The sequence below is a fragment of the Desulfarculaceae bacterium genome (assembly GCA_020444545.1).
In the GTDB taxonomy this organism is placed as follows: domain Bacteria; phylum Desulfobacterota; class Desulfarculia; order Desulfarculales; family Desulfarculaceae; genus Desulfoferula.
Genome location: JAHLKT010000004.1, coordinates 223,528 through 281,198 on the forward strand (window position 1 = coordinate 223,528; position 57,671 = coordinate 281,198).

Annotated in this window: 51 protein-coding genes (2 of these 51 only partly in view); 26 read left to right on the forward strand and 25 right to left on the reverse strand. The window is 67.1% G+C overall.

Annotated elements, in window-relative coordinates; translation table 11 throughout:
* The 7 genes from KQH53_12925 to KQH53_12955 form a co-directional block, all read right to left on the reverse strand.
* Positions 1-96: the beginning of an acyl-CoA dehydrogenase gene (locus KQH53_12925; GenBank protein ID MCB2227573.1), read on the reverse strand. It extends 1,725 nt beyond the left edge of the window; only the first 96 of its 1,821 coding nucleotides appear in the window; the start codon lies at positions 94-96; the stop codon falls past the left edge of the window.
* 112 nt (positions 97-208) lie between these two features.
* Entirely contained in the window at positions 209-958 is a 750-nt protein-coding gene (locus tag KQH53_12930; protein MCB2227574.1) for an ABC transporter ATP-binding protein, read from the reverse strand.
* Positions 959-1,726, reverse strand: a complete 768-nt coding sequence (locus KQH53_12935) for an ABC transporter ATP-binding protein (protein MCB2227575.1) — start codon at positions 1,724-1,726, stop codon at positions 959-961.
* Positions 1,723-3,441 (reverse strand): AMP-binding protein, encoded by a 1,719-nt coding sequence (locus tag KQH53_12940; GenBank protein ID MCB2227576.1) that lies wholly within the window; start codon positions 3,439-3,441, stop codon positions 1,723-1,725. Before KQH53_12940 ends, KQH53_12935 begins: the two co-directional genes overlap by 4 nt.
* Before the next feature lie 46 nt (positions 3,442-3,487).
* Entirely contained in the window at positions 3,488-4,549 is a 1,062-nt protein-coding gene (locus KQH53_12945) for a hypothetical protein (GenBank protein ID MCB2227577.1), read from the reverse strand.
* A 1-nt stretch (position 4,550) separates the two neighbouring features.
* Positions 4,551-5,420, reverse strand: a complete 870-nt coding sequence (locus KQH53_12950) for a branched-chain amino acid ABC transporter permease (GenBank protein ID MCB2227578.1) — start codon at positions 5,418-5,420, stop codon at positions 4,551-4,553.
* A gap of 141 nt (positions 5,421-5,561) precedes the next feature.
* The gene (locus KQH53_12955; protein ID MCB2227579.1) at positions 5,562-6,845 is read right to left on the reverse strand and encodes an ABC transporter substrate-binding protein; all 1,284 of its coding nucleotides are present in this window, start codon (positions 6,843-6,845) and stop codon (positions 5,562-5,564) included.
* An 848-nt stretch (positions 6,846-7,693) separates the two neighbouring features.
* Between KQH53_12955 and KQH53_12960 the strand changes: the two genes are divergently transcribed.
* From KQH53_12960 to KQH53_12980, 5 genes are all read left to right on the forward strand, one after another.
* Positions 7,694-8,386: a MerR family transcriptional regulator gene (locus tag KQH53_12960; GenBank protein MCB2227580.1), complete on the forward strand. Its 693-nt coding sequence runs from the start codon at positions 7,694-7,696 to the stop codon at positions 8,384-8,386.
* 293 nt (positions 8,387-8,679) lie between these two features.
* Complete coding sequence (locus KQH53_12965) at positions 8,680-10,809, forward strand: enoyl-CoA hydratase/isomerase family protein (protein MCB2227581.1); 2,130 nt, start codon at positions 8,680-8,682, stop codon at positions 10,807-10,809.
* Between the two features lie 12 nt (positions 10,810-10,821).
* Positions 10,822-12,624, forward strand: a complete 1,803-nt coding sequence (locus KQH53_12970; protein ID MCB2227582.1) for an acyl-CoA dehydrogenase — start codon at positions 10,822-10,824, stop codon at positions 12,622-12,624.
* Between the two features lie 67 nt (positions 12,625-12,691).
* Positions 12,692-13,897, forward strand: coding sequence for an acetyl-CoA C-acetyltransferase (locus KQH53_12975; protein MCB2227583.1), 1,206 nt, complete (start codon positions 12,692-12,694; stop codon positions 13,895-13,897).
* Between the two features lie 69 nt (positions 13,898-13,966).
* Positions 13,967-14,710: an SDR family oxidoreductase gene (locus KQH53_12980; GenBank protein ID MCB2227584.1), complete on the forward strand. Its 744-nt coding sequence runs from the start codon at positions 13,967-13,969 to the stop codon at positions 14,708-14,710.
* A 7-nt stretch (positions 14,711-14,717) separates the two neighbouring features.
* Here the strand turns inward: KQH53_12980 and KQH53_12985 are convergent, their stop codons facing one another.
* Genes KQH53_12985 through KQH53_13010 form a run of 6 tightly spaced genes read right to left on the reverse strand, consistent with a single transcriptional unit; the run spans position 14,718 to position 20,683 of the window.
* Positions 14,718-15,599, reverse strand: a complete 882-nt coding sequence (locus KQH53_12985; protein ID MCB2227585.1) for a 3-hydroxyacyl-CoA dehydrogenase family protein — start codon at positions 15,597-15,599, stop codon at positions 14,718-14,720.
* Positions 15,600-15,624: 25 nt separating this feature from the next.
* Positions 15,625-16,947 (reverse strand): DUF362 domain-containing protein, encoded by a 1,323-nt coding sequence (locus KQH53_12990; protein ID MCB2227586.1) that lies wholly within the window; start codon positions 16,945-16,947, stop codon positions 15,625-15,627.
* A 31-nt stretch (positions 16,948-16,978) separates the two neighbouring features.
* A complete protein-coding gene (locus tag KQH53_12995; GenBank protein ID MCB2227587.1) occupies positions 16,979-18,046 on the reverse strand; it encodes a phosphotransferase family protein in 1,068 nt (355 codons plus the stop codon).
* Positions 18,043-18,750, reverse strand: a complete 708-nt coding sequence (locus KQH53_13000) for a TetR/AcrR family transcriptional regulator (GenBank protein ID MCB2227588.1) — start codon at positions 18,748-18,750, stop codon at positions 18,043-18,045. Before KQH53_13000 ends, KQH53_12995 begins: the two co-directional genes overlap by 4 nt.
* A complete protein-coding gene (locus KQH53_13005; protein MCB2227589.1) occupies positions 18,747-19,955 on the reverse strand; it encodes an acyl-CoA dehydrogenase family protein in 1,209 nt (402 codons plus the stop codon). Before KQH53_13005 ends, KQH53_13000 begins: the two co-directional genes overlap by 4 nt.
* 29 nt (positions 19,956-19,984) lie before the next feature.
* Positions 19,985-20,683 carry a histidine phosphatase family protein gene (locus tag KQH53_13010; GenBank protein ID MCB2227590.1) on the reverse strand — a complete coding sequence of 233 codons (699 nt, stop codon included), beginning with the start codon at positions 20,681-20,683 and terminating at the stop codon, positions 19,985-19,987.
* Between the two features lie 181 nt (positions 20,684-20,864).
* On the opposite strand from KQH53_13010, the gene KQH53_13015 reads away from it, so the two are divergent.
* The 21 genes from KQH53_13015 (at position 20,865) to KQH53_13115 (ending at position 45,983) form a co-directional block, all read left to right on the forward strand.
* On the forward strand, positions 20,865-21,629 hold the full coding sequence (locus KQH53_13015) for an electron transfer flavoprotein subunit beta/FixA family protein (protein ID MCB2227591.1): 765 nt from the start codon (positions 20,865-20,867) through the stop codon (positions 21,627-21,629).
* Complete coding sequence (locus KQH53_13020) at positions 21,626-22,624, forward strand: electron transfer flavoprotein subunit alpha/FixB family protein (GenBank protein ID MCB2227592.1); 999 nt, start codon at positions 21,626-21,628, stop codon at positions 22,622-22,624. The genes KQH53_13015 and KQH53_13020 overlap by 4 nt, the downstream gene beginning before the upstream one ends.
* A gap of 97 nt (positions 22,625-22,721) precedes the next feature.
* A complete protein-coding gene (locus tag KQH53_13025) occupies positions 22,722-23,492 on the forward strand; it encodes an enoyl-CoA hydratase/isomerase family protein (GenBank protein MCB2227593.1) in 771 nt (256 codons plus the stop codon).
* A gap of 43 nt (positions 23,493-23,535) precedes the next feature.
* Positions 23,536-25,593 (forward strand): acetate--CoA ligase family protein, encoded by a 2,058-nt coding sequence (locus KQH53_13030; GenBank protein MCB2227594.1) that lies wholly within the window; start codon positions 23,536-23,538, stop codon positions 25,591-25,593.
* Positions 25,594-25,595: 2 nt separating this feature from the next.
* On the forward strand, positions 25,596-26,714 hold the full coding sequence (locus tag KQH53_13035) for an NADH:flavin oxidoreductase (GenBank protein MCB2227595.1): 1,119 nt from the start codon (positions 25,596-25,598) through the stop codon (positions 26,712-26,714).
* 71 nt (positions 26,715-26,785) lie between these two features.
* On the forward strand, positions 26,786-28,171 hold the full coding sequence (locus KQH53_13040) for a sigma 54-interacting transcriptional regulator (protein MCB2227596.1): 1,386 nt from the start codon (positions 26,786-26,788) through the stop codon (positions 28,169-28,171).
* Positions 28,172-28,503: 332 nt separating this feature from the next.
* A complete protein-coding gene (locus KQH53_13045) occupies positions 28,504-29,667 on the forward strand; it encodes an acyl-CoA dehydrogenase family protein (GenBank protein MCB2227597.1) in 1,164 nt (387 codons plus the stop codon).
* Positions 29,668-29,669: 2 nt separating this feature from the next.
* On the forward strand, positions 29,670-30,551 hold the full coding sequence (locus tag KQH53_13050) for a 3-hydroxyacyl-CoA dehydrogenase family protein (protein MCB2227598.1): 882 nt from the start codon (positions 29,670-29,672) through the stop codon (positions 30,549-30,551).
* Positions 30,552-30,569: 18 nt separating this feature from the next.
* On the forward strand, positions 30,570-31,748 hold the full coding sequence (locus KQH53_13055; GenBank protein ID MCB2227599.1) for an acetyl-CoA C-acetyltransferase: 1,179 nt from the start codon (positions 30,570-30,572) through the stop codon (positions 31,746-31,748).
* A gap of 57 nt (positions 31,749-31,805) precedes the next feature.
* Complete coding sequence (locus tag KQH53_13060) at positions 31,806-33,302, forward strand: long-chain fatty acid--CoA ligase (protein ID MCB2227600.1); 1,497 nt, start codon at positions 31,806-31,808, stop codon at positions 33,300-33,302.
* Between the two features lie 114 nt (positions 33,303-33,416).
* Complete coding sequence (gene dctP, locus KQH53_13065) at positions 33,417-34,418, forward strand: TRAP transporter substrate-binding protein DctP (protein MCB2227601.1); 1,002 nt, start codon at positions 33,417-33,419, stop codon at positions 34,416-34,418.
* A 133-nt stretch (positions 34,419-34,551) separates the two neighbouring features.
* Entirely contained in the window at positions 34,552-35,067 is a 516-nt protein-coding gene (locus KQH53_13070) for a TRAP transporter small permease subunit (protein MCB2227602.1), read from the forward strand.
* Positions 35,068-35,071: 4 nt separating this feature from the next.
* A complete protein-coding gene (locus tag KQH53_13075; GenBank protein ID MCB2227603.1) occupies positions 35,072-36,382 on the forward strand; it encodes a TRAP transporter large permease subunit in 1,311 nt (436 codons plus the stop codon).
* Complete coding sequence (locus KQH53_13080; GenBank protein MCB2227604.1) at positions 36,372-37,778, forward strand: FAD-binding protein; 1,407 nt, start codon at positions 36,372-36,374, stop codon at positions 37,776-37,778. The genes KQH53_13075 and KQH53_13080 overlap by 11 nt, the downstream gene beginning before the upstream one ends.
* Positions 37,775-38,989 carry a (Fe-S)-binding protein gene (locus KQH53_13085; GenBank protein ID MCB2227605.1) on the forward strand — a complete coding sequence of 405 codons (1,215 nt, stop codon included), beginning with the start codon at positions 37,775-37,777 and terminating at the stop codon, positions 38,987-38,989. The genes KQH53_13080 and KQH53_13085 overlap by 4 nt, the downstream gene beginning before the upstream one ends.
* 14 nt (positions 38,990-39,003) lie before the next feature.
* A complete protein-coding gene (locus tag KQH53_13090) occupies positions 39,004-40,137 on the forward strand; it encodes a Coenzyme F420 hydrogenase/dehydrogenase, beta subunit C-terminal domain (protein MCB2227606.1) in 1,134 nt (377 codons plus the stop codon).
* Positions 40,134-42,068 (forward strand): 4Fe-4S binding protein, encoded by a 1,935-nt coding sequence (locus tag KQH53_13095; protein ID MCB2227607.1) that lies wholly within the window; start codon positions 40,134-40,136, stop codon positions 42,066-42,068. Before KQH53_13090 ends, KQH53_13095 begins: the two co-directional genes overlap by 4 nt.
* Before the next feature lie 4 nt (positions 42,069-42,072).
* Entirely contained in the window at positions 42,073-42,690 is a 618-nt protein-coding gene (locus KQH53_13100; GenBank protein ID MCB2227608.1) for an indolepyruvate oxidoreductase subunit beta, read from the forward strand.
* Positions 42,691-42,697: 7 nt separating this feature from the next.
* On the forward strand, positions 42,698-43,930 hold the full coding sequence (locus KQH53_13105) for a DUF2088 domain-containing protein (protein MCB2227609.1): 1,233 nt from the start codon (positions 42,698-42,700) through the stop codon (positions 43,928-43,930).
* An 8-nt stretch (positions 43,931-43,938) separates the two neighbouring features.
* Positions 43,939-44,718, forward strand: a complete 780-nt coding sequence (locus KQH53_13110) for an enoyl-CoA hydratase/isomerase family protein (protein ID MCB2227610.1) — start codon at positions 43,939-43,941, stop codon at positions 44,716-44,718.
* Between the two features lie 20 nt (positions 44,719-44,738).
* Positions 44,739-45,983 carry an MFS transporter gene (locus KQH53_13115; GenBank protein MCB2227611.1) on the forward strand — a complete coding sequence of 415 codons (1,245 nt, stop codon included), beginning with the start codon at positions 44,739-44,741 and terminating at the stop codon, positions 45,981-45,983.
* A gap of 3 nt (positions 45,984-45,986) precedes the next feature.
* On the opposite strand, the gene trpA is transcribed toward KQH53_13115, so the two are convergent.
* From trpA to KQH53_13175, 12 genes are all read right to left on the reverse strand, one after another.
* On the reverse strand, positions 45,987-46,787 hold the full coding sequence (gene trpA, locus KQH53_13120) for a tryptophan synthase subunit alpha (GenBank protein ID MCB2227612.1): 801 nt from the start codon (positions 46,785-46,787) through the stop codon (positions 45,987-45,989).
* Positions 46,784-47,998, reverse strand: a complete 1,215-nt coding sequence (trpB, locus tag KQH53_13125) for a tryptophan synthase subunit beta (GenBank protein ID MCB2227613.1) — start codon at positions 47,996-47,998, stop codon at positions 46,784-46,786. The genes trpA and trpB overlap by 4 nt, the downstream gene beginning before the upstream one ends.
* Positions 47,958-48,560 (reverse strand): phosphoribosylanthranilate isomerase, encoded by a 603-nt coding sequence (locus KQH53_13130; GenBank protein ID MCB2227614.1) that lies wholly within the window; start codon positions 48,558-48,560, stop codon positions 47,958-47,960. Before KQH53_13130 ends, trpB begins: the two co-directional genes overlap by 41 nt.
* A gap of 2 nt (positions 48,561-48,562) precedes the next feature.
* Positions 48,563-49,366 (reverse strand): indole-3-glycerol phosphate synthase TrpC, encoded by an 804-nt coding sequence (gene trpC / locus KQH53_13135; GenBank protein ID MCB2227615.1) that lies wholly within the window; start codon positions 49,364-49,366, stop codon positions 48,563-48,565.
* Positions 49,359-50,402, reverse strand: a complete 1,044-nt coding sequence (gene trpD, locus KQH53_13140) for an anthranilate phosphoribosyltransferase (protein MCB2227616.1) — start codon at positions 50,400-50,402, stop codon at positions 49,359-49,361. The genes trpC and trpD overlap by 8 nt, the downstream gene beginning before the upstream one ends.
* 221 nt (positions 50,403-50,623) lie before the next feature.
* A complete protein-coding gene (locus KQH53_13145) occupies positions 50,624-51,475 on the reverse strand; it encodes a prephenate dehydrogenase/arogenate dehydrogenase family protein (GenBank protein ID MCB2227617.1) in 852 nt (283 codons plus the stop codon).
* A complete protein-coding gene (gene pheA / locus KQH53_13150) occupies positions 51,472-52,593 on the reverse strand; it encodes a prephenate dehydratase (protein ID MCB2227618.1) in 1,122 nt (373 codons plus the stop codon). Before pheA ends, KQH53_13145 begins: the two co-directional genes overlap by 4 nt.
* 13 nt (positions 52,594-52,606) lie before the next feature.
* Entirely contained in the window at positions 52,607-53,491 is an 885-nt protein-coding gene (gene aroF / locus KQH53_13155; protein MCB2227619.1) for a 3-deoxy-7-phosphoheptulonate synthase, read from the reverse strand.
* A 367-nt stretch (positions 53,492-53,858) separates the two neighbouring features.
* Positions 53,859-54,293, reverse strand: coding sequence for a type II 3-dehydroquinate dehydratase (gene aroQ, locus KQH53_13160; GenBank protein MCB2227620.1), 435 nt, complete (start codon positions 54,291-54,293; stop codon positions 53,859-53,861).
* Positions 54,290-55,351: a chorismate synthase gene (gene aroC, locus KQH53_13165; protein MCB2227621.1), complete on the reverse strand. Its 1,062-nt coding sequence runs from the start codon at positions 55,349-55,351 to the stop codon at positions 54,290-54,292. The genes aroQ and aroC overlap by 4 nt, the downstream gene beginning before the upstream one ends.
* Position 55,352: 1 nt before the next feature.
* Entirely contained in the window at positions 55,353-56,909 is a 1,557-nt protein-coding gene (locus tag KQH53_13170; GenBank protein ID MCB2227622.1) for a bifunctional shikimate kinase/3-dehydroquinate synthase, read from the reverse strand.
* Positions 56,906-57,671 carry the 3' portion of a shikimate dehydrogenase gene (locus KQH53_13175; GenBank protein ID MCB2227623.1) on the reverse strand. The gene runs 53 nt beyond the window's last position, so 766 of the gene's 819 nt are visible here — the last part of the coding sequence; the start codon falls outside the window, past its right edge; it ends in the stop codon at positions 56,906-56,908. Before KQH53_13175 ends, KQH53_13170 begins: the two co-directional genes overlap by 4 nt.

Here is a 57,671-nt window from a genome sequence, read left to right on the forward strand (position 1 = left end):
ATAGGCCGGGTAGCTCAGCAGTTTGTTCAGGTCCAGGTGCTCGGTGAGCACGAATTTGCTGTCGCGGCTGTCGCGGTGGAAGTAATTGACGCCCATGTTTTTCTCCTAGGTGTGTGCGCCGGGCCCAAGCCCGGCTCGGTTGATGTGTGCTGTTGTCTGAAAGGGACCCGCGCCCGGGCCGGAGCTTCTCCCCGGCCGCCCCCCGCGCCTAGAGCCCCAGGTAGGTCTTGCGGATTACCTCGTCCTCCAAGAGCTCCTCGCCCTTGCCCTGGGCGATGATCCTGCCCGAGGAGAGCACGTAGTTGCGGTCGGCCATCTTGAATACCGTGGCCACCTCCTGCTCCACCAAGAGGATGGTGATGCCCATCTCGCGGATGGCCATGATCTTGTTGAACACTTCGGCCCGCATCATGGGGGCCAGGCCGGTGGAGGGCTCGTCGATGCACAGGAGCTTGGGCCGCGACATCAACGCGCGCCCCACGGCCAGCATCTGCTGCTCTCCGCCGGAGAGAGTGCCCGAGACCTGCTTGGAGCGCTTGCCCAAGACCGGGAACAGCTCGTAGACCAGCTCCAGGTCCTGGTGCACCTGCTCCTTGTCCGGGTGCAAATAGGCCCCGGCCAACAGGTTCTCCAAAACGCTCATCTCCCGGAAGGGCCGCCGCCGCTCCGGGCAGTGCACCAGGCCCATCTTCACGATCTGGTGGGCTGGGGTTTTTAGGATGGACTGGTTGTCGAAGTTGATGGCGCCGGTGAAGGTGATGTCGCCGTGGGCCGTGCCCCGCTGGGTCATCTTCTCCCAGGCCACCAGACCGGTCACCGCCCGCAGCAAGGTGGTCTTGCCCGCGCCGTTGGGCCCCACCAGGCTCACCAGCTCGCCGGCCTCCACGTGCATGCTCAGATCGTTGATCAACACGGCCCTGTCGTAGCAGACCGTCAGGTTGGATACCTCCAGCAGCACTTAGACGCCTCCCTCTCCCAGATAGGCTTCGACCACCTCGGGTATCTTCACGATCTGTTCCGGCGTGCCGTCGGCGATGATGGTGCCGAAGTTCAACACGATGATGCGGTCCACGATCTTCATGAGCTGTTGCAGCTTGTGCTCGATGATGATCATGGCCGGGCCCTCGCTGTGCAGTCGCCCGAAGCGCCCGCCCTTGTGCAGGCGCGCCACCGACTTGGCCATCAGCTCGGTCTCGGCCGGGCTAAGACCGCCGAAGGGCTCGTCCAGGATGAGCAGCTCCGGGTCCGTGGCCACGGCCCGGGCCACCTCCAGGCGCTTCAAGTCGCCCTGGCTCAGGGTGGAGGCCTTTTCCAGGGCCATGTCCGAGATGCCCGCGAACTCCAGGGCGTCCATGGCCTTGGCCTCCACCTTTTTCACCCACTCGCCGCGCTTCATGGCCCGGGGGCTCAGGCAAGAGACCATCACGTTGGCGATGATGGGCAGCCGCCGGAAGGGGCGCATGTTCTGGAAGGTGCTGGCGATGCCCAGGTTCACGATGTCGTAGGCCTTGGACCCGGTGATGTTCTTGCCCTTGAACCTGACCGTGCCCTGGTCCGGCTTGAGGATGCCGTTGATCAGGCGCACCAGGGTGGTCTTGCCCGCGCCGTTGGGGCCGATCAGCCCCACTATCTCCTCGCGGCCCAGGTCGAAGCTCACGTCGTTGGTGGCGGTGAGGCCGCCGAAGTCCTTGCGCAGCCCCTTCACTTCCAGGAAGGGAGGGATCATGCCACTGCCTCCTCGCCCTCCTCGCGCAGTTCGCGGCGGCTCACCTTGCCCACGTCGGTCTTGGGCAGCTCGCCGCGGAACTCGATGATCTGGGGCACCTTGTAGTGGGCCAGCTCGTCCTTGCAGTAGGCGATGAGCTCCTCCTCGGACAGCTTGCCCCGAGCCTCGGCCTGCAAGACCACGTAGGCCTTGATCAGCTGCCCCACCTTGGGATCGGGAACCCCCACCACGCCGGCCGCCTTGACCTGCGGGTGGTTGTAGAGCACCTCCTCCACGTGCTTGGCGAATACCGAGTAGCCCTTGTGCTTGATAAGGTCGCGCTTGCGGTCGAAGAAATGGAAGTAGCCCTCCTCGTCCATGCTCACCAAATCGCCGGTGCGCATCCAGCGCATCCCCGCCATGTCCAGCATGGTCTCGGCGTTATCCTGGTCGCGCTGCCAATAGCCCTGCATGATGTTGGGCCCGCTGAGCACCATCTCGCCCACCTCGCCCAGAGGCACCGCCTGGTCGCCGTCCACCTCCACGATGGCCGCGGTCACGTTGGGAACCGGCAGGCCGAAGGAGCCCTTCTTGGTCCGGTGCAGGGGGTTGGTGTGGCTCACGGCGGCGGTCTCGGTCATGCCGTAGCCCTCCACGATGCGGCTGCCGGTGCGCCGCTCCCAGTCGTCCACCGTGGTCTCGTGCAGAGTGTCGGCCCCGCACACGATGATCTTGAGCTTCTTCCAGTTCACCCGCGCGGTCTTGTCGTACTCCTTCAAGTACTCGTAGAGGGTGGGCACCCCGTAGAAGCCCGAGGCGTTGTAGCGCTCCACCGCAGCCAGGATCTCGTCCATGTCCGGGGTGGTGAACAGCACCAGGGTGAAGCCGTGCACCAGGCCGGTGAGCATGATCACCACCTGCCCGTAGATGTGGAACAAGGGCAGGAAGGCGATGATGGTCTCGTCCCCGTCCACGAACTGGTGTTCCCAAAAGGCCAGGGCCTGGGCTTGGCAAGACACGATGTTCTGGTGGGTGAGCATGGCCGCCTTGGGGTGGCCCGTGGTGCCGCCGGTGTAGGGCAAGGCGGCCAGGTCCGTGGCCGGGTCGATGCTCACCGCCGGCGGGTTGGGCGAGCTCTGCTTCAACAGGTCCTGCATTTTCAGCAAGCCCGCCTGGGCGATCAAGGCCGCGTCGGGTATGTGCATGCCGCCGTAGGCCTTGGCCACCACGCCCTTGGCGAACATCTTCTTGAGCCTGGGCAGATACTCGTCGATGCCAGTGATGATCACGTTGTCCAAGTCCACACCGGTCGCGGCCACGTTGTCATAGAGGATGTCCTGGCACACCACCGTCTTGGCCCCGCTGTCGCTGAGCTGGTGGCGCACCTCCTGGCTGGTGTAGACCGGGCTCACCGGAGTGACCACAGCGCCCACCTTGAGCGCGCCCATGTAGGCAATGATGTACTGCGGACAGTTGAGCAGGTACAGGGCCACCCGGTCGCCCTTTTGCACCCCCAGCCCGGCCAGGGCGTTGGCAAAGCGGTCGGCCAGCTCCCGAAGCTCCTTGTAGGAGATCTTCTTGCCGTAGAAAATCACCGAGGTCTTGTTGCCGTACTTCTGGGAGACCTCGTCGAACAGCTCGGGGATGGAGACCGAGGGTAGGTCCAGTTCCGGGGCGACGGTGTCCGGATAATGCTTAAGCCATGGCTTGGAAAGGTAAGCCTGCATCGGGTCCATTGTTTTTCACCTCACGGGTTGCAGGATTCTTTGTTAAGACCGGTCATCACGCCAAGGAGGTGTCGCACACGCGGCACCTCCGCCGGAAAAAGATGTTGCGCAGCTTGCAGCGCGGGCACTCGGACTCCAGCTTGTCGCGCACCCAGGGGATGAGCCCCTCGGGCATGAACAAGAGGGTTACCAGCACCAGGGCCGCGAAAATGAACATGCGTATCTCGGGCAGGCTGGGGAAGTTGTTCAGCACCAGGCGCAGCACTTCCATCAAGGGGTTCAGGATGAACACCCCGGCGATGGGGCCGTAGATGGTGACCATGCCCCCGAACACCGACCAGATGATCACCTGGAAGGACAGGGACACCTCCAGGGTGGAGGGCCCGGCCAGGCGCATGAAATGGGCGTAGAGCCCGCCGGCGATGCCCGCGAAGAAGCCGCTCAGGCAAAAGGCCAACAGCTTGTAGCGGGTGGTGTTGATGCCCGAGGAGCGCACCGCCACCTCGTCCTCGCGGATGGCGTGCAGGATGATGCCGGTCTTGGAGTCGGTGATCTTCCACATCACGAAGCCCAGCACCACCACCAGCCCGGCGGTCAGGTAGTAGTCGCCCACCCGCGAGCCGGTCAGGCGCGAGAGCCCGGACAGGCCCAGCTCGCCGCCGGTTATGTCGGGCATGGCGAAGACCAGGCCGGTGAGGATGATGGGAAAGGCCAGGGTGGTCAGGGCCAAATACGAGCCGCGCAGGCGCAGGCAGGGAATGCCCACCACCAGCCCGGCCAAGACCCCGCCCACCGCTCCCAGGGGGATGGACAGATACGGCGGGAAGCCCAGGTCCAGGTTCAACAGGGCGGTGACATAGGACGCCACCCCGAAGAACAAGGCGTGGCCGAAGTTCATCTGGCCGGTGAAGCCGGACAAGAGATCCCAGCTCGCGGCGAAGATGGCGAAGATGGAGGTTAGGATGAGGACGCGCAGGATGTAGTAGTCCTGCGTGAACAGGGGCACGGCCGCCAGGGCCAGGATGAACAGCAGCACGGCCAGGCGGCTGGGCAGAACCAGCACTTCCGAGCGCAGTATGGTCCAGCCTCGGCGGAGGTAGGCGCTTACCAGTCCCATGTCAGCGCTCCTCCTCGAAAGAGACCCCGAAGAGCCCGTCCGGGCGGATCAGGAGCACCAGGATCATGATGGACAGGGCCACCGAGTCCTTGAGGAACGAGCCCATGGGCAAGAGAAACACCACCAGGCTCTCGGCGAAGCCCAGGATATAGGCCCCCACGAAGCTGCCCTCGATGCTGCCCAGGCCGCCCAACACCACGATGGCCAGCATCATGATGAGAGGGTGCATCCACATGGTGGGCTCCACTGTGACCAGGGGAACCACGATGGCCCCGGTGATGGCCGCCAGGCCCACGGACACGCCCATGGTGCCCATGGCCACCCGGGTCACGTTCATGCCCATGAGGTTGGCCACCTCGCGGTCCTGGGCCGTGGAGCGGATGGCCAGGCCCAAACGGGTGCGCAGCAAAAACAGTCGCACGCTCACCAGGATGACCAGGGCCAGGCCCAAGGCCAGCAGGTGCTGGTAGGTCACCTTGACTCCCAGGATGGTGGCGTAGCCCTCCACCAGGGGGTTCACCCCCAGGTAGTGGCCGCCGAAGCTCATCAGGAAGACCTCCTGGATCATCATGGCCACGGCGATGGTGGCGATGAGCACCGCCGCCTCGTGCTCCTGGATGGGCTTGATGAAGAAGTTGTAGATAAGCAGGCCCAGGATCACGGTGAGCACGATGGCCGCCGGCATGGCGATGAGAGGCGGCAGGCCCAGCATCTTGGTGCCCATGTAGATCAGGTAGGCCGCGGTCATGTACAGGGCGGTGTGGGCGATGTTTATGATGCGCGCCACGCCCAGCACCAGGGAGAAGCCAATGGCCAACAGGGCGTATACGCTGCCCTTGATCAGGCCGTCGATGATGATGTCCAGTAACATGCGTCCACCCCGCGGGTCCTGGGTGGCAAGCCCCGCTGGAAGCGGCGCGGCGGTCGGCGCCCGCGCCTGGGAAACTTCAGGGACCGGCCCGGCGGCCTCCCCGGGCGCCATTGGCCCGGGGAGAACGCGCGGGAGCGGGTTTTACTTCTTGTTCTTCCAGTAGTCGACGACCCAGGGGGCCAGCTTGTAGGGCACGGTGCCCTTGTAGAACACCTTCTGCCAGTGATAGGGCCACACGCACATGATCTTGCCGTCCTGCCACTGGGTGCCGATGGCGGTCACGTAGCCCGGGCCCCAGGTCACGTCGTGGGACTTGTCGAAGACCACGCGGCCGGCGGTGTCGACGTAGTCGGTCTTCTCCAGGGAAGCCACCACCTTGTCCGAATCGATGGTGCCGACCCGCTCCACCGCGTTCTTGATGATGTACAGGGCGTCATAGGTGCCCGCGGTGTAGTTGGGGGCTTCCTTGTAGAGCTTCACGTACTTGTCGTAGAAGGGGATGGTCTTGGGGGTGATCTCCACCCGGGCGTAGGTGTTGATGGTCTCGGTGTACGCACCCTTGCCGCCGGTGGCCGGCCAGAAGCCGCTCTTCTGCGACTCCACGTTGATACCCACCGCCGCAGCGGGCACCTTCAGCTCGCCCATCTGCTTGGCGAAGGTGAGGCCCACCGAAGAAGAGAAGGTGGTGAACACGATGTGGGCCCCGGCCCGCTGAATGGCGGCCAGCTCGGCGGTGCAGTCCTTGGCCACCGGCGAGGGACGCCATACGCCCACCACCTCCATGCCCATCTTGGCGGGCAGAAGCTTCTTGGAGATGTTCACGATGGGGTCGGCCCAGGCGGCCTTTTCGGCCACCACCGCCACCTTGATCTTCTTGATGCCCAGGGTCTTCTTCATGATGTGGGCCACGGTGCCCAGCAGAATGAAGTCGACCTTGCCCAGGTACTTGGAGTTGATGGGGGTGAGGCGGAACCAATACTTGTAGCGGTCGTAATCCTTGGTCACCTTGGTGCACAGCGCGGGGTGAGCCGCGCCGCAGCCGATGAAGACCTTCTTGGCGTCCATGGCGATGTCCTGCATCACCAGCACCGCCTCGGTGCGGAAGCCGCCCACCAAGAAGTCCGCCTTGTGGCGGCTCACGGCCAACTCCACCGCGTTGGTGGCGTCGGGGATGCTCAGGAACTCGTTGGTGTCCACCTTGATCAGCTCGATGGGCCGCATCTGATTGCCCACCTTGATCCCGCCGGCCTTGTTGATCTCCTCGGCCGCCATGGTGGCCCCGTTCCAGTGCCCCTCGCCCTGGGTGAAGGACATGGGCCCCAACACCGCGATCTTGATGGGGGCCGCTGCTCCGGCGGGCAGGCATAAAGCCAAGGCCAGCAGCATGGCGGTCAAGACCAAACCGAACCACTTCATAGTTTTCACGACGTTCCCTCCCCTTGTGTCTGGTGGGCCACCCCGCCGGGCGGGTGCTTTCCCTCCCCGGCGGCATACGTGGCCGGAAATCCTGTCTCAGGGGGCGGCCCGGCGTGGGCGGCCGCCGCCGAATAACGGGAGCTGCCGCCTCTAGCCGGCGGCCGGCCCCCATGGGATCGTCCACCAGGTTTGCCCGGGCACTTCCCCGCCAAGGCGCGGCCCGGGCGCCGAGGCGCGGGGGCGGCGATATGCGGATGTGGGGCCCGAGACAGGCCGCCGCCCTGGGGCGGGGCCTTGGGTGCGGATTCCAGATGCGAAGCGCGCGCCGGATTTTTCCATGAAGTGGCTGGCCGAGGTGGCCGGGCGCGGGATTTCGGCGGGGAGTGGGGATGCAGGATGAGCGGGTTCCGCCGGAGAAATTATGCTCAGATGCCCCCCTGCCCTGTCAAGGAGGGCCGGGGCGCCAAGGAAACAGTCAATGGCCCGGGGCAGGACGGCCGCCGGCGCCAGCAGGGGGGGCTGGTAGGGGGCGGCCAGGCCATCGACCGTATACTGTATATCTACACTCAACGTTTAGCTCAGATATGCGTTATTGGTAATTTACACAATATAAATGTGGCCATATGTTGTCAATCACAAACTTCTTGGCAAGCATTATTAATGTTGCTATAAAGGGATAAGCGACTGGGAGGTTTGGCTTATTCTCCGGCCCCGCCAGCGTCGCAACGGTCGCCAAGCAGGGGCTTTTGTTGGGGTTTGAATATGTTTGGTGTATATGTGAGGCGCGTTCATCAACCCACTGCTCCGAGACGCCCCATTTGTCCTGGGGCCCGGGGGGAAGCAGGCAATTTAATCCCATGAAGATAAGCGACCTTGCCAAGCGCACCGGGGTGCCCAAGCAGACCATCCATTACTACATTCGCGCGGGCCTGTTGCCCAAGCCGCGCAAGCTGGGCAGCAACTCGGCCGACTACGACGACAGCTACGTGGACCGCATCCACCTGATCAAAGAGCTGCAGAACGACTTTTTCTTCCCCCTGCCCACCATCAAGAAGATCCTTTGGGAAAACCGCAGCGCCAACAAGCAGGCCATGCTCAAGCTGCGCATGGACTACTTCCGTCCCATGGAGCACTACCTGGGCACCGGCGCGGTGGGCGACGAGGCCTTTCTGGAGGCCACCGGCCTGGCCGCCCGCTGGCTGCCCCAGCTCCAGGAGTGGGGACTGATCAGCCCCAAGGAAGAGGACGGGCAAAACGTCTATTCCCAGGACGACGTCATCATAGGTAAGGTGATGTTCAACATGGCCAAGATCGGCATCCACCGGGGCAACAACTTCAAGCCAGAGGTGACTCTGCCCATGCTGGCCACCTCGTTCAAGGACATCGCCAAGGACCTGATCGACGACTTCCAGCGGGCCACGGTGGACCTGAAACCGGCCGAACGCCGGGAGCTGGCCAAACGGGGCCACGAGATCATGGGCGTGCTCTTCTATCACCTCTACCGCAAGTACGCCCGGCAATATCTCCAGGATCTGGGGCGCGAAGCCTAATCCCATCCCGGGCCCTCCCGGCTCCGACAGCCTCCTAGAAAGCATCGCCCCGCTCCAGGCGCCGCCCGGCGGCGGAGGGCGGTTCTTTGTGCCGGCGCGCCCGGCCCCCGGGAATTCTCGCCCTTTCCAGGTATTTTTTATGTTGCAATCTAGGCTTTATTTTGCTTGTATATTCCCACCTTTGAATAATTAACATCGAGTAACGCAAAACGTTATGCCGCAAGGGCCAAATTGCCAATAAATCCTTGGCGCTATGCCGGGCAGGCTTTTTTTCTCAGCCTAGGGAGAGGTAGATGAACACGGACTACAAGACGGTGAAGATGGAGCTGGATGGCGGCGTGGCCGTCCTTTACATGGACAACCCGCCGGTCAACCAGATGTCGGAGCACTTCATCCTGGAGCTGAAAGAGGCCTCCCTGGCCGCCCTGGCCGATCCAGAGGTAAAGGCCCTGATCATCACCGGCACGGGCAAGAACTTCATGGCCGGGGCCGATGTGACCCAGCTTCTCACCGTGACCGACCGCGACGCCTTCGTGGAAAAGCTCATGGAGGTGCACCGCTGGTTCAACGCCCTGGAGCAAGACCCCACCCCGGTCATCGCGGCCATCAACGGCAACTGCCTGGGCGGGGGCATGGAGCTGGCCCTGGCCTGCAACTACCGCGTGGCGGTCAAGGGTGTGAGCGTGGGCCTGCCCGAGGTGAAGCTGGGCCTGCTGCCCGGCAGCGCGGGCACCCAGCGCATGCCCCGGCTCACCGGCCTGCCCGACGCCCTGGACCTGATCACCACCGGCAAGTTCATCAAGGCCGACAAGGGCTGGTCCCTGGGATTCATCGACGAGGTGGTTCCCGCAGACCAGCTCCTGGACACGGCCAAGGCGGCGGCGCATAAGTTCCTGTCGCGCGAGCTGGACATCCGCACCCGCATGGCCAGCCGCCGCTTCGACCGCCTGCCCAGCGCCAGCGAAAAAGAGCATTTGATCAATTACGTGAAGATGGAGACCGCCAAGAAGGCCAAGGGCTACATCGCGCCCTTCAAGATCATCGAGGCCATGGAAAAGGGCCTGTCCATGGACTTCGAGGCGGACATCGCCCTGGAGGCCCAGCTCTTCGGCGACTGCCTGGTCTCGGACGTGGCCAAGAACCTCATCGGCATTTTCCTGAATGAGCGCGCCGCCGGCCGTTTGCCCCGCATCAAGGGCATCAAGCCGGCGCCCATCAAGAAGGTGGGCATGTTGGGCGGCGGGGTCATGGGCTCCAGCATCGTGCACCTGCTTCTCTCCTACGGCTTCGAGGCGGTGCTCTGGGAGATCAACCAGGAGGCCCTGGACAAGGCCGTGGCCGCGATCAAGAAGACCTTCGCCTACAAGATCAAGACCAAGAAGCTCAAGCCCGAGCAGCTCGACATCCTCATCAACAGCAAGCTGACCCAGGCCACCGGCCTGGAGGCCATGGCCGATTGCGACCTGATCATCGAAGCGGTGGTGGAGAACATGGATGTCAAGCAGGACATCTGGAAGAAGCTGGAGGGCATCTGCCGGCCGGACGTGGTCTTCGGCACCAACACCTCGGCCCTGCCCATCACCGATATGGCCACCGTGCTGGCCGACCCCGGCCGCATGATCGGCCTGCACTTCTTCAACCCGGCCGAGCGCATGCCCCTGTTGGAGATCATCTGCGCGGAGCAGACCTCGGACCAGACCCTGGCCACCAGCGTGGCCTTTGGCCGGGCCATCAAGAAAGTTCCCGTGGTGGTCAACGACGGACCGGGCTTCTACGTGTCGCGCCAGCTGGGCGGGCTCATGGGCGGCTCGGTGTTCCTCATTGCCGATGGCGTGGACTCCATGGCCATCGAGAAGGCCATGCGCTCCTTTGGAATGCCTATGGGCCCGGCCACCCTGGCCGACCTCACGGGCATCGACATCAACTATCACGTGAACCAGACCTTCGCCAAGCGCCTGGGCTCGCGCTACAACGTGCATCCGCTCACCGAGGCGATCTACCAGCTCGGCGACTACGGCCGCAAGACCGGGCGGGGCTACTTCGATTACAGCGGCCCCGAGCCCAAGCCCAACCAGCGCCTGGCCGAGGTGGTGGCCGCCTACCTGGCCGAGCACAACGTAACGCCCAAGGAGATGAGCGCTCAGGAGATCATTGACGCCATGCTGGCCCTGGGGATCAACGAGGCCGCCCTGATGATCGAGGAAGGCATCTGCGATCGCCCGGCGGACATGGACCTGGCCATGATCTACGGCACCGGCTTCCCACCCTATCGCGGGGGCATCCTGCGCTACGCTGACAAGTGGGGCTTGGCCAACGTCTTGGCCAAGCTCACCGAGCTGGAAGCCGCCTATGGCGAGCGCTTCGCCCCGGCCCAGCTCATCAAGACCATGGCCGCCGAGAACCAGACCTTCTACCAGATGTAAGGGGAGCGCCCGATGGCCGATAGATTCGTCAGCCTGCGCAACCTGCGCTTCTTGCTATACGAGGTCATGGAGGCCGGCCGCTTGGCGGACTGGCCCCGCTTCGCGGAGTACGACCAGGAGAGCTTCGACATGATGCTGGACACCGCCCTGCGCCTGTCCAGCGACCTGCTCTTCCCGGCCCTCAGGGAACTGGACCAGAACCCGCCCCGCCTGGAGAACGGCCGCGTGCTGGTGCAGCCCCTGGTGCGCCAGTTCCTCTTACAGGCCGGCGACGGCGGCTGGGTGGGCGCGCCTTTCGGCTACGAGCACGGCGGGCTCCAGCTCCCCACCATGATCAACACCGCCTGCTTGTACATGTTCAACGCGGCCAACTTCCCGGCCGCCGCCTACCTGGGCCTCACCACCGGCGCGGCCCACCTCATCCTCTCCTACGGCACCGAGGAGCTTCAGGAAACCTACGTAGCGCCCATGCTGGCGGGCCGCTGGCAAGGCACCATGGCCCTCACCGAGCCCCAGGCGGGCAGCTCCCTGTCCGACGTGGCGGTGAGCGCCCAGCCCACGGAAGACGGCCATTACCTCATCAGCGGCCAGAAGATATTCATCTCCGCCGGCGACCACGACGGCGCGGACAACGTGGTGCACCTCATGCTGGGGCGCATCAAGGGCGCGCCCCCCGGGGTCAAGGGCATCTCCCTGTTCGTGGTGCCCAAGCTCCGGCCCGATGGCAACGAGCTGGTCTCCAACGACCTGGCCACCGCCGGCCTGTTCCACAAGCTGGGCTATCGCGGCTGCCCCATCGTGCAGCTCTCCATGGGCGAGAATAACGACTGCCGGGGCTGGCTGGTGGGCGAGCCCAACCAGGGCCTGGCCTACATGTTCCAGATGATGAACGAGGCCCGCATCGGGGTGGGCAAACAAGCCGCGGCCGTGGCCTCGGCCGCCTATTACGCCTCGTTGCAATACGCCCGCGAGCGCCTGCAAGGCCGCCCCATGGGCGCCAAGGACCCCAGCCAGCCTCAGGTGCCCCTGATCCGCCACGCGGATATCAAGCGCATGCTCCTGATGCAGCGGGCCGTGGTGGACGGTTCCCTGTCGCTGATCCTGCAAGCGGCCTGGTACGCCGACCTGGCGGCCCACGGCCCGGAGGAAGGCCGCGACGACGCCTTCCTTCTGCTGGACCTCATCACTCCGGTGGTGAAGAGCTACCCCTCTGAGATGGGCGTCTTGTCCACCAGCGCGGGAGTGCAAATCCTGGGCGGCTACGGCTACACCGACGAGTTCCCCCTGGAACAGCTCTACCGTGACATGCGCATCCACCCCATCCACGAGGGCACCACCGGCATCCAGGGCATGGACCTGTTGGGCCGCAAGGTAATGATGCACCACGGCCGCGCCTACAAGCTGTTCGCCCAAGAGGTGGCCGGGGACATCGCCGCCGCCGAGGACATCGCGGACCTGGCCCCCCACGCCCAGCGCCTCACCGTGGCCATGGGCCTGTTGCGCCAGGCCACCGAGGCCAAGACCGCTCTGGCCGCCAAAGGCGATGTCGAGAACTTCCTCAGCGACGCCACGCTGTATCTGGAGCTGTTCGGCCTGGTGGCCATCGCCTGGCAGTGGCTCAAGCAGGGCCGGGTGGCGGCCCTGGCCCTGGATGGCTCGCCCAGCCAGGCGGAGCAGGACTTCTACCAAGGCAAGCTCAACACCATGCGCTACTTCTTCGCCTACGAGCTGCCCAAGGCCCACGGCCTGGCCCAGCGCCTGAGCGAGGACGACGGCCTCACCGTTCAGGTGCAAGACGAGCACTTCGCCGACTAGGCGGCGAACCGATAATCGCTAAACCCTTGGGTGCCTGGGCACCCGTGTCATGGCAAGGAGAGATCAAATGCAAGAAGTAGTTATCGCCGGGTACCTGCGCACCGCCCAGTCGCGCTGCCGCCCCAACGACCCCGGCCGGGACTGGTTCCACGCCCTGAGGGCTGACGAGCTCCTGGCCCTGGTGCTGCCCGAGCTGATCAAGCGCACCGGCATCGCCCCGGAAGAGGTGGAGGACTTCATCGTGGGCTGCGCCACCGGCGTGGGCGAGCAATGGACCTACGGCGGCCGCAATCCCATCTTCCTGGCCAACCTGCCCGAGACCATCGCGGCCAAGTTCGTGGACCAGCAGTGCGGCTCGGCCATGGCCGGCATCCACATCGGCTTCATGGAGATCGCCCAGGGCTTCGCCGACGTGGTCATGGTGGGCGGCATGGAGCACATGACCCGGGTGCCCATGGGCGGCACCACCAAGGACCGGGGCCTGGCCCAGCCCAACCTGAACCTGTTCCTGAATCCCGAGCTTCTGCACTGGGACATGATGACCGCCATGAACATGGGGCTCACCGCGGAGAAGCTCTTCGCTCAGAGCGGCTGCACCAAGGAGGATATGGAGCAGTGGGCGGTGCGCTCCCACCAGCGCGCGGCCCAGGCTCAGGCGGACGGCTTCTTTGACGGCGAGATTCTGCCGGTGGAGGCCAAGCAGGCCGACGGCAGCGTGATGACCGTGACCAAAGACCAGGCGGTGCGCGGCGGCACCACCCTGGAGGACTTGGCCGGGCTCAGGCCCGCCTTCAAAAAAGACGGCGTCATCACCGCCGGGGTCAGCTCTCCCCTCAACGCGGCGGGCACCGGCATGATCCTCATGTCCAAGGAAAAGGCCAAGGCCAAGGGCATCAAGCCCCTGGCCACCATCCGCTCCATCGGTTTCGCGGGAATCGACCCCACCATCATGGGCCAAGGCCCGGTGCCGGCTAGCCAGAAGGCCCTGGGCAACATCGGCCTCAAGGCCTCGGACATCGACTTCTGGGAGATCAACGAAGCCTTTGCCATCGTGGCGCTTAACTGTATAAAGGAGCTGGGTCTGGACCCGGAGAAGGTCAACGTGATGGGCGGCGGCCTGGCCATCGGCCATCCCCTGGGGGCCACGGGCAACCGCCTGGTGGGCACCCTGGCCCGCATCATGGAGGCCAAGGGCGGCCGCTGGGGCTGCGCCAACGCCTGCGTGGGCGGCGGCCAGGGCGTGGCCACCATCATCGAGCGCGAAGACTACTAAGCGCCAAGGCACAAACCGCCCTTCCCGCGCCCGGGGCGTGGGAGGGGCTTTTTCATTAGGGAAACCGCCATGCGCCTGAAAGACAAAAAAGCCATCATCACCGGCGCGGCCCAGGGCATCGGCCGGGCCACGGCCCTGCTCTTTGCCCGCGAAGGGGCCGACCTCACCGTCTGCGACCTGCGCGAAGACGCCCTCAACTCCCTGGCCGAGGAAGTCCGCGCCCTGGGGCGGCGCTGCCACGTGGCCCTGGGCAGCGTGGTGGAGCGCGCTTTTGTGCAAACGATGGTGGCCGACACCATTCAGGAGCTGGGCGGCCTGGATATCCTGATCAACAACGCTGGTATCATCCGCGACCGCATCGGCCACAAGATGAGCGAAGACGAGTTCGACTCGGTGGTGGCGGTGAACCTGAAGGGCGCTTTCAACTGCCTACAGGCCTGCATGATCCCTCTGCGCGAGCAGGGCTCCGGGGCCATCGTCAACGTATCGTCGGTGAGCCGCTACGGCGCGGCGGGCCAGTTGAACTACTCGGCCACCAAGGGCGGGGTGGCCAGCATGACCGGCGCGGCGGCCAAGGAGCTGGGCCCCAAGGGAGTGCGCGTGAACTGCGTGGCTCCGGGTTTCATCGAGACCGAAATGCTCTCCACGGTGCCCCAGGAGACCCTGGAGATGTACCGCCGCTTCCTGGTGCCTCTGGGGCGCATGGGCCAGGCCGGGGAGGTGGCCTCGGTGATGCTCTTCCTGGTCTCGGAGGACGCCTCCTTTGTCAACGGCCAGACCATCAACGTGGACGGCGGCACCTACACCTATTAGGCGCGGCTCAGTCCTCGTCGCCCCAGGGTTGGCGTTTGCCCTCGGGGGTGTAGCGGTAAAATCCCTTGCCCGCCTTGCGTCCCAGGCGGCCCTCTTCCACCATGCGCTTGACCAGGCCCGAGCGGCTGATCAGCTTTTCTTCGCCCATGGAGACCAGGAAATCGTCGATCAGGGCGATGGTGTCCAGGCCGGCGTTGTCCGCGATCTCGAAGGGCCCCGCCTTCCAGCCGTAGCCCAGGCGCATGCCCGCGTCCACGTCCTCGGGCGTGGCCACCCCGGCGGCCACCAGGTCCGCAGCCTCGCTGAGCGCCGCGGCGAAGACTCGGTTCATCACGAAACCGGGCAAGTCGCGCCGCACCTTGACCGGCGTCTTGCCCAGGGAGCGGATGAAGGCCAGGCTCCGCTCGAACACCTCATCCGAGGTGGCCTCGGCCTGGATAACCTCCACCAAGCCCATGAGCGGCACCGGCCCGAAGAAGTGCAGGCCCAATACACGCTCCGGGTGGGCGGTGGCTCCGGCCAGGCGGCCGATGGGAATCGAGGAGGTGTTGGAGCCGATGGGCGTGGCTTCCGGCGCCAGGCGATCCAGCTCGGCGAAGAGCTCCAGCTTGAGCGCCTCTTTTTCCAAAGCCGCCTCGATGATCCAGTCGGCAGCGGACGCGGCGGCCAGGTCTTGCTCCAAGCTCAGCCGGTCCAGCACCTCTTCCGGCGTCTCGCCGATCACTCCCTTGGCGGCCAACTTGCCCAGGGAGACCTCCATGCCCGCCCGGGCCTTGTCCAAGGCTTTGGGCGACACGTCCATCAGATGCACCCGCCGCCCGCTCGTCGCGCAGACCTGGGCGATGCCCCCGCCCATGAACCCGGCTCCCACCACCAAAACCCGCTCCATGCCCAGCCTCCTCGCGCCGCGCGCCTTACTCCACGGTGAACAGCTTCTCGTCGAACTCGGGCTTGTCCTTGTAGCGCCGCATGTAGGCGGCGGGCATGGCGTCCATGTTGGCGAACAGGGCCGGGTCCACCATGATGCCCGCCTGTTGCAGGGCCTCGATGATCTGCTCCGGCTGGGGCGGACAGCCCTTCACCGGGATCATCTGTTTGATGTCCGGGTTGTCCTTATGCGCCTGATACATGCACTTGCCCAAGAGAACCGTCTTGTTGGCTCCGGGCCGGGGTTGCATGGCCTTGCCGGTGAGAACCTCCACATTGTCGAAGGGCTCGCCCTTCCAAGCCCCGACTATGCCCGCCAGCACGGTGCCGTTTATGCCGGAACAATAGGTGCACAGGGTGGAATCGTACTTGTAATAGCCCAGGCCCTGGATGCCCTTCTTCTCCAGCACTATGGGCATGGTGTCGCCCTCGGTGTAGGGGAAGGCCCAGCCGTGGGGCTTAATGTTCTCCTCCACCGGCTCGCCCAACACTTCCACGTCCGACAGGTCCAGGGGACGTCCCTCCCGTTCCAGGGCGCGTGTCAGGTAGGGCACCGTGTCCGGCGGATGGCCCAGGAGGGTGGAACCCACCTTGTCGGCCGAAAGCAGGTCCCAGGAGGCCACCAGCAGATCGCGGCGGTGCATGATGCCGTCAAAGCCGGGGCCATACTCCGAGGTGTAGGTGCCGTCGATCACCGTGAGCACCGGCGGCAGGGGCAGGGCCAGGCGCGAGACCCAGTTGTGCAGGTCCTTTTCCGGGTCCGCGTTGTGGCAGCGCTTGCGCGACTTCACGTCGATCAGGCCCTTCAAGTTCTTGAGCCCCAGGCTGACCATGGTCTGGGCGTGGGTCTTCATCACCGGCAGGCTCACCACCAGGTCGCCCTCCAGCACGTCGGCGTTGAAGCTCAGCTTCATGTCGTCGCCCAGGTCAACTTCCTTATAAGGCCTCGTGAAGGCGTCCAGCACCTTGACCCCGTAGCGCTGTTTAAGCTTGTTGTAGCCCAGGTACTCGAAGGCGTGGGCCGGGGTGGTGGTGTCCTTGTAGCGCCCCAGCACCATGCCTTCGATGATGGTGATGTCGTCCACCCCGCGCTCCTTGAGCAGGCGCACCATGTCGTGCACCAGGCGGCTGGTGGTCACCACTCCCCACTTGGGAAAAGGCGCGCTGGCAGTCCAAAAGACGATGTTGGGCTTGAGAAACACCTTGGCCCCGGTGGAGAGGCGCTCCAGACCGCCGCACAGCTCCAAGGCCCGGCGCACCGGCTCGTAGGCCTGGTCGTAGCGAACCAGGGAAACCGCGTATTTGCTCATGACCATGCTCCCGCCCTCCTTCTGGGGGGCATTACAAAGAGGCGTTGTCCATCACCCGCTCGGCCTTGGCCAGCAGGGCGCGCACCGCGTGGGGCAGCCGCGCGAAGCGCTGGTCCTTGGTCTGGCCGTGATAAAAGCGGTAGTAGATCTGCTGGGCGATCACGGCCAGGCGGAAAAGGCCGAAGGTGTAGTAGAAGCCGATGTGGTCCATCACCCGCCCGGTCTTTTGGCTGTAATACTCCACCGCCTGGGCGCGGGTCAGGCTGCCGGGCAGATAGGTGAGCATGGCCGCGTTGGCCAGGAGCTCCGGCTCGTCGTCGGCCTGGGCCCAATAGGCCAGGGTGCAGGCCAGGTCCATGAGCGGATCGCCGATGGTGGCCATCTCCCAGTCCAGCACCCCGATGATCTTCAGAGGGTCGGCCGGGTCCAGCACCACGTTGTCCAGCTTGAAGTCGTTGTGGATCACCGTGCCCACCGCGTTGTCCGGAGGCAGGCCGGCCGACAGCCAGGCCATCACCGCCTCGCCGTCGGGCACGTCCGGAGTGCGCGCGTTCACGTAGCGTTTGCTCCAGCCCTCCACCTGCCGCCGCGCGTAGCCGGCCGGCTTGCCGAAGTCGCCCAGCCCGGCGGCCACGTAGTCCACCGCGTGCAACTCGGCCATCAGCTCCACCAGGCGCTCGGTGAGCCGGCGCATCTGGGCGGGCCCGAAGTTCAGTTCTGGCGGCATCTCCTTGCGCAGGATGATGCCCGAGATGCGCTCCATGACGTAGAAGGGGCAGCCCATCACCGCCTCGTCCGAGCAATAGGCCAAGGGCCGGGGGCAATAGGGGAACACCGGGTGCAGGGCCGAGAGGATGCGATACTCCCGTCCCATGTCATGGGCGCTCTTGGCCTTGGTGCCGTGGGGCGGGCGGCGCAGCACCATCTGCTTTTCGCCCGCGCTGATCAGATATGTCAGATTGGAGTAGCCCGAGGGGAACTGGGCAATCTTCACCGCCCCGCACAAGCCGGGGATGCTCTCGCGCAGATAGGCCTCCACCCGGGCCGCGTCCAACTCTTCGCCCTGCCTGGTGGGGGCTGCCAGGTCCATCACGCTCATGCCGCCGCAACCTCCTCCGCCTCGCCGGCCCGGCACAAGCGCAGGGCCGCGTCCACCACAAAGGCGGCGTAACGGTCCACGCTTACCCGGCGCTTGGCGTATTTCCAGCGCTTGAGGTACCAGTCCTGCACCATGGCCTTGATCATTGCCGCGGCCAGGCCGGGGTCCACCTCGCCGAAGGCCCCCTGCTTGCGGCCCTTGCGGATGATGCCCGCGAAGAGCCGCTCGGTGACCTGCTCGCTCTCCTTGGCCCGCTCCTTCTCCCGCTCGCCCAGATGGCGTGCCTCCATGTAGGAGAAGAAGAACCAGGGCTGCATGGCCTCGCTCAGGAAAAGGTGGGCGCGTATGGCCGCGCCCAGCTGCCCGGCCGGCTCGGCCAGGGAGGCGAAGCTTTCCCGCAGGATGCGCCCGGTGAGGCGGCGTCCCGTGGCCTGGATCATCTGAAGCAGCTCGTCCTTGTTGCCCACGTAATCATAAAGCGCGCCCAGGGACAGGCCGCTGGCCTTGCTCAGGTCGCGCATGGTCATTGCCTGGAAACCCTTCTGGTTGCTCACCCGGAGGGTGGCGTCGAAGATGCGCTCCAGGTTCTTCACCGCCAGGGCCTCTTTCTTGACCTTGATGGCCTGGCGGTTGGCGGCCAGCATCTCCTGGCAGAAGTCGCGGCGCGAAACCGCCACCGCGCGGCTGAACTCGGCGAAGTTCATCGCAGGCCGTGCTCCGCCGCGTACTCCTTGAGGATGCGCTTGGCCACCGAGATCTTGTGCACCTCGTCAACTCCGTCGTAGATGCGCGCCGAGCGCTCGCCCCGGTAGAAGCTGGCCAGAACGGTGTCGTCGGTGACCCCCAGGCCGCCGTGCACCTGCACTGCCCGGTCCAGCACCCGCTGCATAACCCCTGCGGTGTAGAACTTGATCAAGGAGATGTCCTGGCGGGCCTCTTTCTGGCCCTGGGTCTCGATGCGCCAGGCGCAGTTTAGCACCATCAGGCGGGCGGCGCGTATCTCGGCCGCGCTCTCGGCGATCCAGGCGCGGATGATCTGCTGGTCGGCCAGGGTCTTGCCCGGAGCGATATCCCGGGTCAGGGCGCGCTCGCAGATCATGTCCAGGGCCCGGTTGCTGATGCCGATCCAACGCATGCAGTGGTGGATGCGCCCCGGCCCCAGGCGCTCCTGGGCGATGACGAAACCGTGGCCTTCGGGCCCCAGCAGGTTGGCCTTGGGCACCCGGCAGCTTTGGTAAAGAATCTCGCCGTGGCTGTGCCAGCCCGATCCGGCATGGCCCATCACCGGGATGTTGCGCACCAGGTTGAAGCCGGGCGTGTCGGTGGGCACGATGATCATGGAGGCCTGGAGATGAGGCGGGGCCTCGGGGTTGGTCACCGCCATGACGATGGCGAAGGACGCGCCGTCGGCCGAGGAGGTGAACCACTTGTGCCCATTGATCACGTAGTCGTCGCCGTCGGCTACGGCGGTGGTGTCCAATAGCACCGGGTTGGAGCCGGGCTGGTCGGGCTCGGTCATGGAGAAGCAGGAGCGGGTCTGTCCGGCGACCAGCGGGGCCAGAAAACGCTCCTTCTGCTCCGGAGTGCCGTACTTGATGAGAATCTCGATGTTGCCCGCGTCCGGCGCCTGGCACCCGAACACGTAGACCCCGGTGGGGGTGCGGGCCAGGGCCTCGCAGACCAGGCCGTACTCCACCAGGTCCAGTCCCATGCCGCCGTACTCCTTGGGGTGCAGAGGGCTCCACAGCTCCATGCGCTTGACCATCTCTCGTTTCTCGGCCAGCACCGGCTCCAGCTCCTCCCAGGGGCGGTGGATGAAGTCCTGCTCCAGGGGCACCAGCTCCTTTTCCACGAACTCGTTGATGAGCTCCAGGATGGTCTGCATTTTGGGCGATACGGCGAAATCCATTGCTTGCTTACCTCCCCATGGGGTGTTGGTCAGCGATAGGTGACCATCTCCGCCCGGCCCTGGGTCTCCAGATGCATGGTGGAGTTGAATTCAGCCAGGGAGAACTCCTCGCGGTTGTACATGAAGCTTGAGAGCGAGGCGTTCTTGATCACGTAGGTCAGCTTAAGGGCTACCCCGTGCTCCAGGTTCAGGGCGCGCTGCATGATGGCCGAGATGGGCCCGCCCGAAGTGAACAGCACCACCTTCTTGCCCCGCCCGTTGGCCGCGCACACCCGCTCCACCGCCCGGCCCACCCGGCCCAGAAACAGTTCCCAGGTCTCGGGCAGTCCCTGGTCGTATTGGCCGGTGATCCAGCGGTGCATGGCTGCGTCGTAGATGGTCTGAAAGGCGCGGCGATCGCTGAACATCGTGGCCACTGCCCGGTCCACGGCCGGGTTCTCGCGGCGCAGCTCCGGCAGCAGGGCCTTGATGATGGGGCCGGAGGCGAACTCGTTGAACTCGGGCATTATCTCCAGGACGGGCGGGGACTCCAGGCTCTCCAGCACCGCCTGGGCGGTGTCCCGCTGACGGGCCATGTCGCCCGAGTAGGCCGCGTCGAAGGAGAGCCCCAGCCCGGCCAGGTGCTCCCCGGTCAGGCGGGCCTGCGCCTGGCCCAGCTCGGACAGGCGGTCGTAGTTTTCCTGGCCAAAGGAGGCCTGGCCGTGGCGCATGACGTAAAAGAGGCTCATGCCGAGCGCGCTCCCCGCCGCCCCATTCGGGCGGGCCGTGATGGATGATGGGCCCATTGTGCACCCGGCCACGGGGCATGGCAAGTTATTTCCGAACGAATGTTCGTTTTTTCTTGTGACCTTCCGCAAGCTGGTCTACACTTTTCCCCAGACGGCCGGGTTTGGCCGCGAGGGGAGAGCCATGCGCGTCCTGTGCCTGCTCAAGCAAGTCTGCGAACCGGAGAGCCTCTTTGACCTGCAAGAGGGCCGCCCGGTGTTGCGCCCGCCCGCGCGCTGGAAGATGAGTTCCTACGACGAGTACGCCCTGGAGGCCGCCCTGGCCCTCAAGGACGCCCGGCCCGACACGGAAGTGACGGCCCTCTCCCTGGGCCCGGCCCGCTGCGAGGCCGTGCTGGAGCGGGCCCTGGGCATGGGCGCGGACCGGGCGGTGCGCCTGGACGACCTGGACGAAACCATTGCCCGCCCCCTGGCCGTGGCCTCGGCCGTGGCCGCCTGGGCCGAGGGCCAAGGCTTCGATCTGATCCTGGCCGGGGTCATGTCCGACGACGCCATGCAAGGCGCGGTGGGGCCCATGCTGGCCGAGCTGCTGGGCCTGCCGCTGGCCACCGGCGCGGTGGAGCTGGCCCTGGCCGAGGACGCCAAGTCGCTGACCGCGCAGCGGGAGATGGAGGGCGGCCGCCGCCAGGAGGTAACGCTCCCCCTGCCCGCCCTGGCAACCATCAACTCCGGCCCCGCCCGCCCGCGCTACCCTACCCTGTCCAAGCTACTCAAAGCCAAAGAGACCGCGCCGCTGGTAATCGACCCTACCGCCCCGGCCCCGCCCCTGGAAGCGGTGCGTGAATATCGTCTGCCGGTAAAGACCCGGGCAGGCCTGATGCTCTCCGGCGACATTCAGGCCAAGGCGTCCCGACTGTTGGACCTGCTGCGCGAAAGGGCCCTGCTGTGAGCCTGGCGGGCAAGCCCCTGGTGGTGGCCGTGGCCGAGCACGGCCCCGAGGGCCTGGCCCCGGTCAGCCTGGAGCTGGCTGCCTGCGCCCGCGAGCTGGCCCAAGCCCTGGGCGGCGAGGCCCGCCTCCTGGTGCTGGGCGATGGCGTGGAGCCCTTAGCCAGCGAGGCCGCCCGCCTCAGCGGCCTGACCGTGACCGGCCTTGAGGTGCCGGGGCTAACCGAATTCTCCGGCGAGGCCTACCGCGCCTTGCTGGCCGAGCTGCTGCCCGCCTGGTCCCCGGCCATGGTGTTGGCCGCCCACACCACCAGCGGCCTGGACTGGGCCCCCGGCCTGGCAATGCGTTTAGGCGTGGCCTTGGTCAGCGGAGTCGAGGCCATCGAGCATGGCGAGAGCGGCCCCCTCTTCCGCCGCGCCGCCTGGCATGGCAAGCTCAGCGAGTTGGTGGAGGCGCAAGCCGAACCCCTGGTACTCACGGTGCAGCCCGGCTCCTTCCCTGCGCTGCCGCCGGCCGAAACGCCCGGCTCGGTAGAGGTGCTAACCCGCGAGTTGCCGCCCTGCCGCGCGCGGGTGCGGCCGGGGCAGGCCCCGCTGGAGCGCGACGCGGCCCTGGGCGCGGCCTCGGTGGTGGTGGCCGCCGGGCGCGGGGTGGGCAAGCCGGAAAACCTGGAGCCCCTGCGCCGCCTGAGCGCCCTGTTCTCCAACGCCGCCCTGGCCGGTTCGCGGCCGGTGTGCGACCTAGGCTGGCTGGGCTACGCCAGGCAGGTGGGCCTTACCGGAGCCACGGTAAGCCCCCGCCTATACCTGGCCTGCGGCATCTCCGGGGCGCGGCAGCATACCGTGGGCATGCAAGGTTCGGGCTACATCGTGGCCATCAACAACGACCCCAACGCGGCCATTTTCAACCTGGCCGACGTGGGGGTGGTGGAGGATTTGAACGCCTTTATCCCCGCCCTGTTGGAGCTGGCCGGGGCCGGGCCGGGCCGGGAGGGCTGAACCCACGCCCGCGCGCGGCGATTGCCTCTTGGGCCGCAATGCCGTATATGAAGGCTGAGTGGGGGTAGTGCCCAAACCGCTGACAAGGATGCGCACCATGGAACTGCTATACGAAAAGAAAGAGCACATCGCGCTCTTTACGCTTAATCGGCCCGAGGCCTTCAACGCCATGAGCCCGGACCTGTTCCGGCAGATGCACGACGCCTGCGAGGACTTCGCCCAGGACCCCCAGCTGTGGGTGGGCGTGTTCACCGGGGCCGGGGAAAAGGCCTTCTGCGCCGGGGCGGACGTTAAAACCTGGCTGCCCTTTGTAAAGGAATGCCGCGAGCGCCCCTGGCTCATGCCCACCACTCCCCTTCGGGGCATGGAGCTGGACAAGCCGCTGATCGCGGCCATCAACGGCGTGGCCCTGGGCGGCGGCCTGGAGCTGGCCCTGGCCTGCGACCTGCGTATCGCCTCCGAGAAAGCCCGTTTCGCCTTCCCCGAGGCGCGCCTGGGCATCCTGCCCCGCCTGGGCGGCACGGTGCGCCTGCCCCGCCTGGTGGGCAGCGCCAAGGCCGCCGAGCTGATGTTCACCGGCCGGCGCATCGCAGCGGCCGAGGCCCTGGACATGGGCCTGGTCAACCGGGTGGTGCCCCAGGAAGACGTCCTGACCTCCGCCCTGGAGCTGGCCGGCGAGATCTGCCAGTGCGCCCCCCTGGCGGTGCAGGCCATCAAGAAGAGCCTGCGCCGGGGCGTGGGCATGTCCATTGAGGAAGCCCTGTGGTGCGAGAACGCCCTGGGCATGCCCCTGTACGACACCGAGGACTACGAAGAGGGCCGCAAGGCCTTTGCCGAAAAGCGGCCCCCGGCGTTCCAGGCCAAGTAGGCCGGTCCGCCCGGCCCTCACCCCGCTGCCAGGAAGCACGAACATGCAGAAATTCTTTACGCCCGCTTCGGTGGCCGTGGTGGGGGCCAGCCCCGACCGCACCGGCCAGCACCTGCTGGCCAACACGGCCCTGGCTCCCGGGGTCTCGGTCTATCCGGTCAACCCCAAGTACAACGAGCTGGCCGGGCTGCCCTGCTTTCCCTCGGTGAAGGACATCCCCGGCCCGGTGGACCTGGCCGTCTTGCTGGTGCCCGCCCGCTTCGTGCCCCAGGTGCTCCGGGACTGCGCGGCCAAGGGGACCCGGGCAGTGATGATCCAGAGCGCCGGCTTCGCCGAGACCGGCGAGGAGGGCCACGCCTTGCAGGAGGAGTGCCTGGCCATCGCCCGCCAGGCGGATATGCGCCTGTGGGGCCCCAACTGCATGGGCCTGGTGGACGTGCCGGGCCGCCGCTTCTTTACCTTCATGCACAGCCGCATCACCGACGCCCTCTTGCCCCATGGCGGCCTGTCCCTGGTGGTGCAGAGCGGCATGCTCTCGGCCGGGTTCCTGGCCGACCTGGCCACCCGGCGCGGGGTGGCGGTGAGCAAGGCCTGCTCTCTGGGCAACAAGTGCGACGTGGACGAGTGCGACGTGCTTCAGGTGCTCCTGGACGACCCCGAGACCAAGGCGGTGGGGCTCTACCTGGAGTCCCTGCCCCGGGGCCGCCGCTTCATGGAGTTGGCCGAGGGCGCGGACAAGCCCCTGGTGGTGCTCAAGTCCGGGCGCAGCCGCTCCGGGGCCAAGGCCGCCCTGAGCCACACCGCCAGCCTGGCCGGAAACGCCCGCCTCACCGAGGGGCTCCTGGCCGCGGCCGGGGTGACCACGGCGCGGGACTTCCACCAGATGGTGGACCTGGGGCGCACCCTGGCCATGCTGCCCGATCTGCCCGCCAAGGCCAAGACGGCGGTGCTCACCTTCAGCGGCGGGGGCGGCATCCTCTCCTGCGATCTATTGGAGGAGCAGGGCCTGGAGGTGGCCGAGCTGGCCCCGCCCACCCTGGAAGCCCTGGCCGGACTCTTCCCGGCCTGGATGCCACCCTCCAACCCGGTGGACCTGTGGCCGGCCATGGAGCTGCACGGCGGCTCGGAAACCTTGCACCGGGCGGTGGAGATCGTGGCCCAAGACCCGGGGGTGGACCTTATGTTTGTGCACTCCTTCCTGGGCGCGGCCAGCAAGGGCATGGACCTGGAAGCCATGCGGGCCGCGGCCCATGGGGGCGGCAAGGCCCTGGCCTTCTGGGGGCTGGGCCTCACCGAGCCCATGAAGGAGTTCGAGGGCCAGGCCCTGGCCGGCGGGGTGCCCCTGTTCGGCGAGATGGCCCGGGCGGTGGATTGCCTGGCCGCGGCCGCCCGCTGGCGCAAGAGCGAGCGCGCTCCCCGGCCCCCGGCCTCGGGCCGGGCCCTGCCCGGCGGCCTGCCCCCGCGCAAGGGCGTATGGGACGAGCACGACTCCAAGCACCTCCTGGCCGCCTGGGACATCCCGGTGGTGGCTGAGACGGCCACGGACGAGCTGGCCGCTGCCCAGGACGCGGCGGCCAAGCTGGGTTGGCCGGTGGTGCTCAAGGGCCTGCTGCCCGGCGAGGTGCACAAAACCGAGAAGGGCCTGGTGGTGCTGGGGGTGCGCGGCCCCGAGGAGTTGGCCGAGCAGTGGGAGCGCCTGCGCGAAGCCATGGACGGCCAGGGACGCATCCTGGTGCAGCGCCAGCAGCGGCCCGACTACGAGCTGATCGCGGGCTATCTGCGCGACCCTCAATTCGGCCCCTGCGTGATGCTGGGCTTGGGCGGGGTGCTGGCCGAGCTGGAGCCGGACGTGGCCTTTGAGCTGGCCCCCCTGGACCACCAACGCGCCCTGGCCATGCTGGGCCGCCTTCGCGGAGCCAAGCTTCTGGAAGGCTACCGGGGCCAGGCCCCCCTGGACCGCGAGGCCCTGGCCGGGCTGCTCTGCCGTTTGGGCGACCTGGGCGCCTCCCAACCGGGCATCACCCAGATCGACATCAACCCCGTGGCCGTGGAAAAGGGCGCACCCTTGGCCCTGGACGCCAGCATCATCTGGGAGGCCTAGACATGGACCGGCTTTTCGCGCCTTACGATCTCAAGGGCATTTCCCTGGCCAACCGCCTGGTGCGCTCGGCCACTTTCGACAACTCCGGCCGGGGCAGCGGCAAGGTCTCCGACCGCCAGCTGGAGCTGTACGGCGACCTGGCCCGGGGCCAGGTGGGGCTCATCGTTTCGGGCATCATCCTGGCCCACGAGTCGGGCCGGGTGGCCCTGCGCCAAAACTCCCTGGCCAACGACGAGTGCGTGGCCGACCTGGCCCGCATGACCGAGGTGGTGCACGCCCAAGGGAGCAAGGTGGCGGCGCAGCTTTTCCACGCCGGGCGCGAGGCGTCCCGCTTCCGCGCCTTCACCCAGGGCGAGCCCGCCTGGGCTCCCTCGCTGCTGGAGCATGACCCCTACTTCGAGCACCCGCACCGGGCCATGCCCGCCGAGGAGATCGAGGCGGTGGTGGCCGGCTTCGGCGCGGCCGCGCGGCGGGCCCGGGAGGCGGGCTTTGACGCGGTGCAGGTGCACGGGGCCCACGCCTATCTCTTTGCCCAGTTCCTTTCGCCCCACACCAACCGCCGCGAGGACCAGTGGGGCGGCGGCCTGGAGGGGCGGCTGCGCCTGCACCTGGAGGTGCTGGCCGCCATCCGCGCCCAGGTGGGGCCGGACTACCCGGTGATGATCAAGCTGGGCCTGGCCGACGGGTTTACCGGGGGCCTTGAGTTCGACGAGGGCCTGGAGGCGGCCCAGCGGCTGGCCGAGGCGGGCTACGACTGCATCGAGGTGAGCCAGGGCCTGCGCGGGGCCGACTACAGCGAGACCGAGTTCCGGCCCGAGGACAAGAAGGCTCCGGTGCAGGGCTACTTCCGCGCCTGGGCCGCGGCGGTCAAGGAGCGGGTAGCGGTGCCGGTGATCGCGGTGGGCGGCCTGCGCACCCCCCAGGCCTGCGCCGAGGCGCTGGCCCAGGGCCAGGCCGACCTGGTGGCCCTGAGCCGCCCCCTGATCAGCGAGCCCGGCCTGGTGGCCCGCTGGCAAGACGGCGACCACGCCCGCGCCCGCTGCATCTCCTGCAACAAGTGCATGGAGACGATTCTGCAAGGCAAGCCTCTTAGCTGCATCCTGGAGCGCCGGTCCGGCTGAGACCCCTGCTCTCCGGCCCGTCCCATCTGGTAGAATTGCCTCAGTTGAAGCCCCCCAAGCCAGGGACGCTTATGCCCAACAGCACTTGGCGCCAAATCCCGGACTACCTTGTCACCGCGCTCATGGAGTCGCCCCACGAGTCCATGCTGCTCATCGACGCGGAGGGCAAGATCCGCTTCATGAGCCGCTCCACCGCCGAGTTCTACCAGGTGGACCCGGTGCAGGTGGTGGGCGCCCACATCCACGAGGTGAACCCCGCTTCCCGTCTGCCCGAGGTGCTCAAGACCGGCAAGGCCGAGGTGGGCTCGGTGCTGCGCATGGCCGGCAAGGAGCGCATCATCGCCCGCATCCCCATCCGCGACGACGACGGCCGGATTGTGGGCGCATTCGCCAAGCTGGTCTTCTGGCACGTCAAGCGGGTGCGCGAGCTGGTGCGCCAGACCGAGGTGCTGGAGGAGAAAGTCAATTATTATGAGAAGGAGCTGCAAAACCTCTACTCCTCCCGTTACGACCTTCAGCTGGTGGTGGGCGAATCGCAGCCCATCCAGCAGGCCCGCCAGGTGGCCACCCAGGCGGCCCAGTCGGACCTGAGCCTTCTCATCACCGGCGAGACCGGCACGGGCAAGGACCTGTTCGCCCGAGCGGTGCACCGCATGAGCGCCCGCCACAACAAGCCCATCGTCAAGGTTAACTGCGGGGCCATCCCCCATGAGCTGTTCGAGTCGGAGTTCTTCGGCTACCAGGCCGGGGCCTTCACCGGGGCCAGCCAGCGCGGCAAGCCGGGCAAGTTCGAGCTGGCCAACGAGGGCACCATCTTCCTTGACGAGGTGGGCGAGCTGCCCCTGGCCATGCAGGTGAAGCTCTTGCGGGTCATCCAGGAGCAGGAGGTGGAGCGCCTGGGCGGCACCAAGCCCCTCAAGCTCAGCTTCCGGGTAATCGCGGCAACCAACCGGGACCTCAAGGCCATGATGCGCGCGGGCAAGTTCCGCCAGGACCTCTACTACCGCCTGAACATCTTCCACCTGCGCACCCCGGCCTTGCGCGAGATACGCGGCGACATCCCCCGCCTGGCCTATCACATCCTCTCGGGCCTGCGCACCGGCAAGCGCCCGGTGCCCGCGCGGGTTTCCCAGGAGGTGATGCAGCTGCTGAGCTCCCACGACTGGCCGGGCAATGTGCGCGAACTCAAGAACGTCCTGGAGCGGGCCGCGGCCGTGGCCGGCAGCGGCACCCTGCTCCCGGACCACCTGCCCCCGGATTTCCTGGAAGCCGCGCCCCAGAGCAAGGTGGTCTCGCCGGCGCCCCGCTCCCTGAAGGCGGAGATGGCCGAGGCCGAGCGCCAGGCCCTGGAGCGGGCCCTTAAATACACCGGAGGCAACCGCACCCAAGCGGCGGAGCTGCTGGGCATCCACCGCACCGGCCTGCACCAAAAGATCAAAAAGTATGGCCTGGATTAATCTTGTGTATAAATTATTCTACTTGTAGACATTTCTAGACACACAGAGACGGACTTTTCGCGCCGAAACAACCCCCTGAAATATCGCATAATTTATCTGAAGCACCCTCAGTAATATGTATAAATATTTCTACATACGTGCCCATCCGGCCTCTGCCAAGGCTTGCCCCACGCCGACACCGCAACTATTTTCCATATAGTTACCAAGGTTTAGCCGCCAGAGGCCACCATGGCACATCGTTTGCAAACTCTCAGTTCGGCTGTAAAGCGGGTTTATCCCAGCGCGGCCGCCATGCCGCCTTCCCCTCATATACTTAGAACTGGAGCTTTCAAGTGGACTTTGAAATCCCTGAAAATCTTCGCATGATGGTCGACACTGTCAGGCGTTTCGTTAAGCAGGACCTGGAACCCATCAGCCAGCAGGTTGAAGAGGAAGACCGCATCCCCGAGGAGATCGTGCAGACCATGCGCGAGCTGGGCCTGTTCGGACTGGCCACCAAAGAGCAGTACGGCGGCCTGGAGGTCGGCTGCCTGGGCGAGTGCCTGGTCTACGAGCAGCTCTCCACGGTCAACGCCTGCTTCCGCACCCGCATCGGCACCAACAACGGCATCGGCTCCCAGGGCATCGCCATCGACGGCACCGAGGAGCAACGCGAGAAGTACCTGCCCCCGCTGGCCTCCGGCGAGTGGATCGGCTGCTTCGCGCTCACCGAGCCCGAGGCCGGCTCCGACGCCTCCAACGTGCAGACCACCGCCGTGCTGGAAGGCGACTCCTGGGTGCTCAACGGCCGCAAGCACTTCATCACCAACGGCGACATCGCCGACTGCTCCACCGTCTTCGCCCTCACCGACCGCGCCAAAAAGGCCCGGGGCGGCATCACCGCCTTCGTGGTCGAGAAAACCGACCCCGGCTTCTTCGTGGGCACCATCGAGCGCAAGATGGGCATGCGCGGCTCACACACCTGCGAGCTGATTTTCGATAACTGCCGCATCCCCAAGGACCGGGTCATCGGCGGCGACGCCATGATCGGCCAGGGCTTCAAGACCGCCATGAAGACCCTGGACAAGGGCCGCCTGACCATGGGCGCCTCGGCCCTGGGCTCGGCCCAGAAGCTGCTTGACCTGTCAGTAGAGTACGCCCAGCAGCGGGTGCAGTTCGGCAAGCCCATCGCCGAGTTCCAGGCCATCCAGTTCATGCTGGCCGAGATGGCCACCCAGATCTACGCCGCCCGCCAGATGCTCTATCACGCCGCCTGGCTCCGCGACACCAAGGGCACTTCGGTGATCAAGGAAGCCTCCATGGTCAAGCTGTTCTGCACCCAGATGGCCAACCGCGTGGCCGACATGGCGGTGCAGGTGCACGGCGGCATGGGCTACATGAAGGACTTCCCGGTGGAGCGCTTCTACCGCGACCTTAGGCTCACCCGCATCTACGAGGGCACCGACGAGATCCAAAAGGTGGTCATCGCCCGCAACCTGCTCAAGGGAGGCAAGTAGCCATGGCGGTGAAGAACGTATTCATCGTGGGCTCGGGCCTCATGGGCAGCGGCATCGCCCAGGTCTGCGCCCAGGCCGGCCTGAACGCCACCCTGTGCGACGTGTCCCAGGAGCAGCTGGACAAGGCTGTAAAAAACATCTCCTGGTCCGCGGGCAAGCTCATCGAAAAGGGCAAGGTCCAGGGCACCCTGGACGAGGTAATGGGCCGTTTGTCCACTTCGGTGGACTACGCCCCGGCCGCCGAGGCCGACCTGGTCATGGAGGTGGTGTTCGAGAACCTGGCGGTCAAGCAGGAGGTCTACGCCAAGCTGAACGAGGTTATCGGTGACGATTCGCTGGTGGCCAGCAATACAAGCGCGATCCCCATCAGTGAGCTGGCCTCCAGCGTTAAAAATCCCGAGCGCTTCCTGGGCCTGCACTTCTTCTCGCCGGTGCCCATGATGCAGGCGGTGGAGGTGATCCGGGGCACCCTGACCTCGGACGAGGCCTTTGCCACGGGCCGCGAGTTCGCCCTGGCCATCGGCAAGGAGCCGATCATGGTCAACCGCGACGTGGCCGGCTTTGTCATCAACCGCATCAACTTCCCCTCCACCATGGAGGCCATGCGCCTGGTGGAAGCCGGGGTGGCCTCGGTGGAGGACATCGACAAGGGCCTGCGCCTGGCATCGGGCCGCAAGATGGGCATCTTCGAGACCGGCGACATGGTGGGACTGGACATCACCTTCGGCGCGCTGACCGCCATGTACAACGAGACCGGCGAAGAGCGCTGGTATCCCCCCCTGCTGCTCCGGCGCAAGGTGAAGGCCGGCCAGCTGGGCCGCAAGGCCGGGGTGGGTTGGTACCGCTACGACGACAAAGGCAACAAGCTCGGTCCGGCCGACTAGACAGAAAGAGTCACCAGCATGAAACAACCGGTCATCCTATCCGCCGCGCGCACCCCGGTGGGCCGCTTCGGCGGCACCCTCAAGGCGGTCACCGACAGCGACCTGGGCATCCTGGTTATCAAAGAGGCCATACAGCGGGCCGGCGTGGAGCCTTCCCAGGTGGACGAGGTCTGCCTGGCCCAGCAATATCGCACCGGCGTGCTGCCCCCCAACATCGCCCGGCCCATAGCGGTCAACGCGGGGCTGCCTATCGAAAAGCCCCAATACACCGTGTCCCACGCCTGCGGCGGGTCGCTCAAGACGGTGTTTTTGGCCGCTCAGGCCGTCAAGGCCGGCGACGCCGACCTAATGGTGGCCGGCGGGGTGGAGCATATGTCGGGCGCGGCCTACCTGGTGCCCACCAACCGCTGGGGCTCGCGTTTGGGCCACGCCAAGATGATCGACCAGCTGGTGCTCTACGATCCCTTGAGCAACAACACCATGGGCGAGACGGCCGAGAACGTGGCAGAGAAGTATTCGGTGAGCCGCGAGGACCAGGACGCCTTTGCCCTGGACTGCCAGCAAAAGACCAAGCGCGCTCTGGAAACGGGCGTTTTCAACGACGAGGTGGTGGCAGTGCCCATCCCGCAGCGCAAGGGCGAGCCCAAGCTCTTCGCGGTTGATGAGCACCCCCGGCCCCAGACCACGGCCGAGGACCTGGCCAAGCTGAAACCGGTGTTCCGCAAAGGCGGCTCGGTGACCGCCGGCAACTCCAGCGGCATGAACGACGGAGCCTCTGCGGTGGTGGTGGCCTCGGCCGAGCGGGCCCAAGAGCTGGGCACAAAGCCCCTGGCCGCCATCCTGGGCTACGCCACCGTGGGCGTGGAGCCCTCCCTCATGGGCATCGGCCCCATCGACGCCACCCGTCAGGTCTTGGCCAAGACCGGCCTGGCCCTGGGCGACATCGATCTGGTCGAGCTCAACGAGGCCTTTGCCAGCCAGTCCCTGGCCTGCATCCGCGAGCTGGGTCTGGACCAGGAAAAGGTCAACGTAAACGGAGGGGCCATCGCCCTGGGCCACCCCATCAGCGCCACCGGCGGGGTGATCCTCACCAAGCTCATCTATGAGATGAAACGCTCGCAAAAGGAGCTGGGTCTGGCAACCATGTGCGTGGGGGGCGGCATGGGCGTGGCCATTCTGATCAAAAATCTGGCTTAGTAATTTGGGGGCCTGGCCTCGCGGTCAGGCCCCCCACAGGGGTTAGAGGGGTTGCCCTTGAACATCGCCAAACTGCTTCGAGACACCGCACAGCGGGTGCCCCAGCGCCCGGCGGTCATCTTCGGTGACCGTTCCATTACCTACGCACAATACGACCAGATGAGCGACGCCCTGGCCTGGGGCCTCAAGGAGCAAGGTCTCGAACCCGGCCAGGTCTGTGTGCTCATGATGCCCAACTCCCTGGAGTGGGTCATCGCCTACTACGCCCTGGCCAAGCTGGGCGCGGCGGTGCTGCCGGTCAACTTCCTTTACCGCTCCGAAGAGCTCAAACACATCTTCAGCGACTCCGGGGCCCGGGCCTTCATCGGCCACGCCGACCACCTGAAGTATGCGGGGCCGGTGCTGGAGGAAATACCCCAGATCGACATCCGCGCGGTGGCGGGCGATTCTCCCGAGGGCTTTTTGCCCTTCGAGAGCCTGATGCGCGATAACGGCCCCTACCCCATTTATCCGAGCGACAACGACGACACCTGGGCCATCATCTACACCTCGGGCACCACCGGCCTGCCCAAGGGGGCCATGCTCAGCCACCACAACCTGGCCAGCAACGCTCAGATCATCTCGGACATGCGCTCCACGGACCGCGATGCCATCAGCCTGGGCGTGCTTCCCCTGTTCCACATTTTCGGCCAGACCTCAAGCCTCAACTCATCGGTGTACCTGGGCCTCACCCTGCGCCTGTGGGAGCACTTCGACCCGGACGAGACCTTCCGGGCCATAGAGGAGCTGGACAAGGCCATCCTCATCGCGGTGCCCACCATCTACAACCGCCTGGCCGAGATGGCCGTGAACCACCCGCCCAAGCGCTCGTGCTTGCAGTTCGCCATCTCCGGCGGGGCCTCCCTGCCGGTGGAGGTGCTCAGGCGCTTCGAAAAGGCCTACGGCGCCACCATCTACGAGGGCTACGGCCTCACCGAGTGCTCGCCGGTATGCGTGGAAAACCCTTACGGCAAGCCCACCAGGCCCGGCTCCATCGGGCGGCCCATCCCAGGCTTCCAGGCCCGCATCGTGGACGAGATGGACCAGGACGTGGCCAAGGGCGAGGTTGGCGAGCTGATCATCCAGGGCCCCGGCGTGATGAAGGGCTATCTGAATCAGCCCGCGGCCACGGCCGCGACGCTCAAGGGCGGCTGGCTGCACACCGGCGACATGGCCCGCCAGGACGACGACGACTACATCTACATCGTGGACCGCAAGAAAGAGATGATCATCCGGGGTGGCTACAACGTGTACCCCCGCGAGATCGAAGAGGTGCTCTACAAGCATCCGGCCGTGTTGGAAGCGGCGGTGCTGGGCGTGCCCCACGATGACCTGGGCGAAGAGATCGCCGCCATGGTCGCCCTGCGGCCCGGCGTGGAAGCCACCCCCGAGGAGATCCGCGACTTTGTCAAGGAACGGGTGGCTCCCTACAAATACCCCCGCATCGTGCGCTTGGTGGGCGAGCTGCCCAAGACTCACACCGGCAAGGTGCTAAAGAGGGCGATCACACTATAGGGGAACTTACGGGGCGCACGGGAGGCCCCGTTTTTTTAATGCCAAGAGAGAGGGATGTTTTTTAATAGCCGGGGGAGGGGTGCTTTCCTCCGGGGAAAAGGGAGAAAGAAGAACATGGCCCGTAAATTGTTTATGCTCGTCGCCTGCCTCGGCCTGTTGCTGACCGCCGGGATGGCCCAAGCCAAGACCCTCAAGTTCCAGTGCGTGTATCCCGAAACGGCCTACGCCGGCCAGACCACCAAGTTCTTCGCCGACAAGGTGAAGGAGCTGACCAAGGGCAAGCTGGCCGTGAAGGTCTTCTGGCCCGGCCAGCTGGTCAAGTCCCGCGAGGCCCTGGAGGCTCTCAAGTCCGGCATGATCGACGGCTACTCCGGCTCCTTCCTCTACTTCACCGGCGTCTTCCCCGAGGTCAACGTGCAGTGGCTGCCCTTCAACTGGTCCAGCCCGGCCGAGGCCATGGACATCCTGCGCAACAAGGGCTACGGCAAGGTCTTCGCCGAGGCCATGAGCAAGCTGGGAGTCACCTACCTGGGCTCCATCTCCGTGGCCACCATGGGCCTGATGACCAAGTTCCCGGTCAACAGCCTGGCCGACCTGGAGGGCAAGAAGATCCGCGCCTTCGGTCTTGAGGCCCTGATCGTGCAGGCCCTGGGCGGCGCCGCCGCGGCCATCCCCGGCGCCGAGCAGTACATGGCGCTGCAGCGCGGCACCGTGGACGGCACCGACTACCCCTGGTACACCCTGAAGAAGTACAAGCTCTACGAGGTGCTGGACTTCGTGAGCGATCCCGCCTTCCACACCCCGGGCATCATCGAGCTGGCCATCAACAGCAAGGTCATGGCCTCGCTGCCCGCCGACCAGCAGGAGGCGGTGAAGAAGGCCGCCACCATGGCCATGGACCGTTCCTTCGCCATGAGCCCCAAGTGGGACCAGGAAGCCATCGATTTCGCCAAGACCAAGAAGGTCAAGATCATCAAGCTCTCCGACGCCGAGCTTCTCAAGTGGCGCCAGAAGCTTATGCCGCTTTACGAGCAGAGCGCGGCCAAGTCGCCCTACTGCCGCAAGCTGGTGGACATCCTCAAGGAGAACCTGAAGGCCAAGGGCGTCAAGTTCTAACAAACCCCCGGCCGGCCGGGCGCCTTCGGGCCCCCGGCCGGCCTCCCTTCTCGCGGCCGGCCCGCGGGGCCACGGGATTGTGGGTCCCACAATAGCCCTGTCCCCCAGGTATCTGGTCCATCCGGGAGAGCTTATGCTGGCCTTTTCGCGCGCCGTGCGCGCCTTCAACTTGGCCATGGGGTTCATCGCCGCGCCCTTCATCGCGGTGGTGACCGCCGTGGTCCTCTACGAAGTCTTTGCCCGCTACTTTTTCCACGCCCCCACCACCTGGGCCCAGGAGGTGGGCGAATACTTCCTCTGCGGCCTGGTCATGTTCGGCAGCGGCTACACCCTGCGCCACTACGGCCACACCCGGGTGGACATTCTGCACGCCCGGATGAGCGACCGGTCCCGCGCCTGGCTCGAGATATTCGTGGCCTTCATCCTGGTCCTGGCCATGCTGCCCATCATCTGGTTCGGCACCAAGGTATCGGTGGAGGCCTTCATGGTGGGCGACGTCTCCTCGTCGGCGGCGGCCCTGCCCCTTTGGCCCGCCAAGGCCACCGTGCCCCTGGGCGCCATCTTCTTGCTGGTCCAGGGCATGGCCAACGCGGTGGACAACGCCAATTTCCTCTTAACCGGTCAAACCCCGCCACAGGGTCGAGAGTAAGCACATGGAAACCTGGCTGCTGACCCTGATCGTATTTTCCGTCCTGGTGGTCATGCTGGCCATCGGCATTCCCATCGCCTTTGCCATGCTGGCCATCGCCACGGTGGGCATCTACTTCACCTGGGGCCCCCCCGGCCTGTTGGTCCTGTTCAACACAGCCTACGCCGAGGGCACCAGTTACCTGCTCTTGGCCGTGCCTCTGTTCATATTCATGGCCAACATCCTCAAATTCTCGGGCCTGGCCGACAAGCTCTACGAGGTGGTCTATCGCTGGATGGGCGGCCTGCGGGGCGGCCTGGCCATGGGCACCGTGGTGATCTGTGCCATTTTCGCGGCCATGGCCGGCATCTCCAGCGTGGCCACCATCTCCATGGGGCTCATCGCCCTGCCCTCCATGCTGGCGCGCAAGTACGACAAGGTCATGGCGGTGGGCTGCATCAACGCGGGCGGCGCCCTGGGCATTCTCATCCCGCCCAGCATCCTGATGATCCTCTACGGCAACATGGCCGAGGTGAGCATCGGGCGGCTCTTCGCGGGCGGCATGTTGCCGGGCATCATGCTGGCGGCGATCTTCATCTGCTACATCGCCATCCGCTGTTTCTTCCAGAAGGACCTGGGGCCCGCGGTGAGCGAGCGCTACACCTGGCGCGACAAGTTCCGGGTGCTCAAGGGCGTGGTGCTGCCCATCGGCCTGGTGGTGCTGGTGCTGGGCGTGATCTACGCCGGAGTGGCCACCCCCACCGAGGCGGCGGGCGTGGGCGCGGGAGGCGCGGTGCTCACCGCGGCCATCCACCGCCAACTCACCTGGGACCGCTTCTGGCAGGCGCTCAAGGAAACCCTGAGCCTCACGGTGATGGTGTTCTGGATCATCATCGGCGCGGTGACCTTCACCACCTTCCTGGCCTTCGCGGGCATTCAGGACATGCTGCAAGAGGCCATCGTGGGCATGGATGTGAACCGCTGGGTGATCCTCATCGCCATTCAGTGCGTGTTCTTCGTGCTGGGCATGTTCCTGGACCCGGCGGGCATCATCCTGCTCACCACCCCCATCTTCGTGCCCATCATCAACCATCTCGGCTTCGACCCCCTGTGGTTCGGCGTGTTGTTCATCATCAACATGGAGATGGCCTACATCACCCCGCCCTTCGGCTTCAACCTGTTCATCCTCAAGAGCGTGGTGCCTCCCGAGGTGAGCATGAGCGACATCTACCGCTCGGTGGGGCCCTTTGTGCTCTTGCAGGCCCTGGCCCTGGCCATGGTCATGCTCTGGCCCGAGCTGGCCACCTGGCTGCCGGAGGTGATGGTTGCGAAGTAAAGGGGCCAAGCACGGCCTGGGCAAGGACCTGGCCCGCCTGCTGGGGCCAGGGGGCTACAGCACCGAACCGGCCGACCTCTTGGTCTACCGGGGCGACGCCATCAGCTACTTTGCCCAGGGCGAGCCCGACGCGGTGGCCCTGCCCAGCACCACCGCCCAGGCCGCGTCCCTGTTGGCCTACGCATCCTCCCAGGGGCTGCCCGTCACCCCCCGGGGCGCGGGCAGCGGCCTGAGCGGAGGATGCGCCCCCGTGGCCGGGGGCATCGTGGTGGACACCAAGCGCATGAACCGGGTGCTGGAGATAAACCGGGGCAACCTCACCGCCCGGGTGGAGGCGGGCCTGGTGCTGGAGCGCTTCCAGAACACGGTGGAGGCCCAGGGCCTGTTCTATCCGCCCGACCCCCAGAGCAAGACCGTGTGCACCCTGGGAGGCAACGTGGCCACCCGGGCGGGCGGCCCCCGCGCGGTGAAATACGGCACCACGGGCAGCTATCTGCTGGGCCTGGAGGCGGTCTTGCCCTCGGGCGAAGTGATCGCCGCGGGCAGTTCCTGCGTCAAGCACTCGGCGGGCTACGACCTGACCCACCTGTTGGCCGGCTCCGAGGGCACCCTGGCCCTCATCACCCAGGCCACCCTGCGCCTGCTGCCCCGCCCGGCCGAGCGCTGCACCGCCCTGGCGGTGTGCGCCACCATGGAGCAGGCGGCGGCCATCGTAGCCCAGACCATCGCCGCCGGGGTGGTGCCCTCCATGCTGGAGCTACTCACCACCGCCTCCCTGGCCGTGTTCAACAAATTCGTCTCTCCGCCCCTGCCCCAGGATGGCGAGGCCTGCCTGCTCATGGAGTTCGACGGCGGCCCCGGCGAAGCGGTGCGCGCGGCCCGCGAGATGGCCCAGGCCTGCCGCGACCTGGGGGCATCCGAGGTGCGGGTGGTGGAGGACCCCGAGACCGCGGCCGTCTACTGGTCGGTGCGGGCCCGGCTCTACCCCCTGGTGGTCAGCCAGCTCAAGCGCCTGGTCACCGAGGACATCACCGTGCCCCGCGACCGCATCCCCGAGTTCGTGCACCGGGCCCTGGCCATCGGCAAGGAGCTGGACCTCTCGGTGGGCATGACCGGCCACGCCGGGGACGGCAACATGCACCCCAGCTTTCGTCTGACCGACATCACCACCGAGGTGGAGGAGCGGGTGCGCCAGGCCGTGGCCCGGCTGATCAAGGCGGGCCTGGAGCTGGGCGGGGTGATCAGCGGAGAACACGGGGTGGGCCTGCACAAATCCCAGTTCCTGGAATGGGAGCTGGGCAAGGAGCAGATCGCCCTGATGAAGCGCATCAAGCAGGCCTTCGACCCCGGCGGCATCATGAACCCGGGTAAGATCTGGCCCCCGGAGGCGGCGTGACCATGCACGGCTTGGAACAATACCGCGAGCTGATGGCCAAGTGTTCCTCCTGCGGCTTTTGCCAGGCCTCCTGTCCGGTGTTCGGCTCGGACCTGTTCGAGACGCACACGGCGCGCGGCCGTTTGCGGGTGATCCAGGCCGCCCTCATGGACCACACCCTGCCCGTGGACAAGCGGGTCAGGGAGATCGTGGGGCGCTGCCTGCTGTGCACCACCTGCAACCGCACCTGCCCCGGCGGCCTGCCCCTGGACGAAATCACCATCACCGCGCGCGGCCTGCTGCGCGAGAGCGGCCCCAGCGCGGCCATTAAACGCGGCCTGCAACGCAAGATGATGGACCAGCGGGGCGACCTAGGCTCTCTGGGCAAGGTGAGCAAGCTGGCCAAGCTCCTGGGCCTGGCCCCGGAGGCCCTGCCCTCCCCGGCCCCCCGACCCTTCCTGGCTGATCGCCCGGAGCTTATCCCGGCCCAGGGCGAGACCCGCGCCCGGGTGGCCTGGCTGGTGGGCTGCGCGGCCAACGCCTTTCAGGACGACACCGCGCGGGCGGTGCTGGCCGCCCTGAGCGCCCAGGGCGTGGAGGTGCTCCTGCCGCCTGGCCTGGGTTGCTGCGGCCTGCCTGCCCTGGCCGCCGGCGAGGTGGAGGCGGCCACGGAGATGGCCGCGCGCAACCTGGCCGTGCTGGCGGGCCTGGAGGTGGACGCGGTGATCACCGAGTGCACCTCCTGCCTGCTCATGCTGCGCCACAAGAACCCGCGCCTGTTCGACGCCCAGAGCCGGGAAGGACTCGCCGCCGCCCAAGTGGCGGCCAAGGCCAGCGAGGCCGGAGCCTTCCTGAAGAGCCTGGGATTGCGTGACTCCCCATCCGCCCGCGAGATAACCTACACCTGGCACCAGCCCTGCCACGCGGGCCACGACGACGGATTTATGCCCGAGGTGCTGAGCCTGCTGGCCCAGGTGCCCGGAGCCCGCTATCTGCCCTTGGACAACCCCACTGCCTGCTGCGGGGCGGGCGGCGACTTTTTCCTGCGCGATCCCGAGCTTTCCCAAGGGGTGCGCGCGGCCAAGCTGGACGACATTGCCCAAAGCGGAGCCGAGGTGGTGCTAACGCCCTGCCCCGCCTGCCGCCACTACCTGGGCCTGGCCCTGGGCCGCCAGAGGGTGCTGCACCCCCTGGCCCTGCTATCCGAAGACCAAGCCACAGACCAGCCCTAGCACGGGAAGCAAGCATGAATACGCGAGGACCGAGACAACTGTTAAGCGAAGTGCAACAAGCAGGGCTGTGCGTGGGATGCGGCTCCTGCGTGGAGCTGTGTCCCTACTTCCGCAGCCACGGCGGCAAGACGGTCATGTTGCATGACTGCGACCTGAGCGAAGGCCGTTGCCACGCCTGGTGCCCCAAGACCGAGCTGGACCTTGAGTCCCTGGCCCAGGCCCTGTGGGGCGAAGCCTACGCGCCCGCCGGGGTGGGGCCCTGTCTTTCCGTGGCCGCGGCCCAGGCAGGACCGGCCCTGGGCGAAGGAGTCTATCAAGGCGGCGGGGTGGTCTCCGCCCTGGCCGCCGCAGCTTTGGAACTGGGCATGGTGGATGGAGTGGTGCTCACCGGCGGGGAGGCCTTGGAGCCCACACCCATCGTGGCCCGCAACCTGGCCGAGATCAAGGCCTGCACCGGTTCCAAATTCGCCGCCGCGCCCACCCTGGCCGCGTTAAACCGAACCCAGGCCGCTGGCGGCGAGCGCCTGGGCGTGGTAGCCACTCCCTGCCAAGGCGCGGCCCTGGCCCAGCGCGGCCTCAAGCCCGTCAATCAAGAGGCGCCTACCAATCCGGCTGACTTGGTGCTAGGCCTGTTCTGCAACTGGGCCTTGGACCCGCGCGGCCTGGCCGCCTTCCTGGCCTCGCGGGTGGAGCTGAAGCGCATCCGCTCCATGGACATCCCGCCGCCCCCGGCCGGGGTGCTGGTGGTGCGCACCGACCACGAGACCCTGGAAATACCCCTGGACGAGATTCGCGGCCTGGTGCCGCCGGGCTGCGCCATCTGCCCGGACATGACCTCCGAGTGGGCCGACCTCTCGGTGGGCATGTTCGAGGGCCGCCCCGGCTGGAACACCCTGATCGTGCGTAGCGAGAAGGGCCGCGATCTGGCCGAGGCCGCGCTGGAGCGCGGCTGGCTGGTGCTGGAGGAAATGCCCAAAAGCAACTGGGAGCACCTGGACGGAGCCGCCCAAGGCAAGCGCCTGCGCGGCCTGCGCGCGGCCAACCAGCAGGGGCTCCTGGGCACGGCCGACGACCCCGAACCCAAGGCCCTTCGGGTGGGAGCACAACTCATGGCCCAGATCGAAAAGGCCACGGGAGAAGAAGCATGAGCAACTTGGATATGACCCCGGGCCAGCGCCACACGGTCATGGGCAACCAGGCCATCTGCCGGGGAGCCCTGGAGGCCGGAGTGCGGGTGGTGGCCGGCTATCCCGGCACGCCCTCCTCGGAGATTATCGAGAACCTGGCTCGGGCGGCCGATGAATACGGCCTCTACGTGGAATGGTCGGTCAACGAAAAGGTTTCGCTGGAGGTGGCGGCGGCCGGCTCCCTGGCCGGGATGCGCTCCCTGTGCGCCATGAAGCAGAACGGGGTCAACGTGGCCTCGGACTTCCTGCTCCACCTGGCCGGTTCGGGAGTGCGGGCGGGCATGGTCCTGGTTCACTGCGACGACCCCGGCGCCCTCTCCAGCGTCAACGAAGGCGAGTCGCGCCATTTCGCGCGCATGTTGGAGCTGCCTCAGCTGGAGCCCGGCGATTTCCAGGAAGCCAAGGACATGACCAAGTGGGCCTTCGAGCTCTCCGAGGAGCTCGGCCAGGTGGTCATGCTGCGCAGCGTCACCCGCCTGTCCCACGCCAGCGGCGGGGTGGTGGCCGGCCCCCTGCCTCAGGGCGAAGCCAAGGCCCGCTTCGAGCACCACGGCACCCTGCTGGACACCAACCGAGGCCCGGTCTCCTCGGCCCCGGTGAGCGTCAAGCACGCCCGCCAGCAGGAGAAGCTGGCCCGCGCGGTGGAGCTGTTCGAACAGTCGCCCTTCAACACCTATCAGGGTCCGGAAGAGCCCGAGCTTTTGGTGATCACCTCCAGCATCTGCCAGCTCTACGTAAAGGAGGCCCTGGCCATGCTGGACGCGGCCGGCCGGGTGGGCGTGCTCAAGCTGGGTACAACCTGGCCCCTGCCCCCCAAGCTCATCCAAAAGAACCTCCAGCGCTGTGGGCGCATCATGGTGGTGGAAGAGGTGATCCCCTTCCTGGAGGAGAACCTCAAGATACTGGCCGCCGAGATGGCCGCAGAGGTGGGGCCCAAAGAGTTCCTGGCCAAGCGCGAGGGCTACATCCCCTCCACCGGCGAACTGAACCCCGACCTGGTGGCCGAGGCCTTGGCCCGGGCCCTGGATATCCAATACCAGCCTAGGCCCGCCGAGTACGCGGCCCTGGCCCAGGCCGCCGCTCCGTCCACTGATTCCCCCCGCGAGCTGGCCTTCTGCCCCGGCTGCCCCCACCGCGCCTCTTTCTGGTCGCTCAAGAACGCCTTGGCCCTGGACGGCCGCGACGGCTTCATCTGCGGCGACATCGGCTGCTATGCCATGGGCGCGCGGCCTTCCAACTACGGCATCCTCAAGACCCTGCACGCCATGGGGTCGGGAACCGGCCTGGCCTCTGGCTTCGGCCAGCTGGGCCGCTTCGGCATGGACCAGCCGGTGATGGCGGTGTCGGGCGACAGCACCTTCTATCACGCGGTCATCCCGGCTCTGATCAACGCGGTGCACCAGCGCTCGCCAATGAGCCTGGTGGTGCTGGACAACAGCGGCACGGCCATGACCGGCTTCCAGCCTCATCCCGGCACCCAGAACAATGCCATGGGCCAGCCCGTGCCGCCGGTGGACCTGGAGGCCGTCTGCCGCACCTTGGGGGCCGAGGTCACGGTGTGCGATCCCTTCGACCTGGAGGCCACCCGCGAGGCGGCGCTCAAAATGCTGGCCGATCAGAGCAAGGCCAAGGTGCTCATCCTGCGCCAGCTCTGCGCGCTCAGCCCGGAGCGCAAGGGCAAGAAGCTCTACGACGTGCAGGTCGACCCGGACAAGTGCCTGGGCGGCCAATGCGGGTGCAACCGCTTCTGCACCCGGGCCTTCGGTTGCCCGGGGCTCACCTGGGAGCGCGAGACCGGACGCGCCAGCATCGACGAGGTGATCTGCGCCGGATGCGGGGTTTGCGCCTCGGTGTGCCCGGCCGGAGCCATTACCAAGACGGAGAGGGGTTAAGGCCATGGCGGTTGAACTGAAACACGACCCCTACAACCTGATCATTACCGGGGTGGGCGGCCAAGGCAACGTGCTGGCCTCGCGTATGCTGGGCAGCGTGCTCACCAGCCAGGGCCTTTGGGTCACCATCGGCGAGACCTTCGGCGCTTCCCAGCGGGGCGGCTCGGTGATGAGCCATTTGCGCTTGTCCCAACAAGGCTCCTGGTCACCCCAGATACCCTCAGGCCAGGCGCACATGGTGCTGGCCTTGGAGCCCCTGGAGGCGCTCAGGGTGTTGCTTAAATACGGCAACCCCGGGAGCCAGGCCATTGTAAACGACCGGCCGGTCCTGCCCTACGCGGCCATCACCGGCAAGGCGCCCTACCCCGACACCGGCGAGATGCGCGAGCAGCTGGCCAAGCTCACCGCCAGGGCCTGGACCATCCCGGCCACCAAGACCGCTCTGGAGCTGGGCGCGCCCATCTACGCCAACATCATCATGCTGGGCGCCCTGGCCTCCCTGGGCGAGCTGCCCATGAACCGCGACGACTTCGAGCGCGAGCTCACGCGCAGCCTGGGCCCGGCCAAGGTGCCCCGCAACCTGGAGGCCTTTGACCTGGGCGCGTCCATGGTGGCGGCTTGAGGCGGGCATGAAGCTCTCCCTCCCCCAGCGCCTGTGGTACGGCAACGGCTCGCTGGATATCGAGCTGCCCGATCACTGGGACACCCGGGTCTGCCCCATGCGCGGGGCCGACGAGCCACCGCTGAGCGAGGAGCAGATCGCCGATGCCCTGGCCCGGCCGGTGGGCTCGCCGCCCCTGGCCGAGCTGGCCCAGGGCAAGCGCTCGGCGGTGATCATCTTCGACGATATGACCCGCCCCACCCGGGTGGAGCAGTTCGCGCCGCTGATCATCGAGGACATGCTGGCCGCTGGAATACCCGAGGAGAACATCAGCTTCGTCTGTGCCCTGGGTTGCCACGGCGCGCTGAGCTTCAACGAGCTGCGCAAGAAGCTGGGGCCAAAGCTGGTGGAGCGCTTCCGGGTGTTCAACCACAACTGCTATGAGAACTGTCTGGAGCTGGGCCGCACCAGCCGGGGCACTCCGGTGTCCATCAACCGGGCGGTGATGGAGGCCGAGCTCAAGGTGGCCCTGAGCTGCGTGACCGCCCATCCCTATGCCGGCTACTCCGGCGGCGGCAAGATACTCATGCCCGGAGTGGCCCACATCGACACCATCGCCCATCACCACAACCAGGTGATGGCCATGGCGCCGGAAAGCATCGGCCTGGGCAAGTTCGCGGGCAACCTGATGCGCGCCGATCTGGACGAGGCCGCCGCCATGGTGGGCCTGGATTTCTCGGTGAACGTGCTGGTGAACCAGCGGGGCCAAGCCGCCGCGGTGGTGGCCGGAGACATGCTGGCCTCCCACGCCAAGGCGGTGGAGCTGGCCGCCCCCTGGTACGCCACCAGGCCCAAGCCCGTTGACCAGGACCTGATCATCGCCAACGCTTTTGTAAAGGCCAACGAGATGCCCATCGCCGTGGCCCTGGGCCGGGCCGCGCTCAAGCCGGCAGGCGGTACGGTGGTGGTCATCGCCGATGCGCCCGAGGGCCAGGTGGTGCACTATCTCCTGGGCCGCTTCGGGCCCAGCCACGGCGGCCGCAAGTATCCGGTGCGCCCCCTGGGGCCGGAGCTGGAGCTGATAATCATGGCTCCCCATCTGGACCGCACCTTTGGCGATTGGTTCGCCAACCCCGAGGTCATCACCTTCACCCGCGACTGGCCCTCCACCCTGGCTCTCCTGGAGGCCAGGCACGGAGCGGGTTCCCGGGTGGCGGTGCTGCCCGACGCCACCATGCAATACTTCTCTTCCCAGTTCTGAGGTGCCTTATGAGCGACCTGGTTCTTTGCGAAATCAATGACAACATCGCCACGGTGAGCCTGAACAATCCCCCGGTGAACCCCCTGACCATGCCGGTGCGCGAGGCCCTGCGCGACGTGTTCCTGGAGCTGGAGGCAGCCAGCGACGACATCCGGGCGGTGGTGCTCACCGGCGGGGGCGACAAGGCCTTCGCCGCCGGGGCCGACGTAAAGGCCTTCCTGGGGCTCACCCCGGAAACCGCCCGCCCCCGTCTGGAGAAGACCCACGGCATCTTTTCCCTGGTGGAGAACTTCCGCTGGCCGGTCATCGCGGCCATCCACGGCTTCTGCCTGGGGGGCGGCCTGGAGCTGGCTCTTTGCTGCGACATCCGCTATGCTTCCGAGGATGCCGTCCTGGGGTTCCCCGAAGTAAACCTGTCCATCTTCCCGGGCAACGGCGGCATGGCTCGCGGCCTGTATTATCTGGGGCTGGGGCGCTTCAAGGAACTTGTCTACACCGGGCGGCGCATCAACGCGGCCGAGGCCTATGAATACGGCCTGGTGGAGAAGGTGGTGCCCCAGGGCGAGGTGTTGGGCGCGGCCCAGGAGCTGGCCAAAAGCATCGCCAAGCGGGGTCCCCTGGGCGTGGCTGCGGCCAAGAAAGTCATCAACCGCAACCGGGACTTGGTCCTGGCCGAGTCGTTGCAAGTGGAGACCGAGGCTTGGGCATCCCTGACCAACAGCGAGGACATGCAGGAGGGGGCCAAGGCCTTCGTGGAAAAGCGCAAGCCGCGATACCGCTGCCGGTGAGTCCCGGCCCGGAGAACCCATTGGCCGGGCCGTCCGCGCGGCGGCCCTTATTCTACGGCTGGTTTGTGGTGGCGATGGCCTTCCTGGCCAACTTCGCCTCCGCGGCCAGCCAGTTCTATGCCTTCAACGCCTTCATGCTGCCCCTGTGCGAGGCGCGGGGCTGGACCAGGGCCGACATCAACCTGGCCCCCATCATCGGCTATGGCTGCGGCCTGGCCGGGCAATACCTTTTTGGCACCGTGATCCACAGGGTGGGCCCCCGCCGCTTCATTACCGCGGGTGCCCTGGTTTCGGCCACCGCCTTCACCTGCCTGGGCCAAGTAGACACCCTGGGCATGTTCTATCTGGCCTACACCATGGTCATCATAGGCAACGCGGCCATGGCCAACCTGGTGGCCAACACGGCGGTGTCCAACTGGTTCGTGCGCTACCGGGGCCGTGCCCTGGGCATGGCCACCAGCGGCCTCACCCTATCCGGGGTGATCATCCCCTTCGCGGCCCACCATCTGCTGCACGCCTACGGCCTGGGCCACGCCTTCCTCTTCATCGGCATCGGCATCGGCTGCCTGTCGCCCCTGGCCTGGCTGGTGGTGCGCGATTCCCCGGAATCCAAGGGCCTCTGGCCCGACGGCCGCCCGCCGGAGCGCGGCGATGGGGCCGCCCTACCCTCGGCCATGGCCGTGTGCTCCGTGCCGGTGAAGGGCCTGATACAGACCGGCCGCTTCTGGCGGGTGGGCCTGGCCTACGGCCTGGCCAGCGCCGGGGTCTTCGCGGTGGTTTTCCAGCTCGGCCCCCGCTTCCAGGACCTAGGCTACACCGGCAACACGGCCATGCTTCTGGTCACCTGCGCGGCCATTGCCGGCACCTGCGGCAAGTTCACCTGGGGCTTCATGTGCGACCGCTTCGAACCCAGCCGCCTGGCGGCCATCATGTTCTGCGTGGTGGGCCTCGGCCAGGTCATGGGGCTCATCGCCAGCGGCCCCATAACCGTGGGCCTGTTCATCGTCATCTTCGGCTTCGGCATGGGCGGGGTGATGTCTACCTTCCCCATCATGACCGCCTGGTGCTTCGGCCGCAGCGGCTTCGCCTCGGTGTTTCGGGTGCTGGCCCTGTTCCTCTCCCTGCAAGCCGTGGGCTACGTGGCCATGGGCCAGTCCTTCCGGCTCACCGGGTCCTACGACGCGGCCTACCTGGTGTTCATCTTCGTCGACCTTGCCGCCGCGGCCATGGTCTTCGGGGTGAAGCCGCTGGAAGACGCGGTCTAGGCCCTAGCGCACCAGGGCCCCGCGCAGCTGAGCGGCCAGCTCACTGAGCGAGCCCACCGCCTCGGCCGGGCCCTCGGCCTCCTGCACCCGCCGCACCAGGGCGCTGCCCACCACCACGCCGTCGGCCACCGGGGCCAGGGCCGCGGCCTGGGCCGGAGTGGCCACGCCGAAACCCACCGCCACGGGCAGCGAGGAGGTGGCCCGCACTCGCTGCATGGCGGCCAGGCGCTCGGTTCCCAGCTCCAGGTCCGAGCCGGTCACCCCGTCCATGGACACGTAGTAGAGGAAGCCCTTGCCCGCCTCCAGGATGCGCTCCAGGCGCGCGGGCGGGGTGCCGGGCGCGGCCATGAACACCGGGGCCAGGCCGTATTTATCGCAAGCCTCCAGCCAGTCGTCCGCCTCCTCTGGTGTCAGGTCCGGGATAATCACCCCGCTGATGCCCGCCTCGGCGGCCCGCTGGGCGAACCCCACATAGCCCAGTGCCAGCACCGGGTTCACGTAGGTCATGGCCACCAGGGCGGCATCCACCTTGCCCGCGATGGCGCCCACCGCCTCCAGCACGTTGCTTGGCGTGGCCCCGGCCTCCAGGGCGGCTTGGCTGGCCTGCTGAATGGTGGGGCCGTCGGCCAAGGGATCGGAGAAGGGGATGCCCACCTCGATAACCTCGGAGCCCAGGCCGTCCAGGGCCATGATCAGCTCCCCGCAGGTGCCGTGGTCCGGGAAGCCTCCGGTCACGTAGGGCACGAAAGCGGCCCGTCCGGCCTCGGCCGCGTTGGCGAACTGTTCGCGCAGGTCCTTGCTCATTTCTGTTTCTCCAGATAGGCGGCCACCTGGGACACATCCTTGTCGCCCCGGCCGGATAGGCACACCAGAATAATGTCGTCCTTGGCGTAGCGCGGGGCCAGCTCCCTCAGGTGAGCCAGGGCGTGGGAGCTCTCCAGGGCGGGGATGATGCCCTCCAGCCGCGCCAGGTCCATGAAGGCCTGCACCGCTTGGGTGTCGTCCACCGTGGCGTAGGTCACCCGCTTGATATCCTTGAGATGGCTGTGCTCCGGCCCCACCCCGGGGTAGTCCAGGCCCGCGGCCATGGAATAGGCCTCGATGATCTGGCCGTGGGGGTCTTGCAGCAAGTACAGGTAAGCCCCGTGCAGCACGCCGGGCTTGCCCGCGCTCAGGCTGGCCGAGTGCTCACCGCTGTCCAGGCCATAGCCCGCCGCTTCCACGCCGATGAGGTCGATGGGGTCGTCCAGGAGGGGATGGAACAGGCCGATGGCGTTGGAGCCCGCGCCCACGCAGGCCACCGCCGCCTTGGGCAGCTTGCCCTCGCGCTCCAGCAGCTGGGCCCGAGCCTCCTTGCCGATCACCGACTGGAAGGTGCGCACCAGCAGAGGATAGGGATGCGGCCCCACCACCGAGCCGATGATGTAGTGGGTGTCCTTCACGTTGGTCACCCAGTCGCGGATGGCCTGCGTGGTGGCGTCCTTCAACGAGCGGCTCCCGCTGGTCACCGGCTCCACCGTGGCCCCCAGCATGCGCATGCGGGTCACGTTGAGCGCCTGGCGCTCCATGTCCAGGGTGCCCATGTAGACCATGCACTCCAGGCCCATGAGCGCGGCCACCGTGGCCGTGGCCACCCCGTGCTGCCCGGCCCCGGTCTCGGCGATTATGCGCTTTTTGCCCATGCGCTTGGCCAAGAGCACCTGGCCCAGGGCGTTGTTAATCTTGTGGGCCCCGGTGTGGGTCAGGTCCTCGCGCTTCAGGAAGATGCGCCCTCCCCCCAGCTCGCGGCTCAGGTTCTTGGCCTCGTAGAGCGGGGTGGGCCGCCCGGCGTAGTTGGCCAAGAGATCCTCCAGCTCCGCGTGGAAGGATGGATCCTGCTGGGCGGCCAGGTAGGCGGCGTGCAGCTCCTCCAGGGCTGGCATGAGGTTTTCGGGCACATAGCGCCCGCCGTAGGGCCCGAAGTGGCCCCGCTCGTCAGGCAGCGGCCCGAGCGAGGAAGCTTGCGATGAGCTCATGGTCCTTCTTGCCTTTCTCGATTTCCACGCCGCTGGAAACGTCCACGGCGAAGGGTTGCACTTGGGCGATGGCCGAGGCCACGTTGTCCGGGTTCAGGCCCCCGGCCAGGATGATGGGCCGCCGGGCGGCCACGGGCTTGGCCAGGGACCAGTCAAAGGCCTGGCCCGTGCCTCCGGCCTGGGACGGGTCGTGGGTGTCCAGAAGCAGATGGCAGCCGGGATAGGCCACGGGATCGGGCTCGCGGCCCGGCCCTACCTTGAGGGCCTTGATCACGCGGGGCCCCAGGGAGGCGGCCTCGGCCTCGCTTTCCTCGCCGTGGAGCTGCACCCAGTCCAGGCCGCAATAGGCGCGCAGCTCGGCCACCTCCCGGGGCGGGGCGTCCACGAACACCCCCACCGTGGCCACCAGGGGCGGCAGGGCGGCGATGATGGCGCGGGCCTGGTCCGGGGCCACCTGCCGGGAGCTGTGGGCCAAGACGAAGCCCAAGGCCGAGGCCCCCGCCGCGCAGGCCGCCAAGGCGTCGGGCAGGTTGGTGATGCCGCAGACCTTCACTCGGGTCATGCCTAGGCCTCCACCAGGGCTCGCAGCGTTTTGGACGGGTCCGGGGCCTGCATCAGGCTGGTGCCCACCAAAAATGCGTCGAGCCCGCCTTCGCGCAGCAGGCGGACCTGGGCTGGCGCGCTGATGCCGCTCTCGGCCACCACCGTCACCTCGGGCGGGATGAGCCGCCGAAGCTCCAGGCTGGTCTCCAGGCGCACGGCCAGGGTCTTGAGGTTGCGGTTGTTGATGCCAACCAGGCGCGGCTCCAGGGCCAAGACCGGCTCCAGCTCGGCCTCGGCGTGCACCTCCAGAAGCACGTCCAGGCCCAGCTCGCGGGCCAGGCCGTAGAGCTCGGCCAGCTGGGCGGGCTCCAGCGCGGCGGCGATAAGGAGCACCGCGTCCGCCCCGGCCGCGCGGGCCCGGAGGATTTGGGCCGGGTCGATGATGAAGTCCTTGCGCAGCACCGGCAGGGGCACCGCTGCGCGGGCGTCGCTCAGATCCTCCAGGCAGCCGCCGAAAAAGAGCGCATCGGTGAGCACCGACAGGGCCGAAGCCCCGCCCTGGGCGTAGTCCCGGGCCCGGCTCTCCACGTCGCCGCCCGGGTCCAGCTCGCCCCGCGAGGGGGAGCGCCGCTTGATCTCCGCGATCACCGGCACCTGGGCGCAGGCGCGCAAGGCGGCCAGGAAGCCTCGGGGCGGCGGGGCGTCCAGAGCCGCGGCCTTGAGCTCCTGGGGCGAGGTCGTGGCCTTGAGCGCGGCCACCTCCTGGCGCTTGTTGCCCAGGATGCGGGCCAGCACACCCAGGTCGCTCTTGCCCCGCTCAGGCATTGACCGCCTGCTTTTGCTGGCCCTGGGCGAATGCCACCAGCGCCTCCAGCTTGGCCAGGGCCGCGCCCGAGTCGATGATTTCGGCGGCCAGGGTCACGCCCTGCTCCAGGTCCGGGGCCCGCCCGGCGGCCACCAAGGCGGCGGCCGCGTTCATGAGCACCATGTCCCGCTTGGGACCGGGCTCGCCCTTCAGCACGGCCAGGGTGTGCGCCCGGCACTGGTCCACCGTGCCCCCGGCCACGTCCTGGTTGGACGCCCTCCCCAGGCCGAACTGCTCTGGCGTGATCTCCATGGTCTCCACCGCGCCTTCCTTGAGCCGGGCCATGAAGGTCGCGCCGGTCACCGTAATCTCATCCATGCCGTCGCCGTGCACCACGTAGGCGTTATTCACCCCCAGGCGGCCCAGCACATGGGCCAGGGGCTCCGCCAGGGCCTGGTCGTAGACCCCCACCACCAATACGTTGGCCCCGGCCGGGTTGGTCAGCGGGCCCAGCAGGTTGAACACGGTGCGCAGCCCCACCTCGCGGCGGGGGCCGATGGCGTGCTTCATGGCCCCATGCAGGGCGGGCGCGAACAAGAAGCCCACCCCCACTTCGTCGATGCAGGCGGCAATCTGCTCGGGGGTGAGGTCCAGGGGCACGCCCAGGGACTCCAGCAAGTCGGCCGCGCCGCAGGAGCTGCTGATGGCCCGGTTACCGTGCTTGGCCACCTTGAGCCCCGCCCCGGCCACCACAAAGGCGGTGGTGGTGGAGACGTTGAAAGTGCCGGCCCCGTCGCCGCCGGTGCCCACGGTGTCCACCAGCACCTCGCCCTCGGCCAGGGCCCGACAGGCCACGGGCGTGGCCTTGTCGCGCATCACCCGGGCCGCCCCCGCGATCTCGGCCAGGCATTCGCCCTTCATGCGCAGCGCCACCAAAAAGGCCCCGATCTGAGCCGGGGTGGCCTGGCCCTCCATGATCTGCTCCATGGCCGCGATCATCTGCTCTTCGCTCAGGTCTTGCCCGCTTACCGCCAGGGCGATGGCTTCCTGAATCATGTCTTGTCTCCCCTAACGAAACCCCAAAAAAAGAACCGGGGCCGTGAACTCTCTGGTCCACGGCCCCGGTTAAGGTCTTATCGTCTGAGCCTAGCGCACTGACGCGGGTGGACCACTCCTGTCCTCGTACCACCACCAATAACGCCAGCAGGTCGCAAACATGTCTTTAGGCTCCTCGCTCAAAAATTGTATACAAAAATTACTCCCAAACGAAGCCCGCGTCAAGCGCATATTGCGGGCGCGCCGCCCTTTATGAAAGCGCCCACCTCTTCCATGGTCTTGACCAGGGCGCCCCGGTCGCTGCCTTCCAGGGCGCTGATCAGCCCGTCCAGGCCGCGTTGCAGGGTGCGGGCCGCGTCCAGGCCGTCGGGGTTGTTGAGCGCCAGGTCGGCGTAGAGCTCGGCGGGTTGGCCGCTCTGGCGGCAGAGCAGGCCCAAGAGCTCCTGGAACCAGGGCCCGGAGATCTCGCCGTCGTCCTTGGGGTGGAAGCCCATCTGCATCAGGCTCCAGCCGAAGGCGTAGAGCATCAGGTGCCTGAGAGTCTGCACCTGGCCCATGAGCCGGTCGTGGCGCTCCGGGGACATGACCACGGCCCGCGCGCCCTGTTGGCTCAGGAAGCGGCGCAGCCAGGCCAGCCAACGGCGGCCGCGTCCCTCGGAGAGGAACACGATCTGCCCCTCCAGGGAGGGAGCGCCCGGCCCAAACAGGGGATGGGCCCCCACCACCTCGCCCCGGGCATGGGCCAACATGCTGGCCATGGGCTTTTGCTTGAGCGAGGTGATGTCCACCACCACCCCCTCCGGGTCGGTGTGCGGGCCGATGGCACGCATCACCTCGTCCACCGCGTGCACCGGCACCGCCAGGATGATCATGTTGCAGGCGCGCACGAACTCCGGGGTTACCGGCTCGCCCTTGCTGTCGGCCACCAGCACCCGGCCCACCGCCGGCTCCAGCAGGGCCTTGAGCCAGGCGCCCATGCGCCCTTGCCCACCGATGATGCCCACGCTGAGCCGGCCCGCCGGGAGGGGTGCGGGCGGCTGCCTAAAGCCGCTAAAGTCAGCCTCCGAGTTCATGAGCACAGCTCCCCGGCCGGGAAGGAGCCCAATACCTTGAGCTGCTCCACCTGGCTCTGCAAGGCGGTGAGGGCGTCGGCCACCTCCGGGTCCTCGCGGTGGCCCATCAGGTCCACGAAGAAGGCGTATTCCCAGGGGCGGTCCTTGGTGGGCCTCGATTCGATGCGGGTAAGGTTGATGCCCCGCCGGGCCAGCTCGCCCAGGGCCTGGTGCAGCGAGCCGGGCTGGTGGGAGGCCATGAACACCACGGAAGTCTTGTCCTGCCCGCAGGAGGGGGCGTCGTGCTTGCCCACCACCACGAAGCGGGTGGCGTTGTGGCAGTAGTCCTGGATGCCCTCGGCCAGCACCTTGAGGCCGTAGGGCTCCGCCGCGGCCAGGGCCCCCACTGCCGCCGAACCGGGATTTTCAGCGGCTTTGCGGGCGGCGGCGGCGGTGCTGGCCGTCTCCATCAGGTGCGCCTTGGGCAAGTGGTTGGACAGCCACTGGCGGCACTGGCCCAGGGCCTGGGGATGGGAGTAGACCTCCTCGATGTACTCCAGCTCATCCTCGATGCTCATCAGCACGTGGCTCACCGGAGCGTACACCTCGCCGCAGACCTTGAGGCCCGAGGTCATCAGCTGGTCCAGGGCCGCGTTCACCGCACCCTCGCCGGAGTTTTCCACCGGCACCAGGCCCACCGAGCAGTCTCCCCGCTCCACCTCGCGGAACACCTCGCCGATGCTGGCCAGGGCCTTTAGCTGGCTGCTGTGGCCGAAGTGCTTGAGCGCCGCCTGATGGCTGAAGGTGAACTCGGGGCCCAGGTAGGCCACGGACAAGGGATTTTGCACCTCGCGGCAGGCGGAAATGATCTCGCGGAATATGTTGCGCAGATAGGCGTCGGGCAGAGGCCCACGGTTGCTCTGGCTCAGGCGGGAAAGCAGGTCGATCTCCCGCTCGGGCACGAACACGGGCAGACCGGCGGCCCGCTTGTGGCGGCCGATCTCCAGGGCGTGGCGGGCGCGCTGGCCCAAGAGATCCACCAGGCGCTGGTCGATCTCGTCGATCTGGCCGCGCAGCTCATCGATGTTGTTCTGGCTGTGCTCGTTAAGCGGCAAAACCTGGCCGGGCATGGTGTTCATGGCTCGTATCTCCTCAGCAGGCGGACCAGGCCGAACGCAGAGCGCTCATGGCCTTGAGCTCGGTCATCAGGTCCTTGAAGTCGGCCGGGGTGAGCGACTGGTCGCCGTCGCACATGGCGGTGTCGGGCTTGCAGTGCATCTCCACCATGATGCCGTCCGCGCCCACGGCCAGGGAGGCCCGGGCCAGAGGCTTCACGTAGCGCCGGTTGCCCACCGCGTGGCTGGGGTCCACCACCACCGGGAGATGGGTGGACTCCTTGAGCACGCACACCGCGCTCAGGTCCAGGGTGTTGCGGGTGGCGGTCTCGAAGGTGCGGATGCCCCGCTCGCAGAGGATCACTTGGTTGTTGCCCCCGGCCAGGATGTACTCCGCGGCCATGAGGAACTCCTTGATGGTGGTCATAAGGCCGCGCTTCAAGAGCACCGGCTTGCGCGCCTGGCCCACCCGCTTGAGCAGGCAGAAGTTCTGCACGTTGCGCGCGCCCACCTGGATCACGTCGGCGTAGGACTCCACCAAATCCACGTCCGCGGTGTCCATCACCTCGGTGACCACGGGCAGGCCGGTGATGCGGCGCGCCTGGGCCAATAGCTCCAGCCCCTCGGCGCCCAGGCCCTGGAAGCTGTAGGGCGAGGTGCGCGGCTTGTAGGCGCCGCCCCGGATGACGGTGGCGCCGTATTTGTGGGCGAAACGGGCGGTGCAGATCATCTGCTCCGCGTTCTCCACCGAGCAGGGCCCCGCGATCACCGTGAAACCTCCGCCGCCGATGGTGGCCGAACCGGCGTGCACCACGGTGTCCTCGGCCTTGGCCTCGCGGCTCACCAGCAGGGCCTCGGGTTTGAGCTTATGGGCCACCGCCTCGGCGGTGACTGCCTCTTGGCTCTCCGTTACGCTGATCATCTCACTGACTCCCGGCATTTTCTTTATCCCTTGTCTTGTTGCCTGGGTCCCGCCTTCCCCGCCCGGAGCCAAAAAGAAAGGCCATGGGCGACTCTTGCGGTCTGCCCATGGCCTTGGTTGCTTTCGCTTGGTTCAGCCTAGTTCGGCTTATCCCTCCTCGGCACGCGAGCAGACGGTGGTAAAGTAATAAAAATAAAAATAGAAGGCGCCGGAGCTAAACTGCCCCGCGCTCTGGAAGGATATGTCGCGTCTGCTCGTGTTCATATCTCTTGTCTTTCACCGGCCCACTTGGTGCCGATGCTGCCAAGTAAACTCTCCCGAACCGTCCTTGTCAAGAGCTAAAAAGTAGCTGTCCCCTATGTAACCCTCATGCCACGCAGGTTTCGGCCAGCCATTCCAGGGCCAGGGCATAGGAGCGCCAGCCGAATCCGGCGATGGAGCCCGCCGCCGCCCCGGCCAGGTAGGACACGTGCCGGAAAGGCTCCCGGGCCGCCGGGTTGCTTAGGTGCACCTCCACCACCGGCACTCCGCAGCACAGCGCCGCATCGCGCAGAGCCACGCTGGTGTGGGTGTAAGCCGCCGCGTTGAGCACAACCCCGGCGCAGGTTTCGCCCGCCCCTTGCAGGGCGCTCACCAGCTCGCCCTCGGAGTTGGATTGCGTGAACTCCAGCTCCAGGCCCAGCTTATCGGCCTTGCCTTGCAGGCGCTGGTTGATCTCGTCCAGGGTCAGGCTGCCGTAATGCTCCGACTCGCGGCGGCCCAGCATGTTCAGGTTGGGGCCGTTGAGCACCAGGATCTTCATGACTCGCTCCTCGCTTGGGCCTTTTGCATCAGCCAGGCGTCGGCCAGCACCAGGGCGGCCATGGCCTCGGCCACCGGCGCGATGCGCGGGCAAAGGCAGGGATCGTGGCGGCCGTGGGTTTCGATCTCCACCGCCTCGCCGCTCAGGCTCTGGGTGCGCTGGGGCCGGCCGATGGAAGGCGTGGGTTTTATGGCCAGGCGCAGCACGATGGGCATGGCGTTGCTGATGCCGCCCAGGATGCCGCCCGCGTGGTTGCTCAGGAAACCGTCCGCGTCCATCTGGTCGTTGTTGGCCGAGCCCCTGCGGCTGGCCACGGCAAAGCCGTCGCCGATCTCCACCCCCTTGACTCCGCCTATGGAGAGCATGGCTCCCCCCAGGCGGGCGTCGAGCTTGTCGAACACCGGGTCGCCCAGGCCGGCGGGCACGCCGCGAGCCACCAACTCCACCACCCCGCCCACCGAGTCGCCGGCCGCGCGGGCGGCCTGAATCTCGGCCACCATGGCCTCGGCTTGGGACGGGTCGGCCGCGCGCAGTAGGTGCCCACGGGCAAAGGCCAGGTCGATGGCCTCGGCTTTCACCGCGCCCACCTGGATGGTGTAGGCGGCCAGCTCCACGCCCAGGGGAGCCAGCACCACCCGGGCCACCGCCCCGGCGGCCACCCGGGCCCAGGTCTCGCGGCCCGAGGCGCGCCCCCCGCCCGGCTGGGGCGGGACGCCGTATTTCTGGAAGTAGGTGTAGTCCGCGTGGCCGGGGCGGAAGCGGTCGGCCAGCTTGGCGTAGTCGCCGGAGCGGGCGTCTCGGTTCCGGGTGATCATGGCGATGGGGCTGCCCAGGGTGCGGCCCTCGGCCACGCCGGAGAGTATCTCCACCTGGTCCGCCTCTTGGCGGGCGGTGGTCAGGGGTGAAGCGCCGGGACGCCGCCGGTCCAGCTCGGTCTGCACCTGCTCCGCGCTCAGGGGCAGCCCGGCGGGTACGCCCTCCACCACCGCGCCCAGACCCACGCCGTGGGATTCGCCAAAGGTGGCCACCCGGAGGATGCGTCCCATAAAGCTGCCCATCTCAATCCCTCACTTGCTCGATGGCCTTGGCCAACTCGCGCGGCTTCACGTCGTCCACCACCAGCGGCCGCCCCACGCCCTGGAGCAGCACGAAGCGCACCTTGCCGCCCTGGTTCTTCTTGTCGTTGAGCATGATCTCCCAGGCCTCCTCCGCCGGAGCCCAGGCCAGGCCAGAGGGCAGCAGGGCCCGCGAGGTCGCGATGATGCCCTCCGCCTCGCCGCCCGGCAGCAGGCCGCGTTCGGCCGAGATCGCCGCCATGACCATCATGCCCGCGGCCACGGCCTGGCCGTGCCCCAGGCGCAGCTTGTGCCAGCCTTCGATGGCGTGGCCGTAGGTGTGGCCCAGGTTCAGTATGGCTCGGCGGCCGCCTTCGCGGAAGTCCTCGCCCACCACCTCGGCCTTGGCCCGCGCCGCCCGGCGCACCACCTCGGCCAGGCCCAGAAGGTCGCCGCCCAGCAGGGTCTCCATTTGCCCCTGGCACAATGCGGCCAAATCGGGATCAGCCACCAGGCCGGTTTTGTAGGCCTCGGCCAGGCCCTCCACCCGCTGCTTGCGCGGCAGGGTGCCCAGGGCCTGCAAATCCAAGAGCACCGCGTGGGGCTGGATGAACACGCCCACCTGGTTCTTGGCAGCGCCCAGGTTCACCGCCGCCTTGCCGCCGATGGAGGCGTCCACACAGCCCAGCAGGGTGGTGGAGGCCAGGGCAAAGCCTAGGCCACGCTTGTAGGTGGCCCCGATAAAGGCGCCCAGGTCGGTGACCACCCCGCCGCCCAGGGCAACCAGCAGGTCGCCCCGCTCCAAGCGGGCGTCCAGCATGGCCTGGTACACCCGCTCCGCCGTGCGCAGGCTCTTGCTGCGTTCGCCCGGAGCCACCTCTATGATCACCGGGTCGCCCAGCACCTCCTGGTAGCGCGTCAGATGCAGGCCCGCCACCTTGCGGTCGGTGAGGAGTGCCGTGCGGCGGCCCTTGGTCAGCTCGCTCAGGGCGGCGGGAGCCTCCCAGGAGCTGTGCACCAGGCACAGCCGGCCCTCCATCTCCAGGGGATACTCCTCCACTCCCAGCAGGCCGGCGGCCACGGTCTGGGCCGCCTGCTCAGCGTCCAGGCGGTCCACCTCCACCTTGAGGTCGCAATCGCCGTAGGCCTCTTGCCGGGCCTGGAAGAGCCGCTCCACCGCGCCCGCGTCCTGCCACATGGGCCGGGTGGAGACCGCGTGCGGCCCCAGGCGCTGGCGGCAGGTGTCCAGGCAGGCGTCCAGGTGCACGATGCGCCCGCTGCGGTGCATGAGCTCGCGGTTGGCCTGGCTGACCGCCGCGCCGCCGCCGGTATCCACCACCAGGCCGCTTTCCTCGGCCAGGGCGGTCAGCTCCTGGTTCTCCAGGCGGCGAAAAGCCTCCTCGCCTTTTTGGGCGAAAACCTCGGGGATGGGCTTGCCCGCCCGGCGCACGATGCGCTGGTCCAGGCTGACCAAGCGGCGGCCCAGGGCCTTGGCCAAGAGGCGGCCGACGGTGCTCTTGCCCGCGCCCATGAAGCCGGTGAGGTAGATGTTGCCGCTCATGCCGATGTCTCCAGGGTAGCCAGGAAGCGCGCGGCCGAGACCTCACGGCCGGTCCAGCGCGTAAAGCTTAGGGCCGCCTGGGCGGCCAGCATGGGCAGGCCGTCGCAAAAGCCCGCGCCTTGTTGCCCGGCCAGGGCCGCCCAGAAATTTTCCTCGCGCCCGTAGTTGATGTCCATCACTTGCTGCAATCCTTCGGCCCGCAGGCCGGCGGCCCAGGCGGCCAGCTCGGGCGATTCCGCCTGGCTGGAGGCGCTGGCCGTGTTGACCAGCAGGGCCGCTTCGCGGGCGGCCTCCACGGCCTGCTCCATGTCCAGGGCCTCGCCGCCCAAGGCGGCGCACAGCTCGCGGGCCTGCTCCAACCGGCGGGCGGCCACCCACAGGGGAGACGCGCCCAGATTGTACAGGGCCCGCACCACCGCCCTGGCCGCGCCTCCGGCCCCCACCACCAGGGCGGGGCGTCCGGCGGCCGCGTTGCCCGCGCCCGCCAGGGCCTCGGCGAAACCGGGGCAGTCGGTGTTGCTGCCCAGCAGGCGGCCATCCTCAACCGCGATGGTGTTCACCGCGCCCAGCAGGGCGGCCTCGTCCGTCACCTCGTGCAGAAAAGAGATCACCGCCTGCTTGTGAGGCACGGTCACGTTGACCCCGTGGAATCCCTGCTCCGCGAGGGCCTGCACGAATGCGCCCACCGCGTCAGGCTCCACGGGCAGGGCTTCGTAGCTGCCCGCCAGGCCGCACTCAGCCAGCACCGCGTTGTGCATGCGC

Excerpts from the sequence above, each read along its gene's own strand:
- KQH53_12935 (MCB2227575.1), bottom strand. The coding sequence starts at position 1,726 with ATGATCCCTCCCTTCCTGGAAGTGAAGGGGCTGCGCAAGGACTTCGGC.
- KQH53_12940 (MCB2227576.1), bottom strand. The coding sequence starts at position 3,441 with ATGGACCCGATGCAGGCTTACCTTTCCAAGCCATGGCTTAAGCATTAT.
- KQH53_12945 (MCB2227577.1), bottom strand. The coding sequence starts at position 4,549 with ATGGGACTGGTAAGCGCCTACCTCCGCCGAGGCTGGACCATACTGCGC.
- KQH53_12950 (MCB2227578.1), bottom strand. The coding sequence starts at position 5,420 with ATGTTACTGGACATCATCATCGACGGCCTGATCAAGGGCAGCGTATAC.
- KQH53_12960 (MCB2227580.1), top strand. The coding sequence starts at position 7,694 with ATGAAGATAAGCGACCTTGCCAAGCGCACCGGGGTGCCCAAGCAGACC.
- KQH53_12965 (MCB2227581.1), top strand. The coding sequence starts at position 8,680 with ATGAACACGGACTACAAGACGGTGAAGATGGAGCTGGATGGCGGCGTG.
- KQH53_12970 (MCB2227582.1), top strand. The coding sequence starts at position 10,822 with ATGGCCGATAGATTCGTCAGCCTGCGCAACCTGCGCTTCTTGCTATAC.
- KQH53_12975 (MCB2227583.1), top strand. The coding sequence starts at position 12,692 with ATGCAAGAAGTAGTTATCGCCGGGTACCTGCGCACCGCCCAGTCGCGC.
- KQH53_12980 (MCB2227584.1), top strand. The coding sequence starts at position 13,967 with ATGCGCCTGAAAGACAAAAAAGCCATCATCACCGGCGCGGCCCAGGGC.
- KQH53_12985 (MCB2227585.1), bottom strand. The coding sequence starts at position 15,599 with ATGGAGCGGGTTTTGGTGGTGGGAGCCGGGTTCATGGGCGGGGGCATC.
- KQH53_12990 (MCB2227586.1), bottom strand. The coding sequence starts at position 16,947 with ATGAGCAAATACGCGGTTTCCCTGGTTCGCTACGACCAGGCCTACGAG.
- KQH53_12995 (MCB2227587.1), bottom strand. The coding sequence starts at position 18,046 with ATGAGCGTGATGGACCTGGCAGCCCCCACCAGGCAGGGCGAAGAGTTG.
- KQH53_13000 (MCB2227588.1), bottom strand. The coding sequence starts at position 18,750 with ATGAACTTCGCCGAGTTCAGCCGCGCGGTGGCGGTTTCGCGCCGCGAC.
- KQH53_13005 (MCB2227589.1), bottom strand. The coding sequence starts at position 19,955 with ATGGATTTCGCCGTATCGCCCAAAATGCAGACCATCCTGGAGCTCATC.
- KQH53_13010 (MCB2227590.1), bottom strand. The coding sequence starts at position 20,683 with ATGAGCCTCTTTTACGTCATGCGCCACGGCCAGGCCTCCTTTGGCCAG.
- KQH53_13015 (MCB2227591.1), top strand. The coding sequence starts at position 20,865 with ATGCGCGTCCTGTGCCTGCTCAAGCAAGTCTGCGAACCGGAGAGCCTC.
- KQH53_13025 (MCB2227593.1), top strand. The coding sequence starts at position 22,722 with ATGGAACTGCTATACGAAAAGAAAGAGCACATCGCGCTCTTTACGCTT.
- KQH53_13030 (MCB2227594.1), top strand. The coding sequence starts at position 23,536 with ATGCAGAAATTCTTTACGCCCGCTTCGGTGGCCGTGGTGGGGGCCAGC.
- KQH53_13035 (MCB2227595.1), top strand. The coding sequence starts at position 25,596 with ATGGACCGGCTTTTCGCGCCTTACGATCTCAAGGGCATTTCCCTGGCC.
- KQH53_13040 (MCB2227596.1), top strand. The coding sequence starts at position 26,786 with ATGCCCAACAGCACTTGGCGCCAAATCCCGGACTACCTTGTCACCGCG.
- KQH53_13050 (MCB2227598.1), top strand. The coding sequence starts at position 29,670 with ATGGCGGTGAAGAACGTATTCATCGTGGGCTCGGGCCTCATGGGCAGC.
- KQH53_13055 (MCB2227599.1), top strand. The coding sequence starts at position 30,570 with ATGAAACAACCGGTCATCCTATCCGCCGCGCGCACCCCGGTGGGCCGC.
- dctP (MCB2227601.1), top strand. The coding sequence starts at position 33,417 with ATGGCCCGTAAATTGTTTATGCTCGTCGCCTGCCTCGGCCTGTTGCTG.
- KQH53_13070 (MCB2227602.1), top strand. The coding sequence starts at position 34,552 with ATGCTGGCCTTTTCGCGCGCCGTGCGCGCCTTCAACTTGGCCATGGGG.
- KQH53_13075 (MCB2227603.1), top strand. The coding sequence starts at position 35,072 with ATGGAAACCTGGCTGCTGACCCTGATCGTATTTTCCGTCCTGGTGGTC.
- KQH53_13090 (MCB2227606.1), top strand. The coding sequence starts at position 39,004 with ATGAATACGCGAGGACCGAGACAACTGTTAAGCGAAGTGCAACAAGCA.
- KQH53_13095 (MCB2227607.1), top strand. The coding sequence starts at position 40,134 with ATGAGCAACTTGGATATGACCCCGGGCCAGCGCCACACGGTCATGGGC.
- KQH53_13100 (MCB2227608.1), top strand. The coding sequence starts at position 42,073 with ATGGCGGTTGAACTGAAACACGACCCCTACAACCTGATCATTACCGGG.
- KQH53_13105 (MCB2227609.1), top strand. The coding sequence starts at position 42,698 with ATGAAGCTCTCCCTCCCCCAGCGCCTGTGGTACGGCAACGGCTCGCTG.
- KQH53_13110 (MCB2227610.1), top strand. The coding sequence starts at position 43,939 with ATGAGCGACCTGGTTCTTTGCGAAATCAATGACAACATCGCCACGGTG.
- trpA (MCB2227612.1), bottom strand. The coding sequence starts at position 46,787 with ATGAGCAAGGACCTGCGCGAACAGTTCGCCAACGCGGCCGAGGCCGGA.
- trpB (MCB2227613.1), bottom strand. The coding sequence starts at position 47,998 with ATGAGCTCATCGCAAGCTTCCTCGCTCGGGCCGCTGCCTGACGAGCGG.
- KQH53_13130 (MCB2227614.1), bottom strand. The coding sequence starts at position 48,560 with ATGACCCGAGTGAAGGTCTGCGGCATCACCAACCTGCCCGACGCCTTG.
- trpC (MCB2227615.1), bottom strand. The coding sequence starts at position 49,366 with ATGCCTGAGCGGGGCAAGAGCGACCTGGGTGTGCTGGCCCGCATCCTG.
- trpD (MCB2227616.1), bottom strand. The coding sequence starts at position 50,402 with ATGATTCAGGAAGCCATCGCCCTGGCGGTAAGCGGGCAAGACCTGAGC.
- KQH53_13145 (MCB2227617.1), bottom strand. The coding sequence starts at position 51,475 with ATGAACTCGGAGGCTGACTTTAGCGGCTTTAGGCAGCCGCCCGCACCC.
- pheA (MCB2227618.1), bottom strand. The coding sequence starts at position 52,593 with ATGAACACCATGCCCGGCCAGGTTTTGCCGCTTAACGAGCACAGCCAG.
- aroF (MCB2227619.1), bottom strand. The coding sequence starts at position 53,491 with ATGATCAGCGTAACGGAGAGCCAAGAGGCAGTCACCGCCGAGGCGGTG.
- aroQ (MCB2227620.1), bottom strand. The coding sequence starts at position 54,293 with ATGAAGATCCTGGTGCTCAACGGCCCCAACCTGAACATGCTGGGCCGC.
- aroC (MCB2227621.1), bottom strand. The coding sequence starts at position 55,351 with ATGGGCAGCTTTATGGGACGCATCCTCCGGGTGGCCACCTTTGGCGAA.
- KQH53_13170 (MCB2227622.1), bottom strand. The coding sequence starts at position 56,909 with ATGAGCGGCAACATCTACCTCACCGGCTTCATGGGCGCGGGCAAGAGC.